Annotated in this window: 49 protein-coding genes and 1 pseudogene (1 of these 50 running past the window's edge); 25 read left to right on the top strand and 25 right to left on the bottom strand. The window is 70.6% G+C overall.

The window, feature by feature from the left end; all coding sequences use genetic code 11:
• The 3 genes from ABH927_RS26285 to ABH927_RS26275 form a co-directional block, all read left to right on the top strand.
• Positions 1–370, top strand: the 3' portion of a protein-coding gene (locus tag ABH927_RS26285) for an ArsR/SmtB family transcription factor (protein WP_370025786.1). 281 nt of this gene lie to the left of the window's left edge; 370 of the gene's 651 nt are visible here — the last part of the coding sequence; the start codon falls outside the window, past its left edge; its stop codon occupies positions 368–370.
• A gap of 114 nt (positions 371–484) precedes the next feature.
• Complete coding sequence (locus ABH927_RS26280; RefSeq protein WP_370025784.1) at positions 485–1,033, top strand: dihydrofolate reductase family protein; 549 nt, start codon at positions 485–487, stop codon at positions 1,031–1,033.
• Positions 1,034–1,165: 132 nt separating this feature from the next.
• Positions 1,166–2,413 (top strand): styrene monooxygenase/indole monooxygenase family protein, encoded by a 1,248-nt coding sequence (locus ABH927_RS26275; RefSeq protein WP_370025781.1) that lies wholly within the window; start codon positions 1,166–1,168, stop codon positions 2,411–2,413.
• Between the two features lie 116 nt (positions 2,414–2,529).
• Here ABH927_RS26275 and ABH927_RS26270 read toward each other — a convergent pair whose 3' ends face one another.
• The 4 genes from ABH927_RS26270 to ABH927_RS26255 all read right to left on the bottom strand — a co-directional run bounded on the left by ABH927_RS26270 (position 2,530) and on the right by ABH927_RS26255 (position 8,616).
• Positions 2,530–5,187 carry a glycosyl hydrolase 2 galactose-binding domain-containing protein gene (locus ABH927_RS26270; RefSeq protein WP_370025779.1) on the bottom strand — a complete coding sequence of 886 codons (2,658 nt, stop codon included), beginning with the start codon at positions 5,185–5,187 and terminating at the stop codon, positions 2,530–2,532.
• Between the two features lie 87 nt (positions 5,188–5,274).
• Positions 5,275–6,819 carry a beta-N-acetylhexosaminidase gene (locus ABH927_RS26265; RefSeq protein ID WP_370025777.1) on the bottom strand — a complete coding sequence of 515 codons (1,545 nt, stop codon included), beginning with the start codon at positions 6,817–6,819 and terminating at the stop codon, positions 5,275–5,277.
• A gap of 445 nt (positions 6,820–7,264) precedes the next feature.
• Complete coding sequence (locus ABH927_RS26260) at positions 7,265–7,627, bottom strand: DUF1304 domain-containing protein (RefSeq protein WP_370025776.1); 363 nt, start codon at positions 7,625–7,627, stop codon at positions 7,265–7,267.
• Positions 7,628–8,004: 377 nt separating this feature from the next.
• On the bottom strand, positions 8,005–8,616 hold the full coding sequence (locus ABH927_RS26255) for a cupin domain-containing protein (protein ID WP_370025775.1): 612 nt from the start codon (positions 8,614–8,616) through the stop codon (positions 8,005–8,007).
• A 224-nt stretch (positions 8,617–8,840) separates the two neighbouring features.
• Between ABH927_RS26255 and ABH927_RS26250 the strand changes: the two genes are divergently transcribed.
• Entirely contained in the window at positions 8,841–9,500 is a 660-nt protein-coding gene (locus ABH927_RS26250) for an aspartate/glutamate racemase family protein (RefSeq protein WP_370025773.1), read from the top strand.
• 166 nt (positions 9,501–9,666) lie between these two features.
• Positions 9,667–9,843: a hypothetical protein gene (locus ABH927_RS26245; protein WP_370025772.1), complete on the top strand. Its 177-nt coding sequence runs from the start codon at positions 9,667–9,669 to the stop codon at positions 9,841–9,843.
• Here the strand turns inward: ABH927_RS26245 and ABH927_RS26240 are convergent.
• Entirely contained in the window at positions 9,807–11,207 is a 1,401-nt protein-coding gene (locus ABH927_RS26240) for a sensor histidine kinase (RefSeq protein ID WP_370025770.1), read from the bottom strand. The genes ABH927_RS26245 and ABH927_RS26240 overlap by 37 nt on opposite strands.
• Before the next feature lie 328 nt (positions 11,208–11,535).
• Between ABH927_RS26240 and ABH927_RS26235 the strand changes: the two genes are divergently transcribed.
• Genes ABH927_RS26235 through ABH927_RS26215 form a run of 5 tightly spaced genes read left to right on the top strand, consistent with a single transcriptional unit; the run spans position 11,536 to position 17,791 of the window.
• Positions 11,536–13,212 carry an ABC transporter substrate-binding protein gene (locus ABH927_RS26235; RefSeq protein ID WP_370025768.1) on the top strand — a complete coding sequence of 559 codons (1,677 nt, stop codon included), beginning with the start codon at positions 11,536–11,538 and terminating at the stop codon, positions 13,210–13,212.
• Positions 13,213–13,218: 6 nt separating this feature from the next.
• Positions 13,219–14,178, top strand: coding sequence for an ABC transporter permease (locus tag ABH927_RS26230; protein ID WP_370025766.1), 960 nt, complete (start codon positions 13,219–13,221; stop codon positions 14,176–14,178).
• Complete coding sequence (locus tag ABH927_RS26225) at positions 14,175–14,996, top strand: ABC transporter permease (protein WP_370025764.1); 822 nt, start codon at positions 14,175–14,177, stop codon at positions 14,994–14,996. The genes ABH927_RS26230 and ABH927_RS26225 overlap by 4 nt, the downstream gene beginning before the upstream one ends.
• Positions 14,993–16,699, top strand: a complete 1,707-nt coding sequence (locus ABH927_RS26220) for a dipeptide ABC transporter ATP-binding protein (RefSeq protein ID WP_370025762.1) — start codon at positions 14,993–14,995, stop codon at positions 16,697–16,699. Before ABH927_RS26225 ends, ABH927_RS26220 begins: the two co-directional genes overlap by 4 nt.
• 18 nt (positions 16,700–16,717) lie before the next feature.
• Positions 16,718–17,791 carry a peptidase C39 family protein gene (locus tag ABH927_RS26215; RefSeq protein WP_370025760.1) on the top strand — a complete coding sequence of 358 codons (1,074 nt, stop codon included), beginning with the start codon at positions 16,718–16,720 and terminating at the stop codon, positions 17,789–17,791.
• Positions 17,792–17,813: 22 nt separating this feature from the next.
• Here ABH927_RS26215 and ABH927_RS26210 read toward each other — a convergent pair whose 3' ends face one another.
• On the bottom strand, positions 17,814–18,368 hold the full coding sequence (locus ABH927_RS26210; RefSeq protein WP_370025759.1) for a helix-turn-helix domain-containing protein: 555 nt from the start codon (positions 18,366–18,368) through the stop codon (positions 17,814–17,816).
• A gap of 193 nt (positions 18,369–18,561) precedes the next feature.
• Here ABH927_RS26210 and ABH927_RS26205 point away from each other — a divergent pair, with 193 nt between their 5' ends.
• From ABH927_RS26205 to ABH927_RS26195, 3 genes are all read left to right on the top strand, one after another.
• Positions 18,562–18,831 (top strand): SAV_915 family protein, encoded by a 270-nt coding sequence (locus ABH927_RS26205; RefSeq protein WP_370025757.1) that lies wholly within the window; start codon positions 18,562–18,564, stop codon positions 18,829–18,831.
• Positions 18,831–20,207, top strand: a complete 1,377-nt coding sequence (gene lysA / locus ABH927_RS26200) for a diaminopimelate decarboxylase (protein ID WP_370025755.1) — start codon at positions 18,831–18,833, stop codon at positions 20,205–20,207. Before ABH927_RS26205 ends, lysA begins: the two co-directional genes overlap by 1 nt.
• Before the next feature lie 123 nt (positions 20,208–20,330).
• Positions 20,331–21,077: a DUF2306 domain-containing protein gene (locus ABH927_RS26195; protein WP_370025753.1), complete on the top strand. Its 747-nt coding sequence runs from the start codon at positions 20,331–20,333 to the stop codon at positions 21,075–21,077.
• Here the strand turns inward: ABH927_RS26195 and ABH927_RS26190 are convergent.
• From ABH927_RS26190 to ABH927_RS26135, 12 genes are all read right to left on the bottom strand, one after another.
• Positions 21,067–21,723, bottom strand: coding sequence for a response regulator (locus ABH927_RS26190; protein WP_370025751.1), 657 nt, complete (start codon positions 21,721–21,723; stop codon positions 21,067–21,069). The two genes, ABH927_RS26195 and ABH927_RS26190, sit on opposite strands and share 11 nt — an antisense overlap.
• Positions 21,720–22,799 carry a sensor histidine kinase gene (locus tag ABH927_RS26185; protein ID WP_370025917.1) on the bottom strand — a complete coding sequence of 360 codons (1,080 nt, stop codon included), beginning with the start codon at positions 22,797–22,799 and terminating at the stop codon, positions 21,720–21,722. Before ABH927_RS26185 ends, ABH927_RS26190 begins: the two co-directional genes overlap by 4 nt.
• Before the next feature lie 346 nt (positions 22,800–23,145).
• Positions 23,146–23,667 (bottom strand): hypothetical protein, encoded by a 522-nt coding sequence (locus ABH927_RS26180; RefSeq protein ID WP_370025750.1) that lies wholly within the window; start codon positions 23,665–23,667, stop codon positions 23,146–23,148.
• Positions 23,648–23,845: a hypothetical protein gene (locus ABH927_RS26175; protein ID WP_370025748.1), complete on the bottom strand. Its 198-nt coding sequence runs from the start codon at positions 23,843–23,845 to the stop codon at positions 23,648–23,650. The genes ABH927_RS26180 and ABH927_RS26175 overlap by 20 nt, the downstream gene beginning before the upstream one ends.
• Positions 23,842–25,671 carry an APC family permease gene (locus tag ABH927_RS26170; protein ID WP_370025746.1) on the bottom strand — a complete coding sequence of 610 codons (1,830 nt, stop codon included), beginning with the start codon at positions 25,669–25,671 and terminating at the stop codon, positions 23,842–23,844. Before ABH927_RS26170 ends, ABH927_RS26175 begins: the two co-directional genes overlap by 4 nt.
• A 144-nt stretch (positions 25,672–25,815) precedes the next feature.
• Positions 25,816–26,484, bottom strand: coding sequence for a response regulator (locus tag ABH927_RS26165; protein WP_370025744.1), 669 nt, complete (start codon positions 26,482–26,484; stop codon positions 25,816–25,818).
• The gene (locus ABH927_RS26160; protein ID WP_370025915.1) at positions 26,481–29,033 is read right to left on the bottom strand and encodes a DUF4118 domain-containing protein; all 2,553 of its coding nucleotides are present in this window, start codon (positions 29,031–29,033) and stop codon (positions 26,481–26,483) included. The genes ABH927_RS26165 and ABH927_RS26160 overlap by 4 nt, the downstream gene beginning before the upstream one ends.
• A 5-nt stretch (positions 29,034–29,038) precedes the next feature.
• Entirely contained in the window at positions 29,039–29,914 is an 876-nt protein-coding gene (locus ABH927_RS26155) for a potassium-transporting ATPase subunit C (RefSeq protein ID WP_370025742.1), read from the bottom strand.
• Positions 29,914–32,049: a potassium-transporting ATPase subunit KdpB gene (kdpB, locus tag ABH927_RS26150; RefSeq protein ID WP_370025740.1), complete on the bottom strand. Its 2,136-nt coding sequence runs from the start codon at positions 32,047–32,049 to the stop codon at positions 29,914–29,916. Before kdpB ends, ABH927_RS26155 begins: the two co-directional genes overlap by 1 nt.
• Complete coding sequence (gene kdpA, locus ABH927_RS26145) at positions 32,049–33,710, bottom strand: potassium-transporting ATPase subunit KdpA (RefSeq protein WP_370025738.1); 1,662 nt, start codon at positions 33,708–33,710, stop codon at positions 32,049–32,051. Before kdpA ends, kdpB begins: the two co-directional genes overlap by 1 nt.
• The gene (gene kdpF / locus ABH927_RS26140; RefSeq protein WP_261585127.1) at positions 33,710–33,799 is read right to left on the bottom strand and encodes a K(+)-transporting ATPase subunit F; all 90 of its coding nucleotides are present in this window, start codon (positions 33,797–33,799) and stop codon (positions 33,710–33,712) included. Before kdpF ends, kdpA begins: the two co-directional genes overlap by 1 nt.
• 395 nt (positions 33,800–34,194) lie before the next feature.
• A complete protein-coding gene (locus tag ABH927_RS26135) occupies positions 34,195–34,653 on the bottom strand; it encodes a MarR family winged helix-turn-helix transcriptional regulator (protein WP_370025735.1) in 459 nt (152 codons plus the stop codon).
• A gap of 91 nt (positions 34,654–34,744) precedes the next feature.
• Here ABH927_RS26135 and ABH927_RS26130 point away from each other — a divergent pair, with 91 nt between their 5' ends.
• The 3 genes from ABH927_RS26130 (at position 34,745) to ABH927_RS26120 (ending at position 37,832) form a co-directional block, all read left to right on the top strand.
• A complete protein-coding gene (locus ABH927_RS26130) occupies positions 34,745–35,305 on the top strand; it encodes an NADPH-dependent FMN reductase (protein WP_370025734.1) in 561 nt (186 codons plus the stop codon).
• 96 nt (positions 35,306–35,401) lie between these two features.
• Positions 35,402–36,166: an SDR family NAD(P)-dependent oxidoreductase gene (locus tag ABH927_RS26125; protein ID WP_370025733.1), complete on the top strand. Its 765-nt coding sequence runs from the start codon at positions 35,402–35,404 to the stop codon at positions 36,164–36,166.
• Between the two features lie 874 nt (positions 36,167–37,040).
• Positions 37,041–37,832, top strand: a complete 792-nt coding sequence (locus ABH927_RS26120) for an inositol monophosphatase (RefSeq protein WP_370025731.1) — start codon at positions 37,041–37,043, stop codon at positions 37,830–37,832.
• A 23-nt stretch (positions 37,833–37,855) separates the two neighbouring features.
• Here ABH927_RS26120 and ABH927_RS26115 read toward each other — a convergent pair whose 3' ends face one another.
• The gene (locus tag ABH927_RS26115; RefSeq protein WP_370025730.1) at positions 37,856–38,989 is read right to left on the bottom strand and encodes a hypothetical protein; all 1,134 of its coding nucleotides are present in this window, start codon (positions 38,987–38,989) and stop codon (positions 37,856–37,858) included.
• 389 nt (positions 38,990–39,378) lie between these two features.
• On the opposite strand from ABH927_RS26115, the gene ABH927_RS26110 reads away from it, so the two are divergent.
• From ABH927_RS26110 to ABH927_RS26085, 6 genes are all read left to right on the top strand, one after another.
• A complete protein-coding gene (locus tag ABH927_RS26110) occupies positions 39,379–39,672 on the top strand; it encodes a hypothetical protein (protein WP_370025728.1) in 294 nt (97 codons plus the stop codon).
• A 124-nt stretch (positions 39,673–39,796) separates the two neighbouring features.
• Positions 39,797–41,248, top strand: coding sequence for a sensor histidine kinase (locus tag ABH927_RS26105; RefSeq protein ID WP_370025725.1), 1,452 nt, complete (start codon positions 39,797–39,799; stop codon positions 41,246–41,248).
• Positions 41,245–41,889 carry a response regulator gene (locus ABH927_RS26100; protein ID WP_370025723.1) on the top strand — a complete coding sequence of 215 codons (645 nt, stop codon included), beginning with the start codon at positions 41,245–41,247 and terminating at the stop codon, positions 41,887–41,889. The genes ABH927_RS26105 and ABH927_RS26100 overlap by 4 nt, the downstream gene beginning before the upstream one ends.
• A gap of 68 nt (positions 41,890–41,957) precedes the next feature.
• Entirely contained in the window at positions 41,958–42,767 is an 810-nt protein-coding gene (locus tag ABH927_RS26095; protein WP_370025722.1) for a sugar phosphate isomerase/epimerase family protein, read from the top strand.
• A gap of 68 nt (positions 42,768–42,835) precedes the next feature.
• On the top strand, positions 42,836–44,080 hold the full coding sequence (locus ABH927_RS26090) for a hypothetical protein (RefSeq protein ID WP_370025720.1): 1,245 nt from the start codon (positions 42,836–42,838) through the stop codon (positions 44,078–44,080).
• Positions 44,081–44,235: 155 nt separating this feature from the next.
• A complete protein-coding gene (locus tag ABH927_RS26085; RefSeq protein WP_370025718.1) occupies positions 44,236–44,400 on the top strand; it encodes a hypothetical protein in 165 nt (54 codons plus the stop codon).
• A 437-nt stretch (positions 44,401–44,837) separates the two neighbouring features.
• On the opposite strand, the gene ABH927_RS26080 is transcribed toward ABH927_RS26085, so the two are convergent.
• Both ABH927_RS26080 and ABH927_RS26075 read right to left on the bottom strand, forming a co-directional pair.
• Positions 44,838–45,797, bottom strand: coding sequence for a hypothetical protein (locus tag ABH927_RS26080; protein WP_370025716.1), 960 nt, complete (start codon positions 45,795–45,797; stop codon positions 44,838–44,840).
• 107 nt (positions 45,798–45,904) lie between these two features.
• A complete protein-coding gene (locus tag ABH927_RS26075) occupies positions 45,905–46,285 on the bottom strand; it encodes a hypothetical protein (protein ID WP_370025714.1) in 381 nt (126 codons plus the stop codon).
• Between the two features lie 314 nt (positions 46,286–46,599).
• Here ABH927_RS26075 and ABH927_RS26070 point away from each other — a divergent pair, with 314 nt between their 5' ends.
• Positions 46,600–47,922: an FAD-dependent oxidoreductase gene (locus ABH927_RS26070; protein WP_370025712.1), complete on the top strand. Its 1,323-nt coding sequence runs from the start codon at positions 46,600–46,602 to the stop codon at positions 47,920–47,922.
• 82 nt (positions 47,923–48,004) lie between these two features.
• Here the strand turns inward: ABH927_RS26070 and mgtA are convergent, their stop codons facing one another.
• Positions 48,005–50,515, bottom strand: coding sequence for a magnesium-translocating P-type ATPase (gene mgtA, locus ABH927_RS26065; RefSeq protein WP_370025710.1), 2,511 nt, complete (start codon positions 50,513–50,515; stop codon positions 48,005–48,007).
• 332 nt (positions 50,516–50,847) lie between these two features.
• On the opposite strand from mgtA, the gene ABH927_RS26060 reads away from it, so the two are divergent.
• Together ABH927_RS26060 and ABH927_RS26055 are read left to right on the top strand one after the other, a co-directional pair.
• Positions 50,848–51,858, top strand: coding sequence for an alcohol dehydrogenase catalytic domain-containing protein (locus ABH927_RS26060; protein WP_370025708.1), 1,011 nt, complete (start codon positions 50,848–50,850; stop codon positions 51,856–51,858).
• 163 nt (positions 51,859–52,021) lie between these two features.
• A complete protein-coding gene (locus tag ABH927_RS26055; RefSeq protein WP_370025707.1) occupies positions 52,022–52,906 on the top strand; it encodes a hypothetical protein in 885 nt (294 codons plus the stop codon).
• 5 nt (positions 52,907–52,911) lie between these two features.
• Here ABH927_RS26055 and ABH927_RS26050 read toward each other — a convergent pair whose 3' ends face one another.
• The 3 genes and pseudogenes from ABH927_RS26050 to ABH927_RS26040 form a co-directional block, all read right to left on the bottom strand.
• Positions 52,912–53,892 carry a universal stress protein gene (locus ABH927_RS26050; protein WP_370025705.1) on the bottom strand — a complete coding sequence of 327 codons (981 nt, stop codon included), beginning with the start codon at positions 53,890–53,892 and terminating at the stop codon, positions 52,912–52,914.
• 192 nt (positions 53,893–54,084) lie between these two features.
• A complete protein-coding gene (locus ABH927_RS26045) occupies positions 54,085–56,577 on the bottom strand; it encodes a cation-translocating P-type ATPase (RefSeq protein ID WP_370025703.1) in 2,493 nt (830 codons plus the stop codon).
• A gap of 104 nt (positions 56,578–56,681) precedes the next feature.
• A pseudogene (locus ABH927_RS26040) lies at positions 56,682–57,671 on the bottom strand (phosphoketolase); the annotation flags it as partial.

Raw genomic sequence — 57,671 nt, 5'->3', positions numbered from 1 at the left:
GGCCCCCGACCCCGACCGCTCCCCCGACCGGCTGTCGGCGCGCTGGCTGCTCGCCGTGGCCTCCCAGCTCGTCCGCGATGTAGGCGCCCTCATCACCGGCGCGTCCAAGGCCAAGAAGAGAGTCGCGACGTTCGCCCTGGACGGCGAGGTCCGCTTCGCCTCGGCCGCCGATCGCGCCGCCTTCGCCGAGGAACTGGCCAACGCGGTCGCCACGCTGGTCAGCAAATATCACGACGAGACCGCCGAAGGCGGGCGCGACCACCGCGTGATCGTCGCCATCCATCCGAGCGTCAAGGCCCGCACCGCCGAGGTCTCCGAAACCCCCGAGATCGGGACATCCGAGACGGACACCGCGACGACGGAGTCCTGAACCGCCCATCCGCCGCGCCGCACCACAGCGCCCGCTTCCGTACGGCATGCCCGGCGGTTCTCATGCCGCCGCTGATTTCCCGATGTGCGACACCGCACCTTCTAAGGAGATGTCATGAGGAAGATCGTCGCCGCGTTTTTCGTGTCACTCGACGGCGTCGTGGAGGCGCCGCAGGACTGGCACTTCCCCTACTTCAACGAGGAGCTGGGCGAGGCGGTCGGCTCGCAGGCCGCCGGGGCGGACACCATGCTGCTGGGGCGGCGGACCTATGAGGAGTTCGCCGCCTACTGGCCCCACCAGACCACCGCGGAGGACCCGCTCGCGGACCAGATGAACAACACGCCCAAGCTCGTCGTCTCCTCGACCCTGGACAAGCTCGACTGGCAGAACACGACCGTGATCCGCGACAACGTCGTCGAGGAGCTCACCAAGCTGAAGCAGCAGCCCGGGAAGAACATCTCGATCAGCGGCAGCGCCACCCTGGTCCGGTCCCTGCTGCGGGACAACCTGCTCGACGAGCTCCTGCTGCTGGTCCACCCGATCGTCGTGGGCAGTGGCCAGCGCCTCTTCCCCGACGGCACCGACCAGCAGCCCCTGAAGCTCGTCGACTCGAAGACCTTCAGCACCGGCGTCCTCTCCCTGACCTACGAGCCCGCCGCGTGAAACGGCTCTCCTGATTTCCGCTTTCAGATAGCGCCGTAAATACGGCGATCGGCACTACAAGCGCAGGGCAAGCGGAATCCAATTACTTGCCAAGAGGGGTGGTGGTCAATAGAGGCGGAAGGGAGCAAACAAATGACCACCAACGGAATCGGCGTCGTCGGCACGGGGATCTCCGGCCTGACCCTGGCACTCCGGCTGCAGCAGCTCGGCGTGGACGTGACCGTGTACGCCGAGAGCACAGCGGACCAGATGAGGCGGGGGCGGCTGCCCAACACGGTCGCCCGGATGAAGCGCACGCTCGCCCGCGAGCGTGCGCTGGGCAGCGAGCACTTCTCGATGGAAGGCAGCCTGGTCGGCACGGCGCGGATCTCCATCACGGGCGAGCCCCCACTGGAGTTCGGCGGCGCCCTGGACGACCCCTTCCACGGGCTGGACTTCCGCCTGCTGCTGCCGGCCCTGCTCGACGACTTCACCGCCCGCGGCGGGCGGCTCGTGGCGACGGAGCCGTCCCCGGGCGCGGCGGAGGTCGACGCGTGGTCGGCCCGCCACGAGCTGATGGTGGTGGCGGCCGGCCGGCGTTCCGTCGCCGAGCTCTTCCCCCGCGACGAGAGCCGGTCCCCTTACGACCGCCCGCAGCGGTCGCTCCTCGCCGGCCTCTACACCGGCATCGCCCATGACGGCTTCGGCTACAACGTCTCGCCGGGCGTATGTGAGATCTTCCAGATGCCGATGTGGACTCGGCACGGCCTGACCGCCGCGATGCTGGTCGAGGCGATCCCCGGCGGCCCGATGGAGGCAGTGACCCGGCTGTCCTACCAGGACGATCCGGAGACGTTCACCCGGACACTGGAGAAGCTGCTCGGGGAGCACGCGCCGCGGATCGCCGAGCGGATCGACTCCGGCTCGTTCGGCCCGCTCGGCCCGGACGACCTGCTGCAGGGCGCCGTCACGCCGGTGGTTCGCACGCCGGTCGCGCCGCTCTCCACGGGCCGGGTGGCCCTCGCCATCGGGGACGCGTGGATCACCAACGACCCGGTCACCGGCCAGGGCGCCAACCTCGGCTCGCACTGCGCCTGGGTGGCGGCGGAGGCCATCGCCGCCGGCGGGCCGTACGACGAGCGGTTCGCGTGGTCCGTGGCCGACACGATGTGGGAGGTCGCCGGGCCGGTGACCGAGTGGTCCAACGCGTTCCTCCAGCCGCCGGCCGAGCACCTTCTCCGGCTCTTCGTCGGGGCCGCGATGTCGCAGGACGTGGCCGGCCTCTTCATCAACCTGTTCAGCGACCCGGTGTCCGCCTGGGCGCTGTTCTCCGACCCCGCGAAGGTCGACGCCGTGCTGGCGGCCCACGGCCTCCAGGTCCCGCTGCCTGTGGCGTCGTAGCCGCCGGCCCCGCGGTCCAGCCGCTGACCCGCGGTCGCCCTTACTGACGACGACGGCGGAGATCCCTCCTGACGAGGGACCTCCGCCGCCCCGGCCGAGCCGGTGAGTGCCGTGCCTTACGGGATGGGGATCGACGCGGTGGGGATGTTGTAGCCCCTCACCCGCAGGTAGGGCGCCTGACCACCGAGATCACTCGTCTGGTAGGTCGCGGTGATCTTGGTGGATTCGCCCGGGAAGAGCGAGACGTAGTTGTCGGTGTAGTTGACCGGCAGGACCTCGTTGCCGCCGTTCCCGGCGGTCACCTCCGGCCGCAGGAAGAACGCGATGTTGGTCGCGCTCGTGTTGGTCAGCGTGACGGTGGCGGTCTCCTGGCCGCCGGCCACGGTCCGCGTGGCGGTCGCGGTCACGCCGGAGTTCGACGCCAGGCTGTTGAGCCCGGTGAGGTTGGCGTAGGTCTTGGGGGTCGTCCGGTACCAGTTGCTCTTGTTGCCGAGCGCGTCGGCCTGGGTCGAGTACCAGTACAGGTTGTTGCTGACCACCGCGCCCGCCGAGTCCTTGACCTGGAGACGGATGAAGTAGGTCGCCGAGAGGCCGGTGATCGCCGGAATGGTCAGGACCTGCGTGGACGCGTTGGCCGGCGCGGTGACGGCCACCTGGGTCGTGTACTTCTGGGTCAGGTCCGGGATGTTGTAGACCGTCGCGGTCGCCGTCAGGCCGCTGCGCGCCGCCAGCGTCGAGTTGACGACGAACACCTTCTTGGTGGCGTAGTCGTAGCTGATGTGCACGGGTTCGTTGGCCTTCTTGCTGCCGAAGTACCCGCCGCCCGGCTTGAAGTAGTAGTCGTACAGGTTCCAGTGGACGGACGGCCAGGCGCTGTTGAGCATCCAGAAGATGGTGCCGAAGGACTGGGTGTACTCGTGGGCGCTCCACGCCTCGAAGAACGACCTGGTGTTCTCGTAGTTCTGCACCTCCGACTTCTTCGAGTAGTCGGCCGCGCTCGTGGTCGTGCCGTACCGGCTGTTGAGGCCGGTCGTGAACGGCGTGGTGTTGTCGAAGACGCTGCCCGGGTTGCCCGAGTGGAAGTTCCACGCGGTCCCGATCGGCCACTGGTCGGCGGGGGCGAGGAACTTCTGCAGGCTCTCCAGCGGCGGCGGCGACTCGGTGCCCTCCTCGCCGGTGGTGCCGAACGCGCTGCCGGCCTTGGTGGTGTCCCACCACAGGACCGGCGGCTCCCACACGTACGGGCCGTCCATCTTCATGCCCGCGTTGGCGTTGGACCAGGTGGCGACGTTGTCGAGCGTCGGGTTCTGCCAGTGCAGCGCGGCGGCGGTGTTCTTGTAGGTCGTCAGGTGCGCCGCGGTGGGCGGCTGGTCGCTGCCGTACGTCCACAGGAACGTGGCGGCGTGAGCGCGGAACGCGCGCATCTGGCTGTCCAGGGAGGCGTTGGCCACCTGCGCCTGCTCGGCCGTCCACGTGCTGTCGTTCTCCCAGGCGCTGCAGCAGACGAAGCCAGGCATGATCATGATGCCTGCCTTGTCGGCCATGTCGTACAGCTCCTCGTTGCCGAGGGTGCCCTCGAAGCGGATCGTGTTGAGGCCCATGTCCTTGACGTACTGGACGTGCGCCGCGTTGGTCTTGGTGTCCCAGCGCTGGAGCATGTCCCACATGTAGCCGCCGCCGCGGAACAGGATGTTCTGGCCGTTGACCTTGTAGCCGGCGAACGAGGTGCCGTTGACGGTCTGCCGGTAGTCGGTGAACTGGCGGACGCCGAAGTTGATCGACTTGGTGTCCGAGGTTGCCCCGGCGGCCGTCGCGGTCAGCGCCAGTTGGTAGAGCTCCGGGCTGCCGAACTGGTAGGGCCACCACAGGGCGGGGTTGGTGACGTGGAGCTGCGGGAACGCCGCCGGAGTGAAGGCGATCTCACGCCGCTCGTTCGCGTTCAGTGTGACGTCCTGGCTGAACGAGATCGTCGGATAGCCCGGCTTGGTGATCGTGCCGCTGATCGTCGTCGTGACCGGCGCGTTCGTCGCGTTGATCGCGTCGGCGTAGACGGTCAGGTCGGCCGAGTTCGTCGCGGGCAGCGGCAGGACCGTCTTGACGTACGGGTCCCGCAGCGCGACGGGGCCGGTCGTGTCGAGCAGCGTCTTGCCCCACACGCCCGCGTTCATGTCGGGGGCCTCGGGGTTCCAGTCCACGGTGCAGAAGGACAGGTCCTTGCAGGCGTGGGCGGGCGGCGTCACCAGGATCGCGAGCGCGTTGGCCGCTCCCGGCTTGATCAGGTTGGTGACGTTGTACTCGTGGACCACCAGGCTTCCGACGGCGTTGGCGTCGATCTGCGTGCCGTTCAGCCAGATCTGCGCCCGGTAGCTGATCCCCTTGAAACGGAGCCAGTACACCTGTCCCGGGCTGAGCGCGGACGCGGTGAACTCGCCGCGGAACCACCAGTTCTGGCCGGTCAGGTCGGGCACGTTCTTGAGGTTCTGCCCGAAGAAGATGTTCTGGTACACGTTGTTGGCGGTCAGCCCGGCCAGCACCGTCGAGGGAAGCTTGACAGGGTTCCAGCCGGACGTGCCGTACCCGACCTGGGAGATGGCGGCGCCGGTGTCGGTGACTCCGGTGGCCGACTTCAGCGACCACCCGGTGGTCAGCTCCGTGGAGCTGACCGTGGCGGCCGTGGCGCCGCCTGTCTCGACGACTCCCACGGCGAGCACCATGAGGAGGACGGCCAGCACCCGGGACACGAGGACCCGGGTGCGGCTTTTCACAAGGGACATTGGAGATGGACTCCTTCTTGCCGGTGCCGGCCCGCCGATGGGTGACGCGAGCCGGCATATGGGGGGACCCGGTGGGGATGGACGGCGCTACGAGCCCGCCGGCCAGGTCACTTGGGTGGAGTGGTAGTAGTTCAGGCCCATGACGTGCCAGCGCGGGCCCTGGGCGCCCAGCCGGGTCTTGAACGCCGTCCAGTCGTGCGTGGCGTATGGCGACCAGCCGAGCTCGGCGATCGCGGGCAGCCGGGGGAAGGCCATGTACTCGACGTCGGCCAGGCTCGTGATGGTCTCGGTCCACAGGGGCGCCTCGACGCCGAGCACCGACGACTCCCCCACCCCGCTCAGGTACGCCCCGGGGTCCCAGCCGTAGGCCGTCTTGACGTCGATGACGCCGGCCCAGTTCTGGCCGAGGGTGGTGCGGGAGTTGTACTTCATGTCGAGGTAGGCCCGGTTGGCGGGCGACATGAGGACCTTCGTACCGCGCTGGGCGGCGGCCGACACGGCCGAGTTACGCGTCGTCGTGCCCCAGAACTGCGCCACCGTGGACGGGAGCGGCGTGGCGTTGACGACGTCGTGCCAGCCGACGACGGTCTTGCCGTGCGCCGCGACGATCTGCTGCACGCGGTTGATGAACGCGGCGTAGTCGGCCGGCTGAGTGCTCTGGGCCTCGTCGCCGCCGATGTGCAGGTACGGCCCGGGCGTCAGCGCGGCCAGCTCACCGACGACCTGGTCGATGAAGGTGTAGGTGAGCTCCTTCGAGGTGCACAGCGAGCTGAACCCGACATCCGTCCCGGTGTAGAGCGGCGGCGCCACACCGTCGCAGTTCAGCTCGGCGTAGGAGGCGAGGGCGGCGTTGGTGTGCCCCGGCATGTCGATCTCGGGGACGATCGTGATGTAGCGGGAGGCGGCGTAGGCCACGATCTGCCGGTAGTCGTCCTGCGTGTAGTAGCCGCCCGGCCCGCCGCCGACGGCCGTGCTCCCGCCGTACACCGCGAGGTTCGGCCGGCTGTTGACGGCGATGCGCCATCCCTGGTCGTCGGACAGGTGCAGGTGCAGGTAATTGACCTTGTAGAGCGCGATCTCGTCGATGTAGCGCTTGACCGTCGCCACCGGGAAGAAGTGCCGGGCGACGTCGAGCATCGCGCCCCGGTAGCCGAACCGGGGCGAGTCGACGACGCGCCCGCCGGCGACGGGCCACGGCCCGGGCTGGACGGTCGTGCTCTCGGCGGCCGGGGGCAGCAGCTGGCGCAGCGTCTGCACCCCGGCGAACAGGCCCGCCGGCTGGTTGGCGCGCACCACGACCGACGTCGCGGTCACGTCCAGCTGGTAGCCCTGGTCACCCACACTGCTCGGCGCGCCCGACAGCAGCAGCGAGATCCCGGCGGCCGGTGCGGAGCCGGTCGCGGCGGTGACCGGAAGCGGATAGCCGGTGGAGCCGCGCAGGATCGCGGCCAGGTAGCCGCCGATCGCCGCCGCCGCAGTCGAGGAGGAGTCGGTGTAGATGGTGGTCGTGGCGCCGATGCCGTACGTGACGCCCGCCGCCGGGGTCGAACTGGCGACCGCGGGAACGACCGAGCTGAACGGCACCGGCGTGACGGCGGCCTGTGCGGCGTTGCCGCCCCCGGCCGTCCACATCGCGGAAGTGGCTAGAGCGAGAACCAGGGCAACACGTGCGTACCGTCTGCCGCCGATCTTCAATTACTCCTCCGGGGGTCGCCCCATGCCACACGGAACACGCCCGCGAGCACGAGTTGTGCCATCCCCCGTCGTCCTCTTAAGGCCACCATAAGTTTCCGGCCCCTGATAGTAAAGGACCTTTTTTAACGCTGCGCGCGGCCCGCCGCTCCGTATAGCAGGGAGGCACTGCCCACCCTGTGCCGCGCGACCCCGAGCGGCGCGCACGCACATGGTTGACGTCCGCGACTACACGACTGCCATGGGTAGCGCGCGGTCGAGTACGAACCGCGAAGTGAGGCCGGGCTTCCCGCCGGATGACGGTTATACAGGCTCAGCGAAGAGCGGCGATGAGCCGGGCAGGTCATACCGGGCGGAGCGACCGCCGGCGGCCGGTTTCAGGAGCTCAGCGGGCCAGCAGGACCAGGGCCAAGCTGATCAGGGCGGGCACGGTCTGGACGAAAAGGATCTTCCTGCTGGCCGTGGCGGCGCCGTACAGACCGGCCACCGCGACGCAGGCCAGGAAGAAGACCTTGAACTGGAATCCGGCCGGGTCGGGGGCGATCAGCCCCCAGATCAGGCCGGCGGCGAGGAACCCGTTGTAAAGGCCCTGGTTAGCGGCGAGAGCCCGGCTCTTCTCGGCGAAGTCGGCGTCCGTGCCGAATGCCTTTCTCGCCCGTGGCGTGGTCCAGAGGAACATCTCCAGCACGAGGATGTAGACGTGCAGGAGCGCCACCGCCGCCACCGTCAGATCCGCCAGCAGCTTCACACGCACTCCTCACGAAGATCTCCCGCTTGCCCGGAGCATTCAAGCACAAAGGCCCCACTTCCGGCGGTACGGCCAGCGCACCTCCATTTCAGCCACAAAGCCCTGCGCTACTCAACGTGATGATCCATGCTCGCAATGTGGTTGTCCACACTCGGGACATGGACAAGGGCGCCGGAGCTTCAGAGGTCGACGAGACCCGGGTCGGCTACGAGCTCATCCGGCAGCGCTTCCCTTGGGTGGGTTGCTTCGAGAGCGGCGAAGACCATCGCCCTCGCTGCTGTCGCGACATCGTGGCCGAGGCGCGAAAGGATCGGGAGACAGTAGAGGCTATCGACGCCGTCCGCCGAAGCGCTTGAGCCTGTAACGGGATACGGCCTTCAGGTGAGGTTGATCCAGACGGCGACGGCGGGGGTGTCTCCGGGGTTGGAGATCCTGTGGGGGGTCGTCGACGGGAACGTGATCGAGTCTCCGGGGCCCAGCTCATGGGTCTCCGCTCCCACGTCGACGACGAGCGTGCCGCTGATGACGTTGCCGATCTCGCGGCCGCCATGGCAGACGTACTCGGAGTGCTGGCTGGAGCCGGAGCCCGGCGGGTAGATCGACTCGAAGATGTTCATCCCCGGCACGGCGACCGGCGTCAGCCTGCGGTAGCGCACGCCGTGGCCCAGGAGGAGCGTGGTCGCCTCGTCGCCCCGGACGACCATGATCTCGTCGCTCTTCCCCTCGCCGCCGAGGGAGTCGAGAGGGCCGGCAGGGGGCTCGGGCGTCTCCCCCTCCCCGAAGACGGCGGCCATCGGGATGTCGAGCACCGACATGATCTGGTAGAGCCGGGTCACGGAGGGGCGCATCCGGCCCCGCTCTATCTGGGACAGCGCGCTGGGGCTGATCCCCAGCAGGTCCGCGACGCGGCGGAGTGAGAGCCCCCGCCCCACCCGCAGCTCGCGAATGCGAGCCCCCAGCTCCTGATCGTCGATCCGCGGACCGGCCATGACCTGGATCCTATGCCGCGGCGCGTGACACGCAGACGTTACGTGAAGTACATACTTAACGCGATGTTCAGTCCTAGCTTCACAGTGCCCCCCATCCTCAGGCTCGTCCCCGGCGGCGCCATCTACTACGCCCGCAGCGCGAAGGTCCACGAAGACGCGCCGGCCGTCGAAGTGATCGCCGCCCGCCCGCCAGCCTCGAAACCGTCTGAGAGAAAGCGAGAGCCGTGCGAATCCTGGTGGTCAACCCCAACCGCGTCGGCGCCTGCACGGAGCTGATCCGGCAGGCCGCCCAGGCGGTCGCCTCTTCCGGTACGGAGATCGTCGCCGCCCAGCCCGCCAGCGGCCCGGTCGAGCTCACCGGCCAGCGGGAGGTGCTGCTGAGCGCCGTGGGCGTGCTCGACTGCGTCGCCCGGCTCGGCGGCGAGGCCGACGCGGTGGTGCTGGCCGGATTCGGAGAGCCCGGCCGGGAGGCCGCCCAGGAGATCATCGGGGCGCCCGTGCTCGACATCACCGAATGCGGCCCGGCGCTCGCCGGGCTGCTCGGCCGCACCTACACGGTGGTGACCTCCACCGAGCGCGCGGTCCCGGTCGTGGCGGACCGGTTTCGCACGCTCGGCCTGGACGGCCGCTGCGCGGAGATCCTGCCGACCGGGCTCGGCGTTCCCGACCTGGTCAAGGACCGCGACGCCGCGGTCGAGACGATCGCCGGCACGGCCCGGCGGGCCTCAGGCGAGGTCGTCGTGCTCGGCTGCGGCGGCATGGCGGGGCTCGCCGGCCAAGTCGCCCGCGCCACCGGCAGGCCGGTCGTCGACGGCCTCACGGCGGCGATCACGTGCGCGGAGTCCCTCGTCCGTCTCGGCGTCCGGCCGTTCGGAGCGGCCTGAGACGTGCTGAGATGTCACGCGGCCGGCGACATCCGGAGACACCTGAGCCGCCAGGCGATCCCTCAGAGACCCGTCAGCGCCCGTACGGCGGCCCGGGGTGGCCCTTGCGGTAACTCTCGCACAGCTCGGCAGGTTGTCGGTGTAGAGCTCGGTGTATCTCTCCGGCGTGAGCCACACGGCCATCCCCCTGGCGCTCACCGGGGGCCTCGGCCGGGACGGCGAGGTGCTCGCCCTGCTGGCCGAGCTGGACGGCCTGGCGAAGCGTCTGTCCTCGGACGATCGTCTCCATATCCGGGCGTTGAGCGCTCAGCACGGCTGCGATCTGTCGTTCCTGCCCCGTTGAGCCCCGGCTTTGGCCAGTGGTAGCCGGAGAACGAACCGGCCGCCGCGATCGGAGTCCTCGATCCGCAGCGTCCCGCCATGGGCCTGGGCGATGTCGCGGGAGATGGCGAGCCCCAGTCCGCTGCCGCCGGGATCGCGCCGGCGTCCGTCGGCGAGGCGGGTGAAGCGTTCGAAGACGCACTCCCGGTCCTCCGGCGCGATGCCGGATCCGTCGTCGACCACGGCGACGACGGCCTGGCCGTCCCTGCTCTCGACCGTGACCTCGACGGCCCCGGTCGCGTGCCGCTGCGCGTTGGTCAGCAGGTTGTCGAGGACCCGGATGAGCTGGATCCGGCAGCCGCGGACCCTGACGTCCGGGCCGGCGTCGACGCGCACGGGCACGCCGGTCACCCGGGCCGCCGCCTCCCGCGTGACCAGTGCGCCGAGGTCGATCACCTCGGGCGGCACGGAGTCGCCGGAGCGGAGACGGGCCGTCAGGAGGAGATCGCTGATGATCGCTTCGAGCCGGTCGGTGATCGACAACGCGGCCTCGATGGTCTCGTGCGGATCGACGTGGTTTCGGTAGAGGAGCGCCTCCTCCAGCCGCGCGCGGAGACCGCTGATCGGGGTCCTGAGCTCGTGAGAGGTGGTGGAGGCGAACTGCCGCTGCTGCTCCACGGCCCCCTCCAACCGGGCCAGGGTCTCGTTGGCGGTGCGGGCGAGCTGCGCGACCTCGTCGCGGCCCGACGGCTCGGGCACCCGCAGGCTCAGGTCGCTCACCGTGATCTCGGACATCTTCGCGCGGATCGCCGCCACCGGCCGCAGCGTCCGGCCCGCGACCCACCAGCTCATCACGGCGAGTACGGCGACGGCCAGCAGGCCGCCCGTGGCGGTGTAGATCTCCAGGCGGTCCGTGGCGAGGATGATCGGCTCGACCATGCCGGCATAGACGGTGTGGGGCTCGCCGGCCCACAGCCGGCCGGCCTCCTGCGGGCAGACCCGGATGGCGCTGAGCATGACGCACTCCCCTCCCCGCAGGCATTCGGTCCGGTGCTGGATCCGGTCGCCGGCCGGTGGGCGGACCGTGCTGATCGGCGGCATGCCGGCCAGTGACTCGCTGGAGTGGACGACGCGGCCGTGGGAGTCCACCACCTGGAAGAGGGTGACGCGGCTGATGGGGGCCTTCGGCACCGCGTAGCCGGACCTCATCGCCGCGAACCACTCGGTGCCGGCCCGCTGGGTCTCGGCGTACATGTCGGACCGGATGGTGGTCCGCACCGCGTAGTCGAGGATCACGCCGACCCCCACAAAAACGATCATGGACAGTGCCGACGCGGCCATCGTGAAACGCGCCTGGATCGAGCACAGGCGTAGAAAAGACGCCACCTGTCTCCTTCCAGGACATATCCCGCCGGCGGGCCGGCCCTACCTCTCCGGCAAACCGCCGTGGCCACAAACCATATTTAGGGTCGCCCATTACAGACAGAAGATGAGAGGCAAATCCCAGTTATTCGACCTAAAAGAGAGCAGTGCGTGACGGGTGGAAGAACAGGGCTTTCCCTCCGGTTTGCCCGCGCCCCGCCGGCGACCGCGCCTGGCGGGCCGTTCCCCACGATCCCTAGCGGAAGAGCCTGGAAGGTCACACCCCCAAGGTGTTTACTGTTCCTCCCCACTTGGTGCATCCTGGTGGACACACTGCCGGAAGGGTGAGGTTATGGCGGGTATCGACATGCGGGGCGCGTACAGTCGCCGGGGGCTGCTGAAGGCGGCCGTCACAGGCGTGGGCGCCCTGTCCGCCTCCGCGCTGCTTGAGGCGTGCGGCGTGTCGCCGTCCACGTCACAGTCGTCACAGTCGTCACAGTCACAGCAGTCCGCCCGGCCGGCCGGGAACGCCGCCATCGGCCATGACACGGGCGGGGACCTCGAGGTCCTGCGCGTCTCGCTGCCGGGATCGCTCTCGAACCTCTATCCCGGCCAGGAGTCGGGGATCCTGAACTACTACGTCGCGGGCATCTGCATGGAGGGCCTGGTCGGGGTCGACGCCTCCGGCAAGATCGTTCCCGCCCTGGCCTCGGGCTTCGAGCACCCGTCCCCCACGACCTACGTCTACACGATCCGCACCGACGCCGTCTTCCACGACGGCAGCCCGGTCACGGTCGAGGACATTCTGTACTCCATCGAGATGGCCAGGGACCCCAAGGTCTCCCCCAGCACCGCGTCCTACTGGGCGGGCCTCGGCAAGGCCGTCAAGTCCGGTCCCAACGAGATCACGCTTACGAGCAAGACCCCCAGCGAGGCGTTCGCCTGGCTGCCCGCCAACGTCAACGCGTTGTGGGTCGCGCCCAAGGCGGCCTGGCAGCGGGCGAAGGGGCAGATCGGCACGGCCACGTCGCTTCTGGTCGGCTCGGGGCCGTACAAGGTCACCGAGTTCGCGCCCGACTCCCACGTGGAGTTCACGCGGGTCGAGGGCCGGCCGGGCCCGCGGCCGAGGATCGCCACGATCCGGTTCGACTTCATCGCCGACGACAACACCCGCCTGCTGGCCTGGAAGGCCAACAAGACCGACATGTCGTTGAACGTCCCCCTCGCGCAGGCGCGGCAGTGGGAGTCGGCGGCCCACACCCGGGTGGTCTACGCGGCGGACCGGTCGTACGCCGGGCTGACGTTCAACGTGTCGGCCAAGCCGTTCGACGACGTCCACGTCCGCCGGGCCGTCGCGCACGCGGTGAACCGCGACGCCATCGTGTCGAAGATCCTGCGCGGACGCGCCCAGGTCGCCACCGCGCTGTCCACGCCGGAGCAGTTCGGCGGCCTGTGGACGCCCGAGCAGGCCGGCAGGGAGCTGGCCGCCGTGCCGCAGTACGCCTACAGCCTGGAGCAGGCGAAGCAGGAGCTGGCCCGGTCCTCGGTGCCGGGCGGCTTCACCGCCACCCTGTCGTACCCGAGCACCGGGCCGCACCTGGGCACGGCGGCGCTGGCGTTCGCCGCCGACCTGAAGAAGATCGGGATCACGCTCGACGTCAAGGAACTGCCCATCGAGCAGTGGCTCGCGGAGCTGAACTCCGGCCCCGCGTTGAGCTACATGTGGTATTTCAACACGACCGGCGACCCGGGCGAGCTGGCGAGCTGGTTCCTCGGCGAGGGCAACCCGGCGAAGTACGCCAACGGCGCGGTCGCGGCGACGATGGCCAAGGCCGCCGCGGAGCGCGACCAGGCCAGGCGCGCCGCGCTGCTCATCGAGGCGCAGACCGCGCAGGCCGCGGACCTGGCGTACCTGCCGCTGTGGTGGGGTCAGTCGGCCACCGCGTTCACCGACGCCATCGGGATCAGTGACTACAGCTCCTACACCCTGCTGGCCGACTGGCCCGGACATCTCTACCCGGCGAAGTGAGCACCGTTGAGCACCACCGTCCTCGCCTTCGCCCTGCGGCGGACCGGCGCCACGCTGCTCCTGCTGCTGGCCCTGTCGCTGCTGGTCTTCGGCCTGCTGTACCTCGCGCCCGGCGACATCGCCAGGAACCTGCTCGGCACCCGCAACGTCACCCCTGAGGCCCTGGCCCAGGTCCGCGCGCTGCACCACCTGGACGAGCCGTTCCTTCAGCAGTACTGGCGGTGGCTGTCGCGCGCGGCGGCCGGCGACTTCGGCACCTCCATCCGCACCGGAGGGCCCATCGGGCCGACGATGCTGGACCGGACCGGGGTCACCGCGGCCACCGCCGGGCTGGCGTTCCTGCTGTCGGTCCTTTCGGGCGTGCCGGCGGGGATCGCGTCGGCGATGCGGCGCGGCCGGTGGCCCGACCGGTTCCTGGTGGGACTGTCGGTGGTCGGAGTCAGCGCCCCGGGCTTCGCCGTCGGCCTGCTCGCGCTGTACGTCTTCGCGCTCGGTCTGGGCTGGTTCCCGTTGTACGGCACCGGCACCGGTTTCCTCGACGGTCTGTGGCATCTCGTCCTTCCGGCGGCGGCGCTCGCCCTCGGCCTGGGCGCGTTCGTCGTGAAGCTGACCCGGGCGGCCGTGATCCGGGAGCTGGACCAGGACTACGTGACCTTCGCCCGGGGCCGGGGGCTGTCCGAGCGGACGGTGCTGCGCGTCGTGCTGCGCAACGCGGCCATCCCGATCGTCACCAGCCTGGGGCTGATGGTGGCGTACCTGTTCGGAGGGACCGTCCTCATTGAGGTCACCTTCGCCCTTCCCGGCCTCGGGTCGCTGATGGAGGAGTCGGTGCTGTTCAAGGACATCCCGGTGGTGCAGGCGCTGACCCTGGTGGTGGCCGCCGTGGTCTCGGCCGCGGCGCTGCTGGTCGACCTGTCGTACCTGCTGATCGATCCCCGCGTGCGAGCCAGGACGGCCCGCCGATGAGCCGGATCCGCGTGCCGCTCGTGCCCGCCGTCTCGGCCGCCCTCCTCGCGTTCGTCGCCGTCTGCGCCGTGGCCCGGGAGCTCGTCGCCCCGCACGCCCTCGACCAGGACATCTACCTGGGGGTGGTCGGCGGCGGGGTCGAGGGCCACCTGTTCGGCACCGACCAGCTCGGCCGGGACATCCTCCAGCTCTCGCTGGCCGGCGCCCGGTCCGCGCTGGCGGGTCCGCTCGTGGTCGCCGCGGGCTCGATGCTGATCGGGTTCTTCCTCGGCACGGTCGCGGGATATCGGGGCGGCGTCGCCGACATGCTGGCCGGCCGCTACGCCGACCTGCTGCTCGCCCTTCCCGCCGTGTTGCTGGCGATCGTCGTCGCGGGCGTGATCGGCCGCGGCTACTGGATCACCGTCGCGGTGCTGATCGTGCTGTTCTCGCCGTCGGACGTGCGCCTCGTCCGGAGCGCGGTGATCGAGCAGGCGCCACGGCCCTACATCGAGTCGGCCCGGCTCCTCGGCATCCGGCCCTTCCGGATCATGTTCCGGCACATCGCGCCGAACATCTTCCCGATCGTCGTCGCGAACCTCCTGCTGAACGTCGCGTTCGCGCTCGTCGCGCTGTCGTCGCTCTCCTACCTCGGCCTCGGCGTCCCGCCCGGCGCGCCGGACTGGGGGCGCCAGCTCGCGGACGGCCGGGAACTGCTCGGCGACAACCCGCTCGCCGCGGTCGTCCCGGGGGTGCTGATCATCATCACCGCCACGGCCGTGAACCTGCTCGGCGACTGGCTGTCGGAGCTGCTCGACCGCCGGGTGGTGGCCCGATGACCGCACCCCTGCTGGCCGTACGGGATCTCAGGGTCGCCGCGGCGTCGGGCACCATCGTCGCCGGTCTCGATCTCACGGTGGCGCCCGGCGAGACGGTCGCCATCGTGGGCGAGTCGGGCTCGGGCAAGTCGATGACCGTCAAGGCGATCGCCGGACTGCTGCCGGACGGGGTGCGGGCCTCCGGCCGGCTGGAGATCGGCGGCACGCGGCTCGACCTGGGCGGCCCGAAGTCGTCCTGGCGGGGCGTGCGGGGATCCGGGATGGCGCTGCTCCCGCAGGACCCCTTCACCTCGCTCTCTCCGGTCCACCGGATCGGCGAGCAGATCGGGTGGGCGGTCACCGCACGCCGGCGGACCGGCCGGGTCACGGCGCTCCTGGCCGAGGTCGGGCTGCCCGCCGACGTCGCCGGGAAGTATCCCTTCCAGCTGTCCGGCGGCATGCGCCAGAGGGCCGCGATCGCCGCCGCCCTGGCCGCCGATCCCGGCCTGCTGATCGCCGACGAGCCGACGACGGCACTCGACGTCACCACCCAGCACGAGGTCCTGGAGCTGATCGCCGACCTCCAGCGCGGCCGCGGCATGGGGTTGATCCTCATCACCCATGACCTGCGGCTGGCCCAGAGCAGGGCGGATCGGATCATGGTCATGTACGCCGGAAGGCTGGTCGAGGAGGGCGCCACCGCCGACGTGCTCCACGCGCCCGCCCACCCCTACACGGCACGTCTGGCCGCCTGCGACCCCCCGCTCACGCGCCGGCTTCCGGTGCTGCCGACCATTCCCGGCTCAGTGCCCCAGCCGTTCTCCGTCGGCGCCGCCTGCGCCTTCGCCGCGCGGTGCGAGTTCGCCGTGGAAGCGTGCCGTACGGCGGAGCCGGCGCTGGCCGAGGTGTCGGCCGGACATCGGACGGCCTGCGTCCGCCCGGAGACGGCGGCGCGGCCGGTCGCGGATGAAGACCACGCCGGCGCGGAAGCCGCGCCGCCTTCGGAGGCCACGCCGCTGCTCACGGTCGAGGGGCTGGCCAAGCGGTATCACGGCGCGGCCGCGCCGGCGCTGGCCGGCGTGGACCTGGAGCTCCTGGCCGGCGAGTCGGTCGCGGTGGTCGGGGAATCGGGCTCCGGCAAGACCACGCTGGCGCGGTGCGTCGCCGGGCTGGAACGGCCGGACACCGGGCGGGTCGTCTTCCACGACTCCGCCGCCGGGCCCAGGCGGGTGCAGATGGTGTTCCAGGACCCGTACTCCGCGCTCAATCCTGGGCTCAGCGTCGGGACGTCGCTGGCCGAGGCGCTCGCCGCGGCCGGGCGCCCGAAGTCCGAGGTGGGCGAGCTGCTCGAACTCGTCGGGCTGCCGGCGGCCTACGCCCGGCGCAGGCCGAAGGCCCTGTCCGGGGGCGAGCGCCAGCGGGTCGCCATCGCCCGCGCCCTCGCTCCGCGCGCCGGTGTGCTCGTGTGCGACGAGCCGGTGTCCGCCCTCGACGTGTCGGTCCAGGCCCAGGTGCTGAACCTCCTGGCGGAGCTGCGCCGCGAGCTCGGGCTGACCCTGCTGTTCATCACCCACGACCTGGCGGTCGCCCGGCAGATCGCCGACCGGGTCTACGTCATGCGGCACGGCCGCGTGGTGGAGGCCGGGCCGGTCACCTCCGTGCTGGGCTCACCGGCACACGAATACACCCGGCGGCTGCTCGCCTCGATCCCGGCGGCCCACTAAGCGAGGTTTCGGACCACCATGCCAGAACTCCAGATCGACATGCTGCCCGTGATCGGCGACGTGGGACAGGTCGCCGCCGGAGCCGGGGAGCTGCCCGAGGATCTGCTGCGCCGCTGGCGGCTCGCGGGCGGCGCCCAGGTCCGCACGCTCGTGACCGCCAGGAGGGACGGGGCGCTGGCCGGCGCGGCCTTCGAGGTCCACCGGCCCATGACCGCGTATCGCAAGATCGTCGATGTGTGGGCCCCGGACGAGGGCGTGGGCGACGCGCTCGTGGCCGCCGTCGAGGAGCGGGCCTTCCGGGAGGGCGCGGTCGCGGTGAAGCGGTGGTTCCCCGAGAGGGACGCCGCCTGGCGGCGGTCGCTCGACCGGGGCTATCGGGAGCTACCGGTTCCGGCCTGGGCGGCTCCCGTGACCGCCGATCCACGTGACACCGGATTCGCCCACGTGCGCTGGCGGGGCCACCCGCCCGCCAGGGCCGTGCCGTACATGCGGCAGACGACCGACTTCACCTGCGGCCCCGCCGCCCTGCAGATGGGGTTGTGCGGGCTCGGACTGCGCGACGAGCCGGACCGCGCGGAGGAGATGCGCCTGTGGCGGGAGGCGACCACCGTGGGCGGATGCGAACCCCTCGGCCTGGCGCTGGCCGCCGCCGGTCGGGGGGCGGTCCCGGAGGTGCTGCTGTCCACCGAGGAGCCGATCCTGCTGGAGCTGTGCCGTACGGACGAGGAGCGCGACCTCCGGGCGTTCATCCAGTCGGGGTTCCGGGCCGAGCTGGCCGGTCGGGGCATCGCCGTCGAGACCACGGCGTACGACCTCGGGAGACTGCGCGAGGCGCTCGACGGCGGGGCGATCGCGCTCGTGCTGATCGAGCAGCTCGGCATGCACGCCGAGAGCTGTCCGCACTGGATCACCGTCCACGGTTTCGACGGCGACGTGTTCTACGCCAACGACCCCTGGACCGACGCGGACCTGGGTGAGACCTACGCCGACGCCCTCGACCTGCCGCTGCCGGCCGCGACCCTGGACCGCCTCGCGTGGTACGGCTCGCCGAGCTACCGCGGCATGGTGCTACTCCGCAGGCCGCCCGCCTGATCTGCGTTTTTTTGGGGGGTGTTCAGTCGGTCGGCATCGAGACCAGGGTCAGCAGCCTGGCCGGCCGTGTGGCGGTCCGGTAGCTGTGCTCGGCCTCGGCGGAGAACCGGACCGCGTCCCCGGCGCGCAGCCGGACCGTCCAGGTGGCGATCTCCAGGGTCACCGCGCCGGACAGCACGTAGGCGAACTCCTCCGAGCCGCGCCCGTGCGGCGCGCTCTCGTGGGTGTGCTCGGCCGGAAGCGAGGACTCGTAGACCTCGAAGCGGCGGCGGTCGAGCGAGCTGAGCAGCGTGCGCGCCGACGCCGCGCCCACTTCGTCGCCCGGCGCGCGCCGCATCACCTGGGGTTCGTACAGCGGAGTCCGCGTGATGTCGGCGAATGACAGCTCCAGCGATTCGGCGATGCCCGACAGCACCTCCACCGTCGGGTTGGCCAGGCCGCGTTCGAGCTGGGACAGCATCGCCTTGCTGAACCCGGACCGGTCAGCGAGATCGCGGATGCTCAGCCCCCTCGTGCGGCGCGCGTGCCGGACGTTGTTCGCGATCGCTGCCCGCACCTGGTCCGAGAGGCCACTCACTCACACATCACCGCAAAAGATCGCACCGTTTCGCCAATCGTGCCACGTGCCGTACGCGTGGCGGATCCGAGGTCGCCACGTCAATCTTCTGTCAGATCCGCGGGTGTGCGCGTTAGGAAAGCGTCATGACCGGAAAGTTGCGGCGATCTGCGACCTAGCCTCCTCATTGTCCGAGTTGTTCCTGGAGGAACCAATGACAGAAGTCCCGCTATTCGTGCCGGTCCACGAGGGCGCGTTCGCGATGTCCGTGCGCCTGTTCCGGACCGCGTCGGGCAAGAGGACCGCGGTGGCCTTCTCGTCACCGATGCGGCTGGCCAAGGTGCTCGGCGCCGGCCAGCGCTGGGTGCGGCTCAGCGAGCCCGCTCTGCGGCAGATGCTCCGCGATCTCGACGTCATCGGCATCGTGGTGGACCCCGCGGGCACGATGCCGGCCCGTCCCCGCTACTCCGCCCGGGTCGCGTAATGTGCGCTCTCGCTCAGGACCTCACTCAAGACACCACTCAAGACACCACTCAAGACCTCACTCAAGGCCTCACTCAAGGCCCGGCCCACGGGCCGTGGTCCGGGACGACGCGGTTCACCGCCGACGGCGGAGCCACGGTCGGCGGTGTGCCGCTGACGGAGATCGCAGCCCGGTTCGGCACCCCGGCGTACGTCCTCGACGAGACCGACGTCCGCCTGCGGTGCCGTGCCTACAAGGCGGCGCTGCCCGGCGCGGAGATCACTTACGCGGCCAAGGCCTTCCTGTGCCGCGCTATGGCGAGCTGGATGCGGTCCGAGGGCCTCGGCCTGGACGTGTGCTCGGCCGGAGAGCTGACTGTGGCGCGTTCGGCCGGGTTCCCCGCCGAGCGGATCGTCTTCCACGGCAACGCCAAGACCCCGGAGGAGCTCCGGATGGCGGTAGACGAGGGCGTCGGGCGCGTCGTGGTGGACAACATCGCCGAGATCAACCGCCTGGCCGGGCTCGTCCCCCTCGGGCGGCGGCAGAAGGTGCTGGTCAGGGTCATCCCCGACATCGAGGCGGGAGCCCATGCGGCGATCCGCACCGGCGGCGAGCACCAGAAGTTCGGGCTGTCCATCGCGGCGGGCGGCGCCGGGGACGCCGTGGCCCGGGTGCTCGCGCAGCCCCGTCTGGAGCTCGCCGGGCTGCACTGCCACCTCGGATCCCAGATCTGTACGGCCGAGCCGTACGAGCGGGCGGCCCGCGTCCTGGTGGAGCAGCTCGCCCGCATCCGGGACACCTACGGCGTCGTCCTGCCGGAGCTGGACCTCGGCGGCGGCCACGGCATCGCCTACCTGGAGTCGGAGACCGGGCTGGACCTGGGCCGGTTCGCCGCGTCGGTCACGGCCGTGGTCGAGGAGCGCTGCGCTGGACTCGGCCTCCCGGCGCCGCGGCTGACGGTGGAGCCGGGACGGGCGATCAGCGGGCCCGCCGGGCTCACGATCTACCGGGTCATCGCGGTCAAGCGCGGAGCCGCCCAGACCTTCGTCGCCGTCGACGGCGGGATGAGCGACAACCCCCGGCCCTCCCTGTACGGCGCGCGCTACTCGGTCCGGATGGTCGGCCGCCGTTCCTCCGCCGGCATGCGCGAGGTGACCGTGGTCGGCCACCACTGCGAGGCCGGGGACACCATCGCGGACGGCGTGCCGCTCCCGGCGGACATCCGCCCGGGCGACCTGGTCGCGGTGGCGGCGACCGGCGCCTACCACCACTCGATGGCCTCCACCTACAACCTGACCGGCCGGCCGCCCGTCGTGGCCGTCAGCCAGGGCGAGGCCCGCCTCGTGATCCGCCGCGAGGCCCCCGAAGACCTGATGAGCCGCGACGTCGGTCTCTAGCCGACGGGGGGAACTGGCGAGGCTCACCGGCCGAAAGTACGCCTGATTCGTGGATGATCGGCCGGGTCAACTCGGGCCGTTCCGCCGATGAGCCGCCACCGCCTCAGTCGTCACGATCGAGCCATGACAGACGAGAGCAAGGCGGGGCGCCCTCGGCCCCGGAGCGGCCGGCGGACGGACGACCGGAACAACACTGGTGCCTCCGCCAGGGCCGGGTGGCTCGTGCCCGCCGGATTGATCGCGCTCAGCGCCGTTCCGGTGGTCGCCGGGGCCGCGCGCCTGACCGAGCTGGCCGGCGGCGCGGAGGTCACGGCGGAGAACGCGCGGTTCTTCGCGATGCCCCTGCCCGTGGTGGTGCACATCCTCAGCGCCACCCTGTACAGCGTCCTGGGGGCCTTCCAGTTCGCTTCCGGCCTCCGCCGCCGGAGGCCCGGCTGGCACCGCGCGGCCGGGCGGATCCTGGTCCCCTGTGGACTGGCCGTGGCGCTTTCGGGTCTGTGGATGACCCTGTTCTATCCCCGTCCTCCCGGTGACGGCGAACTCGTCTCCGGCTTCCGGCTGGTGTTCGGCTCGGCCATGGTCCTGTCCATCGTTTTGGGCCTCGCCGCGATCCGGCGGCGGGACATCGCCCGGCACGGCGCGTGGATGACACGCGGCTACGCGATCGGCCTGGGCGCCGGCACGCAGGTGTTCACCCACCTGCCCTGGATCCTGTTCCTCGGCAAGCCGGAAGAGCTCACCAGAGCCCTGCTCATGGCCGCCGGCTGGGTGATCAACCTGGCCGTGGCCGAGTGGGTCATCCGGAAGCGGCCGCCTCGCCCACGCCGCGCTTCTTCGGGGGCCGCCCTCGGGAGTGGGGTCAGTTCCTGACGCGCTTTGTCTCGTAGGCCCACATCGCGATCTCGACGCGGTTCCGGGCGCCGAGCTTGGCCATCAGGCTGGCGATGTGGGTCTTGACGGTGCTGAGAGAGATGTACAGCTCGCGGGCGATCTCGCTGTTGGTCCGCCCGCGCGCCACGGCGGCGAGGATCTGTTCCTCCCGGTCCGTGAGCGCCTCGATGGGGTGCGCCGGAGGTGAGGCGGGCCCCGCGTCGGCAAAGGCCTTGAGTAGGCGCGCGGTGACGCTCGGGGCGATGAGCGCGTCGCCACTGGCGGCGGCGTGGACGGCCTGGGCCAGCAGGACCGGACCGGCGTCCTTGAGGAGGAACCCCCGGGCGCCCGCCCTGAGAGCGGCGTAGACGTAGTCGTCGAGGTCGAACGTGGTGATGACGACGACGGCGAGGGGGTCCTCGACGGCCGGTCCGGCGAGGGAGCGGGTGGCTTCGATGCCGTCGAGGACTGGCATGCGAATGTCGAACAGGCACACGTCGGGGCGTAGGCGCCGCGCGAGCTCGACGGCTCGCGCCCCGTCGGCGGCCTCGCCGATGACGTCGATGCCCGGCTGGGCGTCGAGGATCATTGCCAGCCCGGTGCGGACGATCTCCTGGTCGTCGGCGACGATCACGCGGATGCTCATGCCGCCGACCCGGTCCGAGGCAGCATGGCGGTCACGGTCCAGCCTCGCTCTGGATTCGGACCGGCCTGGAAGGTGCCGCCGAGCAGGTCGGCGCGCTCCATCATGCCGATGAGCCCATATCCGGGCGACGCGGCCGTACGCCCGGGGCCGGTGTCGCCGTCGTCGCTCACGCACAGGCGCACCGACGTGTCGTCGGCGGCGACCCGGATCTCGATTCGGGTGGCGTGACGGGCATGCCGCCGGGCGTTGGTGACCGACTCCTGGGCGATGCGGTAGATCGCAGCCCCGACCGACGGAGGAATGTCGTCGAGGTCGCCGCGGATCTCCACGTCGACCGAGGGGCCGAGGCGGGATCGGCTGGCGAGCCGCTCCAGGTCGGTGATGCGCCGGCCGGGCGTCAGGTCCACCGGCTGGGTCCGGCGGAGAACCCGGACCATTACGCGCATTTCGGCGAGGGCGCGCGACGCCTCCGCCTCGATGACGCGGAGCGCCTCGGCCGCGGCCTCCGGCCGCGAGGCCGCTGTGGCGAGGCCTGCCTGGGCGCGGATGGCCATCGCCGAGACATGATGGGCGACGGTGTCGTGCAGGTCGCGGGCCAGCTGTTCACGTTCGAGCAGCTTGATCTGATCGAGCTCGCGCGTCCTCGCCTTGGCCCGGTAGCGGAACGCCCCGCCCAGCGCAACGGTCCCGAACAGAATGGCGCACCCGCCGGCCGTGTCGGCGAAACCGGTGTAGTGAAGGACTGCCGAGAGGCAGATCTTGGCGAGCATGATCGCCAAGCCGATGACGATCTCGCGTCCGGCCCCCCAGCGGAACAACGCGTACGGCAGAAGCAGCAGGTACACCATCGTGTACATCACCGGAGCGGCCCCACCCGTCAGCAGGAGGACCACCTCGGTGACGGCGGAGGTGATCGCGACCATCGGCAGCGGCCTCGTCCGGCGCCACAGCAACGTGGGCACCAGCCCGGCGACGACGATCACCGAGACGGCCCGCCACGAAAGACCCGGCCGCCCAATGCCTTCCAGCACCGTGATCGGCACGAGCACCCCCACGAGTGCCCAGTCCCGCCACACCCGCAAGGGTGGATGAGGAGGACGGGGCTCAAACCATACGGAGCGGAGAAGGCCGAGCATCCCATCATGGTAAAGAGCCGGAGACGCTCCCGGATCGACCCAAAGTACGAGACGCGGGCCGCCGCGGCGAGGCCGCCCCGTACCGCACCGGACAAATCAACACTAAAGCGTACATAACGTAACGAATATCAGCGCTTACTCGTTGTGATTGGCCGGGATGGAATGGTTGCTCAACCATGCCCCAGCATTGCCATTCAGGTTGGCGGGGTCCCGGCTGACGCGGTATAACCAAGGCATTGCTCCCCGTCGCCCTCCGGGATTGACGGGGCTTTTTCATGCCTGGAGGTTACGAGTAGTCACCGTTGCCCGGGCAGCGCGAGGTCGGTCCTCGGCCGGGCTGTGCCGCTTCCGGAGGGGCGAACGGCGCCGTTCCAGCGGTGAGGTGCAGCCGGCGGGCGAGCACTGGTGCGCGGCGGGGATGGGTGCGCGTGCGCATCAGGCGGCGGGTGCGACGGCGCAGGCGGCCCAGGTCGCGGAGCCTTCCGTAGGCGGCGCCCAGGAGTCCGGCGGCGAGGAACACGACCAGCCGGGCGGCGTCCGGTCCCCCGAACGTCAGCTCCCCCGTCGTATTGACCAGGAAGCCGGTCGCGAAGGCCGCCGCCATGACGGCCGTGACGAGGGTCGCGACGAGGTTCCGCGCCCGTGCCCCGAACACCCCGGTGACGACCGCCATCGCGGTCACACGCGCCGCTGTGTGCGCGGCCGGGAAAAGCGCCCCGACGGCCGCGCACGCCAGGACGACCACCGCGAAACCGCCGGGGATCAGGAGTTCCAGTGGCGCGGCGCCTTCACCGGGTGATGTCCGCACGCGACCGCCATTCCCGGTCCAGGCCCGCCACCGCTCGGCGGGCGATCCACGCGTCGCGGCCCGCCCGCGCCAGCCTCGCGACCGACCTGCCGCCCGCGGCGACGCGATCGAGCAGGGGCTCGAAGACGTCCCCTTCCGGGGGATGCGTGAACCACTCCCCGGTGGGCCGGAGGCTCATGCCGCACCCGCCGTGGGAGCTCCGACGCGGAAGCGCATGCGGCAGACGACGGTGTTTGTACGGCGGCGCAGCGCCCTGGCGAGGACGGCGCCGCGCTGGTTCTGCAGCATCCGCTGCCAGGCGTGCTCCGGCTCGACCTCGGCGATGAGCACGAAGACGTGCGGCTCGGGCACGCCGTTGAGGTAGTCGACCAGCGGCTCGTCCAGGCGGCGGTGGTCGTCGAAGAGCTGCACGAGCTCGACGTCGGGGTGCCAGCGCTCCCAGTCCTCGACCAACCGGCGGGCCTCCGGGGCGTCCTGAGGGTCGGCGACGTTGACGGCCACGACCCGGTCACCGAGCGACAGCGCGGCGGCGAGAGCGTCGCGCGTCAGCCGGTTCACCGCGTTGACGGGAACCACCACGAGCGAGCGGCGCGGCCGGGGCGGGACGGGGGTCCTGCCGAGCTCCAGCCGCTCGCCGATCCGGGCGTACGACGTGTGGACCCACCGCATCGCCAGCACCATCAACGGCAGCGCGACCACGATCAGCCAGCCGCCCTCGGCGAACTTCGACACGGTCACCACGACGGCCGCGACGAAGGTCAGCAGCGCGCCGAACCCGTTGAGGGCCGCCCGCCACCGCCAGCCGTCCGGCCGGGCCCGGACCCAGTGTTTGACCATCCCGGCCTGGGAGAGCGTGAAGCCGACGAACACGCCGATGGCGAAGAGCGGCACCAGCAGGTTCATGTCGCCCCGGGAGATCACCAGAAGGAGGCCCGAGGTGATGGCCAGGAAGGCGATGCCGTACCGGTGGACGTGCCGGTCGGCGCGCAGCGCGAAGAAGTGCGGCAGGTTGTTGTCGCTCGCCAGCAACTGGGCGAGGACCGGCAGGCCGCCGAAGGACGTGTTGGCGGCGAGCGCGAGCAGCACCACGGTGGAGAACTGCACGAGGTAGAACAGCGGGCCGCCGCCGAGCGACGCCTGGGTGACCTGGGCGAGCACGGTGACCCCGCCGACCGGCGCGATGGCGAACTTCTCGATCAGCGCCGCGATTCCGATCAGCATGACGCCGAGCAGCAGGCCGAGGGCCACCTCGGCGCGCTGCGCCCGCCTGACGCGGGGCTTCCTGAACGAGGGAACGGCGTTGGCGATGGCCTCGACGCCGGTGAGCGAGGCGCAGCCGTTGGCGAACGCCTTGAGCAGCAGCAGGAGGCCGACGGTGTGCAGGCTCTCCGCGTGCGCCGCGTGCTGGACGGCGGTCGCGGGGGCCCCTCTGAACAGGCCCGCCACGATCACCAGGAGGATCGCGCCGACGTAGATGACGGTGGGCGCGATGAACGCGCGGGCGCTGTGCGCGATGCCCTTCAGGTTGATCGCCGTGACCGCGGCCAGCACGGCCAGGCAGAGCCAGACCGTGTACGGCAGGAGCCCGGGGAAGGCCGAGGTCAGCGCGGCGACTCCGGCGGCCACCGACACCGCCACGTTGAGCACGTAGTCGACGATCAGGCTCGCGCCGGCGACGAGACCGGCCTGGCGGCCGAGGTGCGTCTTGGCCACGCCGTACGCGCCGCCGCCCTCGGGGAAGGCGGCGATGACCTGGCGGTAGGAGAACGTCAGGACGGCCAGCAGTCCGGCGATGGTGAGCGTGACCGGGATGGTGAACCCGAGCCCGGCGCCTCCCGCGAGGGCCAGCACGATCACGATCGCCTCGGGACCGTACGCCACGGACGCCATCGCGTCGAGCGACAGGGCGGCCAGGCCGCCGATCACGCTCAGCCGGTGCCTGTCGTCGCTATCGGGAGGCTCCTTCGCCGCGGGGGCCGAGACGGAGGTGAGCACTGCGGACATCACGTCCTCCTGTAAGGGGATATGTCCTAATCGTCATCCCAGAGTGGGCCTGTCCCGGCACTCTCTGACGCATCCTTGACGGCGGGGATCGATATCCCTACGCCTTCCTGACTCCCCGGTGGCGGCGCCGTTCAAGGGAGGGATTCACGGCATGAAGCGGTAGCCCATTCCCGGCTCTGTGATCAGATGCGCCGGGTGGGCCGGGTCGGTTTCGAGCTTGCGGCGGAGCTGGACCATGTACTGCCGGAGGTAGTGGGTCTCCTTGACGAACTTGGCGCCCCACACCTCCCTCAGGAGCTGCCGTTGGCTGACGAGCTTGCCGGGGTTGCGGAGCAGGATCTCCAGGATGTGCCACTCGGTGGGCGTCAGCCGTACCCCGCTGGAGACCGTCTTCCGGCTCAGGTCCACGACGTGCTCGCCGACCTGCACCTGCGCGAGCTCCGTGTCCTGGACGGCGGCGCGGCGGGTGACCGCCCGGACCCGGGCGAGCAGCTCGTCGATGCCGAACGGCTTGGTGACGTAGTCGTCGGCCCCGGCGTCCAGGGCGTCGATCTTGTCCTGGTTGCTCGCCCGCCCTGACAGCACGATGATCGGAATCGAGCTCCAGCCGCGTACCCCGTAGATGACGTCCACCCCGTCGATGTCGGGCAGGCCGAGGTCGAGCATGATCAGATCGGGCTGCCAGTCGGCCGCCTGACGCAGCGCCGCGCCGCCGTCGGCGGCCACCGCGACCTCGTAGTGGCGGGCCACGAGGTTGATCCGGAGCGCGCGCAGGATCTGCGGTTCGTCGTCCACCACGAGGATGCGCGTCATGACGCCGCCTGTACGGCCTGGGCGCGCGACGAGATGGGAAGTGTCAGGATCATGGTGAGACCTCCTCCGGGGGTGTCGTCGGGCGTCAGCGTGCCGCCCATCGCCTCCGCGAGCCCCCGGGACAGCGCGAGGCCGAGGCCCACTCCGGTGTGGTTGTCGCGGTCGCCGAGGCGCTGGAATGGCATGAAGACCCGGTCGTGGGCCTCACGCGGGATGCCGGGCCCCCGGTCGACGACGCGGACCTCGACCTGGTCGCCGTGCGAGCTGGCGGTGATCAGCACCTTCTCGCCCGGCGGGTTGTAGCGGACGGCGTTGGACATCAGGTTGACCAGGACCCGTTCGAGCAGGGCGGGGTCGGCCACGACCTCCGGCAGCTCGGCCGGGCTGTCGGCGCGGACGCCGCCGCTGAGCGGGCCGAGGTCGTCGATCGCCCGGGGCACGACCTCGTCCAGCGCCACGGGCTGGAGGGACAGGCCGAGCACTCCGGCCTGGAGGCGGCTCATGTCGAGCAGGTTGGCGACGAGGCGATCGAGCCTGGTGAGCGATTCGTCGGCGGTGGCGAGGAGCTCCTCGCGATCCTCGTCCGACCACACGACGTCGGCGCTGCGCAGGCTCTCGACCGCCGCCTTGGCCGACGCCAGGGGCGTGCGGAGGTCGTGGCTGACGGCGGCGAGGAGCGCGGTGCGCATCTTGTCCGCGGCGGCCAGCGGCCTTGCCTGCTGCGCCTCCTCGGCGAGCCGTTCGTGCCGCAGGGCCACGGCCGCCTCGGCGGCGAACGCCTCCAGCACCCTGCGGTCGGAGGCGTCGAGCAGCCGCCCCCGCGCGGCGAGGACGAGGTCGTCGTCGATCACCACGTCGGTATCGGCGGCGCCGGGGCAGGTGGACGGCGGTCCGCCCGAGGTGCCGACGATCCGCCACGCCTCGGGCTCCGACTGGTCGTCGGGGCCGGGCTCCCCGGCCCGCTCCAGCAGGGTGACCGACGCGAGGCCGAAGGTCTCCCTGAGCCGGGCCAGCAGGGACGGCAGCGCGGCCTCGCCGCGCAGGACGTGTCCGGCGAGCGTGGACAGCACCTCGGCGTCCGTGCCCGCGCGGGAGGCCTCTCTCGTACGGCGGGCCGCCACGTCGACGATCGCGCTGACCGCCGCGGCGACCAGGATGAACACGACGAGGGCGAAGAGGTTCTCCGGGTCGGAGATCGTCAGCGTGTGGATGGGCGGCGTGAAGTAGTAGTTCAGCAGGAGGGACCCGCCGACGGCCGCGGTGATGGCCGGCCACATGCCGCCGATGAGCGCGACGCCGACGACCATGAGGAGGAAGAGCAGGATCTGGCTGGGCAGCGTCAGCATGTCCCGGAACGGGATCAGCGCGGCCGTGAGCGCGGGGACTCCGGCGACGGCCACGGCCCACCCGGTCGCCCTCCGCCCGCGGGTCAGCGCGGCCCGCGCCCGTGAGGGACGGCCGCGCCCCCTCTGCGCCTCGGCGTGGGTGATCATGTGGACGTCGATCGAGCCGGACAGGGCCGTCGTGGTGACGCCCACTCCCCGGGAGAGGATCTGCGCGAGCCTCCCCCGGCGGGAGGCGCCGAGCACCAGCTGGGTGGCGTTGACGCCACCGGCGAAATCGAGCAGGGCGCGGGCGACGTCCTCGCCCACGACCTGGTGGTAGGTGCCGCCCAGGCTCTCCACCAGAGTGCGCTGGCGGGCCAGGTTGGCGGGATTGTCCCCCGTCAGGCCGTCGGCCCGGGTGACGTGGACGGCCAGCAGGTCGGCGCCCTTGGTCCTGGCGGCGATCCGGGCGGCCCGCCGTACCAGCGTGTCGCCCTCGGGGCCGCCGGTCAGCGCGACCACGACGCGCTCGCGCGCCTCCCAGGTCGTGGCGATCCCGTGCTCGGCCCGGTAGCGGTCGAGCTGGTCGTCGACCTTCCCGGCGACCCACAGCAGGGCGAGCTCGCGCAGCGCGGTGAGATTGCCGACCCGGAAGTAGTTCGACAGCGCCGCGTCGATCTTCTCGGGCGTGTAAACGTTGCCGTGGGCCATCCTGCGGCGGAGCGCTTCCGGGGCCATGTCGACCAGCTCGACCTGGTCGGCCCGCCGTACGACCTCGTCGGGCACGGTCTCCCGCTGCGGGATGCCAGTGATCTCCTGGACGACGTCGTTGACCGACTCCAGGTGCTGGATGTTGACCGTGGAGATGACGTCGATGCCGGCGTCGAGGAGGTCCCCGATGTCCTGCCAGCGCTTGACGTTGCGGGAGCCGGGCACGTTGGTGTGCGCCAGCTCGTCGACCAGCGCGACCCTGGGGGCCCTGGCGATGACGGCGTCCACGTCGAGCTCGGTGAAGGTCGTCCCCCGGTGGACCATGGTCTTGCGGGGGACGACCTCCATGCCGTCGAGCAGCTCGGCGGTGTGGGCGCGGCCGTGGGTCTCGACGAGACCCACGACCACGTCCCTGCCACGCGCCAGCGCCCGGCGGCCCTCGCCGAGCATCGCGAAGGTCTTGCCGACCCCGGGAGCCGCCCCGAGGTAGACCCGCAACCGCCCGCGTGGCACACCCACTAGTGGTCCTTGTCCAGGGCCAGGTTGAGCTCCAGCACGTTCACGGCGGGCTCTCCCATGAATCCGAGCGCCCGGCCGGTGGTGTGCTCCGCGATGAGCGCCTTGACCTTTGCCAGGTCGAGGCCGCGCTCCCTGGCCACGCGCGGCGCCTGGAGCTCGGCGTAGGCGACCGAGATGTGTGGGTCGAGGCCCGAGCCGCTGGCGGTCACCGCGTCGGCGGGCACCACGGCGGTCGAGGAGCCCCGGACGGGGACGGTACGGCCGGCCGAGTAGTCCTCACCCGGCTTGCCGCACTCGACCTTCACGCCCTGGTAGTCGGCGATGAACGGCGCCGCCGGGCAGGCCTGGTTGACGCTGACCGCCCTGGTCGGCGCGCCGACGGCCGGGAAGACCTTCAGCACCGCGCCGACCCCGTCGGCCGTGCAGTACGGCCTGGCCCCGCTGACGCCCTCCAGCTCGCCGACGGCCCTGCTGCGCGCGCAGACCTGGGTGAGCAGGCTCTGCTTGCCGGTGTCGGGGTTGCCCTCGTCGTCCTTGGCACCGGGCACCGGGAGGACGTCCAGGACGTCCTCCGGGCCGAGGTTGCTCGCGGCGGTCGACTCCATGTCGTATCCGGTGCCGGCCGCGGAGGGACGGCTCTGGAAGTACTTCTTGATCGGGTTGCCGTCTTTGTCGGTGAAGCTCTGCCCGACGAGGGAGCTGCCGACGTCCTTCCCGTCCTTCTGGACGATCGAGCCGTTGGCCTTGCCGTTGAACACGGCCTGGGCGACGCCGGTGGCCACCAGCGGGTAGATGACGCCGGTCACCACGGTCAGCACGAGCAGCGCGCGCAGCGCGGCGAGGTGCTGCCGGAGCCAGCTTGGCAGGCGTTCCATCACGACATCCCCGGAATGAACTGGATGATCAGGTCGATGAGCTTGATGCCGGCGAACGGGGCGACGATGCCGCCCAGGCCGTAGACGTAGAGGTTGCGGGACAGCAGCTTCGAGGCGCTGGAGGGCCGGTACCGCACGCCGCGCAGGGCGAGCGGGATCAACGCGATGATCACCAGGGCGTTGAAGATGACCGCCGACAGGATCGCCGACTGCGGGCTGGCCAGGCGCATGACGTTCAGCGTGTCCAGGCCCGGGTAGACCGCCGCGAACATCGCCGGGATGATCGCGAAATACTTGGCGATGTCGTTGGCGATCGAGAAGGTCGTCAGCGCGCCTCGCGTGATGAGGAGCTGCTTGCCGATCTCGACGATCTCGATGAGCTTGGTCGGGTTGGAGTCGAGGTCGACCATGTTGCCGGCCTCCTTGGCGGCCGACGTGCCGGTGTTCATGGCCACGCCGACGTCGGCCTGCGCGAGCGCGGGCGCGTCGTTGGTGCCGTCGCCGGTCATGGCGACCAGCCGGCCGCCCTCCTGCTCCTTCTTGATCAGCGCGAGCTTGTCCTCCGGGGTCGCCTCCGCCAGGAAGTCGTCCACCCCGGCCTCGTCCGCGATGGCTCTCGCGGTCAGCGGGTTGTCACCCGTGATCATGACCGTGCGGATGCCCATGCGGCGCATCTCGTCGAACCGCTCGCGCATGCCCTGCTTGACGACGTCCTTGAGGTGGATGACGCCCAGGACGTGCGCCTTGCCGTCGGCGACCTCCCCGACGACCAGCGGGGTGCCGCCGCTGCCGGAGATGGCGTCGACGATGTGGCCGACCTCGTCGGTGGGATGGCCGCCGTTGTCGCGGACCCACTTCATGACAGCGGTGGCCGCGCCCTTGCGGACCAGGCGGCCGTCCACGTCCACACCCGACATGCGGGTCTGGGCGGTGAAGGGCACCCACGAGGCGTGGGCGAGCTCGCCCGGCTGCCGCTCGCGCAGGCCGTACGCCTCCTTGGCGTAGACCACGATCGAGCGGCCTTCGGGGGTCTCGTCCGCGAGGCTCGCGAGCTGCGCCGCCGTGGCCAGCTCATCGGCGGTGACGCCATTCGCGGGGACGAACTCCGACGCCTGCCGGTTGCCCAGCGTGATGGTGCCGGTCTTGTCCAGCAGCAGCGTGCTGACGTCGCCCGCCGCCTCCACCGCGCGGCCGCTCATCGCGAGGACGTTCCGCTGGACGAGCCGGTCCATGCCCGCGATGCCGATCGCGGACAGCAGCGCGCCAATCGTCGTGGGGATGAGGCAGACCAGCAGCGAGACGAGCACGATGCCCGTGACGCCGTCGCCCGTGAGGGCCAGGGAGTCGGGGACGCCCGGGTTCTGCGCCTTGGAGAAGATCGCCAGCGGCTGCATGGTCGCGGTCGCGATCAGGAAGATGACCGTGAGGGCGGCCAGCAGGATGTTGAGCGCGATCTCGTTCGGCGTCTTCTGCCGGTTGGCGCCCTCGACGAGGGCGATCATCCGGTCGATGAAGCTCTCGCCGGGCTTCTGCGTGATCTGCACGATGATCTTGTCGGAGAGCACCTTCGTGCCGCCGGTGACCGCCGAGCGGTCGCCGCCGGACTCGCGGATCACGGGCGCGGACTCGCCGGTGATGGCCGACTCGTCCACGGACGCGATGCCCTCGACCACGTCGCCGTCACCCGGGATGATCTCCCCGGCCTCGACGACCACGAAGTCGCCCTGCTTGAGCTCGGGGGCGCCCACGGTGTCCCACTCCTGCGAGGCGCGGCCCTTGAGACGGCGCGCCGTGGTGTCGCGCTTGGCGGCGCGCAGCGTGGCGGCCTGCGCCTTGCCGCGGCCCTCGGCCACGGCCTCGGCCAGGTTGGCGAAGACGACGGTCAGCCAGAGCCAGACGACGATCGCCCAGGCGAAGACCGAAGGATCGGTGACGGCCAGCACGGTGGTGAAGACGGCGCCGATCTCGACGATGAACATGACCGGGTTGCGCCACAGCGTCGCCGGGTTGAGCTTGCGCAGCGCGTCGGGGAGCGACTTGACGAGCTGCTTGGGGTCGAGCAGACCGCCGCCGACCCGGCCGTTCCTCTGAGGAGCGGGAGTACGGCCCGGCGCTTCGAGCACGGGGGTGGACATCAGTGGATTCCTTCTGCGAGCGGGCCGAGCGCCAGGGCGGGGAGGAAGGTCAGCGCGACGAGGATGATCGTCACGCCGACGACCATGCCGACGAACTGGGGCCGGTGCGTGGGCAGCGTTCCGGCCGACGCCGGGACCGGCGACTGCCTGGCCAGCGAGCCCGCCAGGCCGAGGACGAAGATGATCGGCAGGAACCGGCCGAAGGCCATGCACAGGCCGAGCGCGGTGTCGTACCACGGGGTGTTGACGGTGATGCCCGCGAACGCCGACCCGTTGTTGTTGGACGCGCTGGTGAAGGCGTAGAGCACCTCGGACAGGCCGTGCGCCCCGCCGTTCAGCATGCTCGCCCGCTGCTCGGCCGAGCCCATCGCGAGGGCCGTGCCGAGGAGCACCAGGGTCGGGGTGATCAGGAAGTACATCGACGCGAGCTTGATCTCGCGGGCGCCGATCTTCTTGCCCAGGTATTCGGGGGTCCGGCCGACCATCAGGCCGGCGACGAACACGGTGATCACGGCGAGGACGAGCATGCCGTACAGGCCGGAGCCCACGCCGCCGGGCGCGACCTCACCCAGCATCATGTTGAACATCGTGATCATGCCGCCGAGCGCGGTGAACGAGTCGTGGAAGGAGTTGACGGCTCCGGTCGAGGTGAGCGTCGTCGCGGCGGCGAACGTGCCGGAGTTGGGCACGCCGAAGCGGACGTCCTTGCCCTCCATCGCGGCGCCGACCGCCTGCGGCACCGTGCCGCCGTGCGCGATCTCCAGGCCGGTCAGTACGGCGATGCTGGCGAAGGCCAGGATGCCCATGACGGCGGCGATGGCGTAGCCCTGCCGCCTGTCGCCGACGATGCGGCCGAAGGTGCGCGGCAGCGCGAACGGCAGGACCAGGAGCACGAAGATCTCGAACCAGTTCGTCCAGCTGTTGGCGTTCTCGAACGGGTGGGCGGAGTTGGTGTTGTAGAAGCCGCCGCCGTTGTTGCCCAACTCCTTGATGATCTCCTGGCTGGCGACCGGTCCGCCGGTGATGGCCTGGTGTCCGCCGGCCAGCGTAGTGACCGTGTGCGCCTCGGAGAGGTTCTGGATCAGACCACCCGCCATGAGGACGATGGCGCCGACGAAGGCGACGGGCAGCAGGATGCGGACGGTGCCGCGGACCAGGTCCACCCAGAAGTTGCCCAGTTCGTCGGTCCTGCTGCGGGCGAACCCGCGGACCAGCGCGATCGCGACCGCCATGCCGACCGCGGCCGACACGAAGTTCTGCACCGCCAGGCCGGCCATCTGCACCAGGTGGCCCATCGTGGACTCACCCGAATAGGCCTGCCAGTTGGTGTTGGTCACGAAGCTGACCGCGGTGTTCCACGCGATGTGGTCGGTCACCGCGGGGAAGCCCAGCGACAGGAACAGCTTGTCCTGCAGGCGCTGGAAGCCGTACAGGAACAGGATCGATATGGCGGAGAACGCCAGCACGGCGCGGGCGTAGACGCTCCACCGCTGCTCGGCGTCCGGCTGGACGCCGATGAGCCGGTAGATCACCCGCTCGGAGGCGAAGTGCCTCTTGCTGGTGTAGACGCGATACATATAGTCGCCCACGGGCCGGTGCGTCAGCACCAGAGCGACAAGCAGGGCCCCGATGAACAGGATCCCGGCGGTGGTAGATGACATCAGAACCGCTCCGGGAACAGCAGGGCCGCGACCACGAAGATCACTAGGCCGATGGTGACCACCAGGCCAGTGGCGTTGACAGCGCTCACAGGCGCTCCACCGCCTTGACGACGAGCCCCATGATCGCGAATATCACGATCGTCAGGGCGACGAAGATGACGTCGGCCATCCCCACTCCTCAAAATTTCCGGACGATGCCTCAGCCACCCGGGACGGATGGCCACAAGGAAAGCAAAGTCCCCGATTCGGGGGCTTTCGCCGGTCTTGACGGGTTCCATACGCCGTCAGGCGGAGTATTGACGTGATCTGTACGTCGTCCCGGAGTCCCCCGCGGCCGCACCGTGTGGGAGAAGAGCGACCTCCCCCTCCAGCGCCTGGTCAGGTGGTCAACAGCCCGGCGTGCCGGGTTCCGCACGCGGACATCAGGCGACGACTCCGGGGCGGAAGGTAGGCGGCGGCAGCATGAGGCGGCTCAGCGCCCGCGTCAGTCGTTGGTCGCGACGTTCTGAATCGCACGGGCGAGCCGGGCAAGATCGACGCCTTCGAGGTGGTCAAGAAAGTGCCGGCGCACGCTCGCCAAGTTGCTCAACCATGCCCGTTCCAGGCGGGCGAGGCCGGCGTCGGTGAGGACGGCGTTCCACCCGCGGGCGTCGTCGTCGCACCTGACCCGTTCGATCAGGCCCTGACCCTCCAGGCGGGTGACGATGCGGGTCATCCCGCTCAGCGAGAGTTCGCAGGCGACCGCGAGTTCGCCCATCCGCATCCGCCGCTGCGGTGCCTCGGACAACCGCATCAGGGCCGTCCACTCAATGAGCGGCAACTGCTGTTCGCGCACCATGTCGGCGTCGATCGCGCGGGGCAGCGCGTACATCACGCGAGGCAGCGCACGGACCAGCGCGTCCTCATCAGGAGTCAGTGGCTGCAACGGCTCCGCTGTGGTCATGGCCACATTCTACTTGCTTCACAAAGCAATCACGAATAGGTTCCTTTCTTGACGAAGCAAGCATCCATCGCAAAGGAAGTGGAGTCCGCCGATGACCAAAATCGCGATCATCCTTGGCAGCACCCGTCCCGGACGCAACGGGGAGGCCGTCGCCCGCTGGGTGTACCAGGTAGCCGCGCAGCGGACCGACGCGGAGTTCGAACTCGTCGACTTGCTCGACTACAAGCTCCCGCACCTTGATGAGGCGATGCCGCCGTCGTTGGGCCAGTACACGCAGCCGCACACCCTGGCGTGGGCTAACAAGATCGCCTCGTTCGACGGGTTCGTCATGGTGACGCCTGAGTACAACCACTCGACGTCAGGCGCGCTGAAGAACGCCATCGACTTCCTGTACGCCGAGTGGAACAACAAGGCTGTCGGGTTCGTCAGCTACGGCTCGGTCGGCGGCACTCGCGCCGTGGAACATTTGCGCCTGATCGCCGGCGAGCTCCAGATGGCCGACGTGCGGAGCCAGGTGGCGCTGTCGCTCTTCACCGACTTCGAGAACTTCAGCGTGTTCAAACCCAACGATTTCCAGCTTGAGTCGCTCACCGCGACGTTGGATCAGGTCGTGGCATGGAGCACGGCGCTCGCGCCGATGCGCGCCCGCTGAACAGGCCGCCCCACAAGCTGATCGCGACAGAGGCCATCTATCCCAGCCGGCTCGCGCAGCCGTTACTCGGACAAACCACGGACCAGGAGGAGCTCCATGGGAACGCTTGACGGGAAGGTAGTGCTGATCACCGGCACCGCAGGAGGTCTGGGTCGCGTCGCGTCGCTGACCTTTGCGCGAGAAGGCGCAAAGGTCGTCGGGTGCGACTTCCAGGTTGATGCCAACAACGAGACGTTCGAACTCGTCCGTCGCGCCGGCGGTGAAATGACGGGCATCGCGCCGGTTGATCTCACCGACCCGGAACAGGTGCGGCAACTCGTTGAGGACGCCGTGGCCGCCTATGGCGGGCTCGACGTGGTCTACAACAACGCGGCCATACAACGCTTCGGTCTGATGCCCGATTTCTCTATCGAGGACTGGCGAGTGACCATAGCCGGCGAACTCGACATCCCCTTCTTCGTATCGAAGTTCGCATGGCCGCACCTGGTCCGGCGCGGTGGCGGCGTCATCATCAACGTCGCGTCCGTAGCCGGCATGATCGCCGGTCAGGTCCCCCCGATGGTCGGGCACAGTGCGGCGAAGGCCGGCGTCATCGGTATGACGCGGCAACTCGCGCTTGAAGGTGCGCGCCATGGGATCCGTGCGGTGGCGATCAGCCCCGGGCCCATCCTGACCCCGGTCATTGACCGCGATCTCGGCGACAACCAGGCGGCCAGGGACGCGGTAACCGGCAAGACGCTCCTCAAGCGCTTCGGTCAGCCCGAGGAGATCGTCGAGTTGGCGGCCTTCCTCGCTTCTGACCGGGCGGCATACATCACAGGCGCCAACTACGCGGTCGACGGCGGCGCGTCCGCCTGGTAGCCCTACCGGGAGCTTGCGCAAATCGGACCGCCACGCTGAAGCGCTCGAACGTTTCGCGGCCCGTTCGCACACTAGCTCAGGTCCGCGGATCTTCCGGTGGCGAGGACCGTCCAGGTGGATGAGTCGCAGGGCCCTTGACGACCAGCGCGGCGATGACGTGCTTACGTGGGACGGTCACACTGTCCCCAGGATCCGCACGGCTTCCTCCTCGATCCGTACGGCTCGCGCCGCCAGTTCGGCCAGCTCCGCGAGGGTGGTCGCCCGCTTGGCCTCCTCCGGCGGTCGCCTGCGGTCTGGCGCCAGGTGTCAGCGCCCGGTTCGACGCTGTGGCCCGGACCAAGGGGGAGGTCCTCCGCCCGGCCGACGGTTCATGCACCCCGAACGTTCGCGCCCACGGTCCATCACAGGCATGCGGGGTCGCCAACGCCGTAGGGCGAGGGGTAAAGCGAGTGCGGGGCGATCGGTCATCCGGGGGGACGGACGAACAGTTCAAGGTGGGAGCACTGGGTGCAGCGGTAGGCGTCAATGGTCCAACGCGGCTTGCCCAAACGTCTAGCGCGGCCGAAAAGACCCCGTTCGAGGGCACCCTCAATCCAGCGGCCATAGCCCCTCGAGCCCTCACCGCTGTCCTCGATGAAGCCGGGTTGTAAGTCTTCTCCGCCGCATTGCGTGCATTTCATGACCGCAGTGTGCCAGCATGACCGTCTTGTCGCCCCGCGCTTGCCACCGGCGGTATGGACCCGCTTCTAGGCGCGTTCCGAACGGCAAGCAGGGGCCGCACGAGCCCGGCCGCCGCCGGTCCGAGGGGAGTGGGCCGAGCCCCTGCTGGCAGAATCGGGTGAGCAGACCTTCTCCCGGGGGAGCGCGTGTGATTGTGGACCGGGTTCTCGAGGTCGCGGTTCGAGCCGCGCGGGGCGCCGGTGAGCTGATCCGCGACTACGCGGCAGGCGATGGGATCCCCGTGGACTACAAGGACGGCTTCGAGCCCGTCACCATCGCGGACCTTGCCGCTGACGGCCTGATCCGTGATGCCGTGGCCACCGCGTTTCCCGGCCATCGCCTGCTGACCGAGGAGACCGCCGGGCCCGACTGGAGCACGGCCGGTTTCGACGGGCCGTTGTGGATCGTCGACCCGATCGACGGGACCGCCAATTACGCGCGCGGGCACCGCTACGTCTCCGTGTCCATCGCCTACGCCGAGGACGGCGTCGTGCGTGCCGGTGTCGTGCACGCGCCGTTCCTCGGCGAGACCTTCACCGCCGTCAAGGGCCGAGGCGCCTTCCTCAACGGCACGCCGATCCGCGTGGGTGCTCCCGAGAGCCTCAAGCGGTCAATCGTCAGCACGGGCTTCCCGCACGACAAGACCGATGTCGAGCCGCTGGTCGAACGCGTACGGCGGCTGCTCACCCACTGCCAGGACATCATGCGTGGGTCCTCCCCCGCACTGGACATCGCCTGGACCGCCTGCGGCCGCCTCGACGCCCACACCGAGGCGCTGTTCCCATGGGACATCGCTGCGGCCGGGCTCATCGCCACCGAGGCCGGAGGCAGGCGCGGCAGCCTGCTGCCCGTCCCCGACGGCATCCCGCCCGACCTGTACGGCGAGGCCTTCATCGTGGCCGCTCCCGCCATCTACGACGAGCTCGTCACGCTCCTGACCGCTTGAACCGGGGGACTTTCAGCCGGCGATCACTTGAGGGTGGAGGAGACCACCGCTGGTCTGCCGGCGCCACGGTAGAAGATGCCGGGGAAACCCGGGGTCTCGAATCCGGCGCTGCGGTTGCGGCGCAGCGTCGAGTGGTCGATCGTCAGGGTGCCGGTGAGGTCGTTGCTGACGAAGAAGACGGCTCCGCCGCCCTCCTTGGCGTAGTTGTCCTGGATGATCGAGCCGGCGATCCGTACGGTGAACCGGTTGCCGTCGGTGTAGACGGCCCCGCCGCTGCCGCCGCCCGGCGTTCCGCCGCGTGCGGGGTTGGCGCCCCGCCCGATCGCCTTGTTGTGCGTCATGACGCTGTTGAGCACCACCCAGGACACCCCGATGCTGCTCAGCGCGCCACCGTTGGAGCACACGCCGCCCAGGCCGGCGGCTCCTCCGAACGTGCTGCTCACGATGTACACGGGCAGGCGGCGAGCCTGGTCGAGCACGCGGATGGCCGCTCCGCCCAGGTCGGGGCCGGTGGAGTCGCACCGGTTCCGGATGAACCGTGAATTGACCACCTTGATCCGGCCGCCGCGCGCGAAGATGGCGCCGCCGCCTCCCCCGTCCACCCGCTGACCGGTGGCGTTGCCGTCGGCGAACGTGAGGTTCTGCACGGTGAGCTGGGGCTGAGCCTGGTCGTCGCAGTGCGACGTGGTCCATCCCTGGGCCTTGTCACAGGTGTTCATGTAGAGGATCCGCCGTGTGCCGCCGCCGCTGAGCGTCACCTTGCCGCCGCCGTCGAGGACGACCCGGGCGCTGGCGTTGCGCACCTTCGCGGTGGCCCGCATCGTGATCGTCACGGGAGCCGGGCCGCAGGAGAAGGTGATGATCCCGCCCGCCGCGACCGCCTTCACCACGGCCTGCGACGTGCAACTCGCCGGCGTGCCATCGCCGACGACCCGCGTCGGATGGGACGTGTCGACCGCTCGCGCCTCGACCGGCACGACGGCATGGCCGTTCGGGTTGCCGAAGTGCGGCCCCGGCGTCCCGGCCTGCGCGGACGGCAGGCGCGCGCTGCGCGGCGTCGCTTGGGACGTGGCCGCCTGGCCGGGCAACCCCCATGCGGCCAGGACGATGCCGGAGATGAGTGAGGTGACCGGGACGACGCCACGTCTGAGTCGCATGGGGCCCGATGCTACTGCGGCGTCGGTGACCGCATGGCCGTCTTTGTTGGGTTCCATCCAACCTCGCCGTAAACGAGCGAAGTTGTCGATGTCGCCCTGGGCGTGCCTCGGAATGCGACACTGCGCTCGCCGCTTCCCCCGATGCGACCTGAAGCTTCGTCCGGCCGGCATCTCGCGGGATATCCTGAGGCTGGCATATCCATTGATCATGACGGTTTGCAGCAGACCTCCAGGGCTTTCTGCACAACCGGAGGTTCACTGCAAAACCGCTCAACGATCCCAGGACAACGACGCGAGCAACATCGGTGGGCCCCAGGGCCGCGAAGCCTGACATCGGCGGTCCGACGGCCTCGTCCAAGGAAGGCGACGTCCCTCCCAATGTCCCTGACATGGCTGGCGCGGTCCTCATCGTGACCGCCTGCGGCCCCTCCTACGACGAGGCCGCGATGCGGACAGAGATAGAGAAGGATTTCAGCCATCGTGTGACGGACTCGGACTGGGCCACCTGGCTGAAGCTGTCCGGCGACCTCTGCGACAGCGCTGACTACGACTTCGAGGTCACCGTGGGAACCTTTCAAGTCACGGACCACATCAACCGACTGCGGATCATGGTGCGTAACCTCTGCCCCGAGCGGTCGGGCCAGCTCGAGCGGGTGGCCCGCGAGGCGGAAGCCGGCGGCTGACGAGGTCAGGCGGGCGGGGCCGTACGCCCCGGTTCCGCGCCCGTTGCGCCGGCCCGACGCCGTGATCGGCTCCCGGACCGCTCGGTGGGACGGCAGGTGGACTTCTCGTGAAACCCTGGCGAGCATGAGCAGCATGAGCGTGTCCCACGCCGCGCCGGGCCCCGCCGCACCGCTTCCGACCGCCGCGGGCGCAACCGGACCGGGCCTCGCCGTACGGCTGAACGCTGGTGGACCCGCCTCCGCCGCGCAGGAACGGTTCGACCGCCTGATGCACGCGGGCTTCTTCACGGTCTGGCTCGCCTCCCTGGTGCGGTACCTCGCGTGGTGCGGCATCGTGGCGTCGGCCATCCCGCGGGTCGGGTTCGCGATCCTCTTCGCCCTGGTGTACCTGAGCGGCGTGCTCGTGTGGCGGCGGCCCGGCCGCGCCCGCTACGTCTGGCTGGCGGCGGTCGTGGTCACCTGGACGGCGTTGACCGTGACGACGCCAAGCTTCAGCTGGTGCGCGGTCCCGCTGTTCTTCCTCGCGCTCCGCGTGCTGACGATCCGCGCCGCCGTCGTGGTGGTGGCCTACCTCGCCGTGGTGGCCGCCGTGGTGGGTGAGATCCACGCCCGCAAGACGTGGGACCCCAGCCCGTTGCTCGCACCCGTGGCCATCGCGGTCATGAGCATGATCAACAACCGGCAGCTCCATCGGGAGAACACCAGACGGCAGGCGCTCATCGACGACCTGCTGCGCACCCAGGAGGCGCTCGCCGGCTCAGAGCGCGCGGCGGGTGTGCTGCAGGAACGCATCCGCCTGTCGCGCGAGATCCACGACACGCTCGCCCAGGGCCTGTCCAGCATGCACATGCTGCTCAACGCCGCCGACCAGGAGTGGGCCACCGCCCCGGAACAGGCCCGCGCGCATGTACGGCAGGCAGCCGCCGCGGCCAGGGAGAACCTCGCAGAGGCACGCCGGTTCGTCCGCGACCTGGCCCCGCCCGCTCTGGACGACTACACGCTGGCGGGCGCGATCCAACGGCTCTGCGCCGACACCGAGCGGCCTGGGCTGACCGTCACCTTCCGGGCGGTCGGCGAGCCGTACGCGCTGGGGGTGGACGTCGAGATCGCGCTGCTGCGGGTGGTTCAGGGGGCCCTGGCCAACGTCGTGCAGCACGCGGGGGCGACCACGGTGGTGGTGACCCTGACCTTCCTTCCCGACGTGGTGAATCTGGACGTCTGCGACGACGGCGTGGGCTTCGACCCGGCGGCCCCGCGAGTGGCCCCGGATCGGGGGTTCGGGCTGCCTGCGATCCGGCAACGGGTGGCGGCGCTCGGCGGCAACGTCGCCGTGGAGAGCGCACCGGGCGAGGGAACCGTCATCGCCGTGTCCGTGCCGGTGCTCGACCCGGCCGACGACGACCGGCAGCCCCTCAATCGCCAGGCCGGCGACGAGCAACCCGGCGACCGCCAGCCCGACGGCCGGCAACCCAGGGAGTCGTCAACCGGCGACCGGCAACCTGGCGATCCGGGGCCCGGGGAGTCGTCGACCGGCGGGCGGCGGACGAGAGAACCGGCGACCGGAGGCCGGCGGTGACGCCGCAGACGGGCCCGCTGCGCATACTGCTGGTCGACGACCACCCGATCGTCCGGTCCGGCCTGGCCGCCCTGCTCGCGGCCCAGGGCGACTTCGAGGTGGTCGGCGAGGCCCGAGAAGGCGCCGAGGCCGTACTGCTGGCCGACACGCTGCGGCCCGACCTCGTACTGATGGACATCCAGATGGGGTCGGGCGTCGACGGGCTGGAGGCCACCCGGCAGATCCTGGCCCTCCCCGACCCGCCAAAGGTGGTCATGCTCACCACGTACGACTCCGACGCGGACATCCTCCGGGCGGTGGAGGCCGGGGCGGCGGGCTATCTCCTCAAGGAGTCGCCACCGGACGAGCTGTTCCACGCGCTGCGGACGGCCGCGGCCGGTGAGACCGTTCTCTCCCCGCCCGTCGCGTCACGGCTGACACAGCGGGTCCGCGCGCCGCAGCTCGCGCCGAGCCAGCGGGAGATCGAGATCCTGGAGCTGCTCGCCGCCGGCCGATCCAACCGGGAGATCAGCCGGGCGCTGTTCATCAGCGAGGCCACGGTCAAAACGCACCTCGCCCACATCTACGACAAGCTCGGAGTGGACAACCGTACGGCGGCCGTACGGACCGCGGTCGACCGGCGCCTGATCCGGCTCGCCTGATCGGCTCGTGCGCGTTGGAGCTCCTACGGCCTTGACCGTGGCGGTGGGCAGCCTCCAGGCTGGTCGGCGTGCCGTACGCCTCGACTGATCGCGAGCCCGCGCCCATCCAGCCGGGTCTGGTCTCGGTGACCTTCCGGCAACTACCGGCCGAGTCGGTGGTGGAGCTGGCCGCGCGGGCGGAGCTCGCCGCCATCGAGTGGGGCGGCGACATCCACGTCCCGCATGGCGACCTGGACGCCGCCCGCCGTGTCGCGGCGATGACCGCCGACGCGGGCTTGGCCGTGGCCTGCTACGGCTCCTACTACCGCCTCGGCCATTCGCCGGCCGAGGGCTTGGCGCCCGAGACCGTGGTCGAGACCGCGGCGGCGCTGGGCGCTCCCACCATCCGGGTGTGGGCAGGAAGAATCGGCAGCGCCGAGGCCGACCCGGCGTACTGGGAGGCGGTCGTCACCGACGCCCGCCGGGTGGCCGAGCTGGCCGGTGCCGCCGGGATGACCGTGTCGTTCGAATACCACCGCAACACCCTCACGGACACACGGGAGTCGGCCCGGCGCCTGCTGGACGAACTGGGCGACGTTCCCATCCGCACGCTGTGGCAGCCCGCACCCGAGCGGGCTCGCGCGGAGAACCTCGGCGACCTCCGGGACGTGCTCCCCTGGTTGCACCACGTTCACGTGTTCACCTGGACCGCGACCCGCGAACGGCTGCCGCTGGCGGACGGCATCGAGGACTGGGCCGCCTACCTTGACGTCGCGTCGGACGGCGGCGCCCGCTACGCCCTGCTCGAATTCGTGGCCGGGGACAGCCCGGCCCAGTTCGCCGACGACGCGGCCACCCTGGTCACCGCCCTGAGCGCGCCGCGACCCGGGAACCGGTGAAATCGCGCTTCTCTCCGCACCATTCGTGGACCTTGACGCCGTCTCCGGATCGACAAGACGATCGACAGATGGTTTCACGCGCAGGCGCCACCACGGCAGGCCTACTCGTGCTCGCGCTGGTCGGCGCCTGCGACAGCGATCATGCCGCCGAGCGGGTCTCCCTCAAGCGCCGGGCGTCCCCTGCGGCCGAGGCGACGTCCGTATCCTCTCCGCCTCCCAGTACAGGCGCGCAGCCGTCGGACACCGCGACCGTCGTCCTGCCACCTGTCATCTCGACGTCCGGCGTGTTTCCGTCCATGGCCCCCAGCACAGGCGCGCAGCCGTCAGACACCGTGCCCATCATTCCCCCACCTGTCATCGCGACCTCCCTGGCAACGCCCATGGCGACCTCTCCGCCCCTGCCGGTGTCCGGTCCGCCGCGTTTCTTCGTCACCGCGAGGCACCCACTCTTCTACTTCCCGCAGGGGTCCAAGACGGCGATCTCCACCCCGGTACGGCCTGCCGTACACGACGCCAAGACGGGCGCGTTTGTGGCCGACATCCCGCTGCCGCCGGGGGTGCTCTCCTCCTGGCAGCTTGTGGCCGCGGCGCCCGACAACCGCACCTTTGTGCTGTCCGGATGGACGGGTCCGGACTCTCCCATCCGGTTCTTCCGGGTCAGCCTCGCCGAGAACGGCCAGCCGGGTGATCCGATGCTCATTCCCGGATTCGAGAGCGACAAGTCAGACCCCGGCTCCGCCGTCGCCCTGAGCCCGGACGGCAGCAGGCTCGCCTATGCCTCCGTGGTCATAGGTGGTGAAGCGAAGGTCTCCGTCGTCGATGTCGCCACGGGACAGCGCCGCGACTGGATCACGCGCACGCCTTCCACGGTGAGCGGCCTGGCGTGGGCCCCGGACGGCCGACGGCTCGCGATGGTGGTCTGGGGTTGGGGCGTCGGCGTCCTCGATCTCGGCTGGCAGGGATCCGACCTGCTGGCCGGCGCCCGCCTCGTCAGACCGGCCCAAGACTCGCGACTGCTGCATTCGGTGGCCTACACCCCTGATGGCAGTGCCCTGATCTATTCGGCCAGTCATGACATTGAGCGCGTGCCCGTCGATGGTGGGGAGGAACCGCGGGTTCTCGCGCGGCTGACGTTGCCCCCGGCCTCGTCCGGGACCCTCCCTTTCAGTGTTGATGGAACCGGACGCTACCTGCTCTACGTGAACCGCTGGCGGAGCTTCCGGGTCGATCTGGTCGATGGTTCCACCACGTCGGTGCCGATCAAGGTCGGTGAGCACTCAGGCGAGGGCGATTCCCCGCAGGCCGCCTGGTGATGCCCATGTAATGAACAGGGCGGCGGCCGGTCGCGACAGGCTACCGGGGCCAGCGCTGCAATAGGTGAGATAAGGGTTCCGGAGATGTCTGTATCAACTCCGGGACCCGCCCCCCTGCCATACGCCACCCCCGCCGACACAAAGGAGGTCAAACAATGAGCACACCCGTCAAAGCGCTCGTGACCGCCACGAGCGCGAGCCTGATCGCGGTCATCGCCGCCACCCTCGCCGGCGCCCACCTGTTGCTGTGGGCGGTGTGGGCGGCACTGGCCGCCGTGACGATCGCAGTGGTCGCGATCGACAGACGCCGCGAGGTCTGACCAACCGCCGAACAGGCTGCACGGACACCGCGTCCGTGCAGCCTCCACCGACGATGGGATGATCGCGCGGGACGACGAGCGCCGGTGCTACCGAATGGGGCAGCGTTCAGGCTGACCGGACCGGCTGACGCCATGGGTCAGGGCCCCTCGGCTTGGGGCTCCGCGAGGTCGCTTGTGACCCCCGCTTGCCGAGACGACGTCTTGTCAGCGTACGGAGCGACCCCGATCATTCTCTGCATGCGGGACGTCAGGAGGCGAGCCACCGCGGAGCCGGGCGATGATGGCCGCGACCTCGAGGTAGGCCCCGGCGTCCTCCCAGAGCCCTCTTCACTCCGAATCATCCGCGACGATCCGGCCCAGGGCGCGCACTGCCAGCGCCCGCCGTATCGCCGGGGGCTTCCGGATCGAGCCGGAAGCCCCGCCCCTAATCAGGTCAATCAGACGCATTTGACACTGTAGGGAACCGCCGGTGTCTCGTAGGTCTTGTCGCCGTACTTCATCGTCAGCTTCCAGTGACCGGTCTCGCTCTGCGCCGGGTTCCACACCAGATCCGCCGAACGACGCTCCATCTGGTCACCGGTAAACTCGACGGTTCCCGTCGTACCCCAGGCGGTCCATTCACCACCCGTCGGTTTCTTGAACCACTGGTATTCGACGTTTCCGGTGAAGCTGTGAGCGCCGATGGTGGCGCGGTTTCTGATCTGCCCGCCGGGGCATTTGCCGGTGTAGTCCGACAGCATTTCCACCATGGTGAAGTCGCGGTCGGCGTCGACGCAGGCTGAGCTGTAGTTCACCGCCGGGGAGACGCTGCCGTTGTTGTGGATCTTGAGCGCCACGGAGCCGGACGTCGCGTCCTTCTCGCCCTGGAGTCCGAGCTTGATGACGTCCCACGTCCACGGGCCGGTGCCGCTTGAGCCCGCCGAGTCGGTGAGGCCGATGGGCTGGCCGTTGTGCACCCACTCGTAGGTGATGTCGGCGGGGCCGCGCGGTGCGCTGATGGTCCCTAACATATTGAGCGTCATCGGCGGGCGACATGGCTGGCTCCAGTTCCCAGCGAAACGCACCTCCGTCACCGTGCCGTAGGCTCCCGCCGGGTTGCCGTCCTGGCAGGTCACGTTGAACCAGGTCGTGGCCGCGTCGGCCGCCGGGCTCAGGACTTTGAGGGTGACCGAGCCGGTCTCCCCCACTTGGTGGTCGTAGGGGATAACGCCACGCGAGCCCGGCTCTCCAGTGAACGTCAGCTTTCCCGATGGGCTCTTGCCGCCGCGGTCGTTGACCCATTCGTAGGTCACCTCTGCGGGAACCTTGTTGACCGTCACCTTGCCGGTGAAGCGCAGCGTCAGCGGGCAGGTGCCGTTGTGGATGGTCGTGTCCGGGTCGACGGTCGGCGTCGCCACCAGTGGCCCGGTGTCGCAGGTGACGGCATAGGTGGCGCGGCTGGAGACGGAGGGATCCGGCCTGAGGACGCGGACGGCCCTCCACTCTGTGCCGCTTTCGGTGACGTTCAGCGTGGTCGTGAGAGTACGGCTGCGCGGCCCACCGGCGCGGAAGACGCGTACTGGATCGCCCCCTCACCCGTGTCGCTGTCGATCCACTGATAGGCGACCCGCGCCGGGACCCGGGAAACCTGCAAGGTCGCGGCGAAATCAACCTTCGCCGGGCATGACCCGGAGTAGCTGGAGGGCGTGGCACTCACGGACACGGCTGCCCGGATCGGCTTCGCCGGCGGATCCACCGGAAGCGGATTCACGCCGTCGTATCCGGGCTCATGCCCCGTGCAGGTCACGGTGTACGACGCCTTGCCGGAAAGCCGGGGGCGCGCGCCGAGAAGCTGGACGGCCTGCCAGCCCTTGGCATTCCCGTCGAAGACCTGCCGGTCTCGCACGGTGACTGTCCTGCCGCCCCGGACTACGATCGTCTTGACCGGCCCCTGTGGTGCCGTCAGCGCGTACCCAGCGATAGCGCACGACGCCTAAAGGCCCCACAACTCCGGCTCCAGCCGCGCTCCAAGCTCCGCGCAAAGCCCCCGGCGCGCAGGCGCCCGGTCACACCGGCCTCCGGCGGCACAGCGCCGCCCCGGCCGCCTCCGGCAACACAGTTCCGCCCCGCCGTGGAGAAGAGCAATCACGGCGATGCCGGGATGGCACCGACTGGCAGAGGCTGGCCGTACATCGGACACGCTCCAGCTGGAGGCAAGCGGTGGGTCAGGCGGCTGGGCGTGCGGTGGTCCTCGGCGCGAGCATGGCCGGGCTGCTGACCGCGCGGGTCCTCTCGGAGTTCTACGATCAGGTGACCGTCGTCGACCGGGACCAGATGCCTCCGGGCATCGGGCACCGGCGCGGCGTGCCCCAGGGACATCACGTGCACGCGTTGCTCGCCCGGGGCGCACAGGTGCTCGATGAGCTGTTCCCGGGCCTGACCTCCGAGGTGATCAACGCCGGCGCTCCGAGCGCCGACCTGCTCGGGGGCATCCGGTGGCTGCTGTCGGGTCATCGGATACGCCAGATGGAGATCGGCCAGCCGGTGCTGTTTCCCAGTCGCCCGTTGCTGGAAGGGCATGTGCGGGCGCGGGTGCTCGCGCTGCCCGGCGTGCAGATGGCCGCGGGTCATGACATCGTGACGCTGACCACGACCGCGGACCACCGGGCCGTCACCGGCGTATCAGTGCGCGGGGACGACGGCGAGGTGAAGACCATACCCGCCGACCTGGTCGTCGACGCTTCCGGCCGCGGGTCGCGCACCCCGCTGTGGCTGGAGAAGATGGGTTACCAACGCCCGCCGGTCGACAAGATACATATCGGGGTGGGTTATTCCTCCCGGAGCTACCGGTTGCCGCCGGGCGCGTTGGGGACTGACCGGCTCATCCTTCTCAACTGGACCCCGCAACACCCCAGAGCCGCCGCTGTGGCCGCCCAGGAGGACGGGCGGTTCCTGGTCACACTGGCCGGAATGCTCGGCGATCATCCGCCGACCGATCCCGGCGAGTTCCTCACCTTCGCCGCGGGACTTCCCTTCGACGACGTCCACCGCGCGATCCGCGATGGCGAACCACTCGGCGACCCGGTCGCCTTCCAGTACCCGGCCAACGTCCGGCACCGCTACGAGAGGCTGTCTCGTTTCCCCGACCGGTTGCTCGTGCTCGGCGATGCCATCTGCGGGTTCAACCCGATCTACGGCCAAGGCATGACGGTGGCCGCGCTGGAGGCCGCCACCCTGCGCCGGCTGTTGTCCGGCGGACGGCCGATCACATGGCAGCGCTACTTCAATGCCGTCGCGGGCGTGATAGACGTGCCGTGGGAGATCGCCACCGGCACCGACCTGGCCTTCCCAGGCGTTCAAGGCCGGCGCACGGCGAAGATCCGCATGGTCAACGCCTACCTTCCCCGGCTGCACGCCGCAGCGGCCACCGACCCCGCCCTCGCCGCCGCGTTCGTGCGCGTCACCGGGCTGCTCGACCGCCCGGAAGGGCTCCTGCGGCCCGACCGCCTGCTCAGGGTCTTCCGCAGCCGTCGCACACGCTGACGTGCCATGGCCGGAGGTGAACGGCAAGGGCGCGAGCACCCCCGGGGCGAGGGTCCGACCGCTGAACCGCGCCTGAACCCTCTCAGCCGGAGACGCGGCCCTGTTGCCGGCGGACGGGGTGGCTGAACGGCGCGGCGCGCCGGTGCACGCGGCGATTCGGGGAACGGGGACGTGCGGGCGAGGGAGCCGCCATGCGGAAGCGCCGCTTCACGGCCTCCACGAGCGCCAGATAGACCACCAGGACGGCCGCGATGGTCCCGAGGATGGCCGGCGGGATGGGGGCCAGCCCCAGGTCCGGCCTGAAGGGCGTGTACGGCAGCGCGAGGCCGATCGCGACGACGCCGGCCACGGCCAGGACGAGGGCGGGACCTGGGCGGCTGCGCCAGAACGGGGCACGGCGGGTCCGGACGATGAAGATCACCAAAGTCTGGGTGGCGAGCGACTCGACGAACCAGGAGGCCCGGAACAGCGGCGCCCCGGCGTGGAAGACCCGGAGCAGCAGCGCGAACATGGTGAGGTCGAAGACGGAGCTGAGCGGCCCGAAGACCAGCATGAACCGGCGGATCAGCCCGAGGTCGAACCGCGAGGGCCGGGCGAGCTGCTCGGCGTCCACCGTGTCGGCCGGGATGGCGAGCTGGCTGGCGTCGTAGAGCAGGTTGTTCAGCAGCACCTGGCCGGGCAGCATCGGCAGGAACGGCAGGACCGCCGAGGCCGCCGCCGCGGAGAACATGTTCCCGACGTTGCTGGCCGTCCCCATGAGCAGATACTTGATGGTGTTGGCGAAGATCCGGCGGCCTTCGACGATGCCGTCGGCCAGCACGCCGAGGTCCTTCTCCAGCAGGACGACGTCCGCGGCGTCCTTGGCGACGTCCGTTCCGGAGTCGACCGAGATCCCGACGTCGGCCCGGTGCAGGGCGAGCGCGTCGTTGACGCCGTCGCCGAGGTAGGCGACGTCGAGGCCGCCTCGCCGCTGGGCGGCGACGATCCGGGCCTTCTGCTCGGGGCTCACGCGCGCGAACACCGTGGTCGAAGGCAGGGCCGCAGCGAGGGCGTCGTCGTCGAGCGCGGCCACGTCGTCACCGGTGAGCACGCCTCCGGCGGGCAGGCCGATCTTCTCGCACACGTCGGCCGCGACCGCCGGATTGTCCCCGGTGAGGATCTTCACCGTGACCCCGAGCCTGGCCAGGCGGTCGACGGCGGCCGCCGCGCCGGCTTTGGGGGCGTCGGTGAAGACGAGGAAGCCCACGAGTCGGAGGTCCGTCTCCACGTCCCCGCGGTCGCCGTCGCCGGTGGCCACGGCGATCAGGCGGGCCCCCTCGGCGAACAGGCGCTCCGCCGTCGCGTGCGCTTCGCCCGGTACGGCATGGCAACGGCCGAGGACGGCCTCCGGCGCCCCTTTGGTGATGGTGAGCCGGTTCCCCGGCTTGTCCTCCACCACAACTGAGGCCATGCGGCGGTCGTGGTCGAACGGCCGCGCGGCGATCACCCGATAGCCGTCGGGGCTCCGCCCCGCCCCAGACTGTCCCGCCCCAGCCTGCCCCGTCGCCGCGTGCACGGCGTCGTCCAGCGGGTTGGAACCCGGCGGGTCGGCGCACAGCAGGGCGTAGCGCAGCACGTCCGTGTCAGGCGTCCCGTCCGGGCGCAGCGTCTCCCGCAGGGTGATCCGCGCCTCGGTCAGGGTGCCGGTCTTGTCGGTGAACAGCACCTCGACGTCGCCGAGATCCTCGATGACCACCAGCCGCTTCACCAGGACCTTCAGCCGGGTGAGGCGGCGGGCTCCGGCGGCGAGGCTGGTGGTGACCACCGCGGGGAGCAACTGCGGGGTGACGCCGACCGCGATCGCGAGCGAGAACAGCAGCGCGTCCAGCAACGGGCGGCCGAGGACCAGGTTGACGGCGAAGACCCCGGCGGTGAGCGCCGCGGCCACCCACACCAGCAGCCCGGAGAACCGGCGCAGCCCGACCTGGAAGGCCGTCTCGGCATGCCGCTCGCCGAGCCCCACGGCGATCTTTCCGAAGGCCGTGCCGGCGCCGATCTCGGACACGACGCCAGTGCCGGTGCCCCCGGTGACGACCGTGCCCATCAGCGCGGGGTCGCCCGGCTTCTTGCGTACGGGCATCGACTCTCCGGTCAGCACCGCCTCGTCGCACTCCAGGTTCTCGACGTCCGTCAGGCGCAGATCAGCCGGGACGACGACCCCGAGCCGCAGTCTCACCACGTCGCCCGGGACCAGCTCAGTCACGTCGCGCTCGGTCAGCGTGCCGTTCCGGAACACCTGCGCGCGGTGGCGCATCCGCTCGTGGAGCGCCTCCACCGCGCGCTCGGCGCGATACTCGTTGACGAAGCCCAGCCCGACGCTCAGCGCCACGATGACGCCGATCACCACCGCGTCCGTCCGCTCGCCCACGAAGAAAGACACGGCCGCCGCGACCAGCAGCAGCATGAGCAGCGGGCTTCGCACCTGGCGGGCGAGCACCAGCCACGGACGAGCCCGATGGTCCCGCAGGACGTTGGGGCCCGTCCCGGCCCGGATCGTGGCTGCCCGCTCATCGGTGAGTCCCATCACCAGGGGCGGCTCCGCGAGCTGGACCATGGGCGAATTCTCCTTGCTGTGTCACGGCGGCCGCCACAGCCGGAAACCGCTCCCCAAGCCTCCGGCTCGCCGTACGGCCGGGGCAGAGGCGCACGACCTCCGCGGCGTGGGACGTTGGGCCCTTCCTCGCCACAGCGTCCACCACCTGGTGCCGTCCCGCGAACCCGGGCCGGCCGGGTGCCGCCCGCGCGACGCGCACGGCCCACAGGCCGTGTTCAGGGACTCCCTAGGTCCACCGATTTCGGGCCCTTCGGCCCTCCTCGCGAGGCGCGGCGGGCTGGACGCTGGAGACCTCAATGAGCTGGACACCCCCAATGAGAGGAGACGGGACAATGCGCGCATCGCTCGTCACCGGCTTCGACCGCCCGATCGAGATTCACGACCTGCCGATCCCGGAGATCCAGCCCGACCAGGTGCTCGTCCGTGTGGAGGCCAGCGGCCTGTGCCACACCGACATTCACGCCGCGCGTGGCGACTGGCCGGTGAAACCGGCTCTGCCGTTCACCCCCGGCCATGAGGGCGTCGGCGTGATCGAGAAGGTCGGATCGGCCGTCACCGGCCGGGCCGTCGGGGAGCGGGTGGCGGTCCCATGGCTGGGCTACGCCTGCGGCACGTGCGACTACTGCGTGAGCGGGCGTGAGACCCTCTGCGAGTCGCAGCTGAACATGGGCTACGCCCTCAACGGCGGCCACGCCGAGTACGTCGCCGCGTACGCCGCCCACGTGGTCCCCGTGCCCGCCGGCGTGAACCCGTTCGAGGCCGCGCCCCTCACCTGTGCCGGTGTGACGACCTACAAGGCCGTCAAGGTCTCCGGGCTGCGGCCCACGGAGCGTGCGGCGATCTTCGGCATCGGCGGCCTGGGACACCTGGCCCAGCAGTACGCGCAGATCTTCGGCGCCGACACCATCGCCGTCGACGTCACCGAGGAGAAGCTCCGCCTCGCCCGCGAGCTCGGCGCGGCCCACGTCGTCAACGCCGCCGCCACCGACCCGGTGGCCGCGATCCGGCAACTGGGCGGGGCCGACGTCGCCATCGCCCTGGCAGCCGACCCGCACGTCCTGGAGCAGGCGCACGCGTCCCTGCGCCGAGGCGGCCGGCTCGTGCTGGTCTCCCTGCCCCGGGACAACGCGATGCGCCTGCCGATCTTCGAGACGGTGCTGGGCGGGATCAGCGTGATCGGGTCCATCGTGGGCACCCGCGCCGACCTGGCCGAGGTCTTCCGCCTGCACGCGGCCGGCCGTACGACGGTGAAGTACGAGACCCGCAAGCTGGACGAGATCAACCGGGCCTTCGAGGACGTCCTCGCGGGGCACGTCCCGGCCCGGCTCGTCTTCGCGCTGTGACCGCGTTGGCGGAGCGCCGGTGAACTCTTCGCGAGCTCATGCGGGTCTGAAACACCGTAGAGCGGAGCGCGATCGCGACACCGCAAGCCACGCCCTCACGACCACGCGCTCAGGCAAGCGCATCACGCGCTCCCGCGACAAATCACGCCACGAAAGGTGTTCCATGACAATCACCGATTCCGGGACGGCCGGCGCCTCCGTGACGGCGTGGACGAGCGGGGCCGTCGCCTGGCTGCGGCTGTCCGTGCTGTGTGCGCTCCTGGCCGCGGCGGGCAACATCGCCGGGCTGGTGAACGTCGGCGGCGTCTACGGCAAGGAGACCAGCGCGTTCGTCGACCAGGCGATAGCCCAGGACGCCGTCAACCTCGCCGTGGTCTCCCCCGCGATCGTCGTCCTGGCGGTCCTGGCCCGCCGGGGCTCCCTCCGCGCGTACCTCATGTGGCTGGGCGGCCTGGCCTTCACGACGTACAACTACGTCATCTACACGATGTCGGTGCACGTCGGGCCGCTGTTCCTGGTCTGGGTCGCCGTCCTCGGGCTGTCGGCGTTCTCCCTCATCGGCGGCCTGGCCGCGCTCGACGTTCGGGCGGTCGGAGACCGGTTCGGCCACGCGCCGCGACGGCTGGCGGGGTGGTTCCTCATCGCCGTCGCCGCGCTGTTCACGCTGCTGTGGCTGAAGGACATCGTGCCGGCGATTCTGGACGGCCGCGCGCCGCAGAGCGTGAGCGAGCTGGCGCTGCCGTCGAGCCCGGTGCACGTGCTGGACCTGTCGTTCTTCCTTCCCGCGGCCTTCGCCACCGGGGTGCTCCTGCTCCGGGGACGGCCCTGGCCTTACACCACCGCTCCCGGTCTGCTCGTCTTCCTGGCGCTCACCGGCCTGCCGATCATCGTCACTCCGTTCGTCGCCGAGGCGCGCGGCGGCGAACCCGCGTGGGGCGTGCTCCCGCCGATCGGGGTGATCACCATCGCCTGCCTCGCCGTACTGGCCGGCTTGACGCGTGGCGCCACCCCGCCGAGGCGGTCAGACGACGCCCGCACCCGGGTCTGATGGATCTAACAGCCGGGCGCCGTGGCCGGAGGCTTGACCACGGCGACGGCGCAGGCGGCGTGATGCAGCAGGCCCTGGCTCACCGAGCCCAGCAGCCGGGCGCGGACGCCCCCGGCTCCGCGTGACCCCACGACGATCAGCCGTGCCTCGTGCCCGTATGAGAGCAGGGCGGGCAGCGGCCGTTCCCCGACGACACACGCCGTGATCGCGACGCGCGACCGGCGACCGGCCCCCCGCGATGCGGCAAAGCCCGGTACGGCAAGCCGTGATTCGGCGAGCCACGGCTCGATGAGCTCCGCGAGCATCCGCTCCGCTTCAGTGATTCGATCGGCGCCGGACCGGTCAGCACCCCGCTCGGCGTCCGGCCGGTGAGCATGAGGGACGCCGGCATCGGACTGGCCGGCATCAGGGCGGTCGGCGGTGGGGGCGCCGGTTGCCTCCCCCAGGGCGTGGACCACTCCCAGGGGCAGGCCGCGTCCGGCGGCGATCCGGGCGGCGAAGTCCATGGCGGCGCGCGAAGAGGGGGACGAGTCGACCCCCACCACCACGCCGCCTCGCTCGTCGTCCGCGCCCCCACCCGCTCGGACGACGACGACGGGGCAGCTCGCGTGCGCGGCGGCATGCGCGCTCACCGATCCGAGCAGCAGCCCGGCGAATCCGCCCAGCCCTCGGTGGCCGACCACCAGCGTCGAGGCGTCCCTGCTCAGTGAGACGAGCTCCTCCCGGGGGTCTCCATGGAGCAGGACCGGGCGGATCTCTCTGCCGGGCAGCAGCCGCTCGGCCAGCTCGACCCCCTCGGCCAGGCAACGGCTCGCGAGGCGGCGTTCCCCGTTGGCGGTCGCCTCGGCCCTCGACGCATAGGGCCCGGCCCACACCTGGCAGATGGTCAGCCCCGCCCGCTCAGCCCTGCACTGCCCGGCCGCCCACTCCACAGCGGTACGGCTCGGCGGCGATCCGTCGTAGGCGACGATGACTTCCCGATCCATGCCGCTCACGTGCCCAGGCACCGGTTCACTTGCCCGGCGCGCTTTCCCCGGTACGACTTCCCCCGGTCGGTTTCCGGCCCCACATCGACATACTGTATGCGCCGCCACCAGGCGCGACGGTCGCCCGTGTCACCCGGGTTCCCGGGTTCCCGGGTTCCCGGGTTCCCGGGTTCCCGGGAAAAGTGTGCATGATCACGTGCGGCAAAGCCGGAGGAGGTCGCTCGCCAGGACGGTGGACAGGGCCGCGCCGAGGGCCATCGCCCAGCCGAGCGGCGGCAACGGCACGAGGGCGAGGAGGGCGCCGAGCGGGGGGACGGTCGTCGCGAGAGCCTGCAAGGCCGCCGTGGCGGCCACCGCCACGAGTACGGCACGCCCGCGCCACCAGCCGCCCTCGAACGTCCAGCGGCGGGCCCGGACCACATACGCCAGGGTCAGGCGGGCGAAGACGAGGGCGAGCACGGCCTCGCTCCGGACCTCCTCCGCACTCCAGCCGAGGCGGCGGGCGACCTCGACGGCGGCGAAGACGAGCACGCCCACGACGAGCGCGCGAAGCGCGACCAGGCGCAGCACCCGCCAGGACAGCAGGCCGTCCCGGCGCGGGCTGACGGACAGTGGATCCCCCGCGGGCCTGTCGACGCCGAGCGCGATGGCGGGGATGCCGTCCAGAGCCAGGTTGATCCAGAGCAGGTGCACGGGAAGCAGCGGCACGACCAGATCCGGCCACAGGAGCAGGCCGGCGAGGACGATGAGGATCTCCGCGAGGTTGCCCGTGAGCAGGTAGCCGATCATCGAGGCCACGTTGTGGTTCAGGCGGCGGCCCTCGCGCACGCCGATAACGATCGTGCCGAGCTCGCCGTTCGTGACGACGACCGCGGCGGCCTCTCGGGCGACGTCGGTGCCCTCGTCTCCGGCCATGGCGACGCCGACGTCAGCGTGGCGCAGCGCCGGGGCGTCGTTGACGCCGTCACCGGTCATCGCCACCACCTCGCCGTTCCCACGCAGCGCGTGGACCAGGTCGAGCTTGGTCGCCGGATCCACCCGGGCCAGGACGGCGGCCTCGCGCAGCCGGGCCGCTCTGTCGGGCCCGTCGAGCGCGGACCCGGTCACCACGGGTTCGGGGTGGATGCCCACCTCCTCGGCGACCGCGCGGGCGGTGTCGGCGTGGTCGCCGGTGACCATGACGACGCGGATGCCGGCGGCGCGGCAGTCGGCGACCGCCCGGCGGGCGGAGGCGCGGATCTCGTCCCGCAGCGCGACGAGGCCGACCGGGCGGAGCCCGTCCGCGTCGAGGTCGTCGGTGTCCTTCTCGGCGAGCGCGAGCACCCGCAGGCCCCTCCGGGCGAGATCCGGTACGGCTCCCGCCAGCCGGTCGGTCTCCCCTCCCGCGGCGCATCGGGCCAGCACCACCTCGGGCGCCCCCTTGAGCGTGAGCAGCGGCACCGTTCTCATTTCTCCGCCGCTCACTTGTCCGCCGGCCCCGTCCATGACGGCCGCCGTGGTCACCGCCATCGAACGGGTGTCGGCGTCGAATGGGCGCATGGCCAGGCGTGACTCACCGGGCGCGAGCCGTACCCCGTGGTTCTCGGCGGCGGTGGCGAGCGCCACGTCGACCGCGTCGCCGAGCCCGTCGCGGGCGTCGTTGCAGCGCAGCGCGGACCGCCACAGGTCGGCCCCGGGCACGGCCACCTGGTCGATCACCGTCAGATGTCCCGTGGTGAGCGTGCCGGTCTTGTCGGTGGCGATGACCGTGGTCGCCCCGAGGGCCTGGATGGCGGACAGCCGCCGGACGATCACACCGAGCTTGGCCATGCGCTGCGACCCCAGGGCCAGGGCCGTGGTGACCGCCGCGGCCATGCTCTCGGGGACGGCGGCGATGGCCAGCGCGACTCCCGCCAGGATGATGTCGCCGAGCGCGGCCTCGCCCCGGCTGACCCGGGTCAGGCCTATCAGGATCATCACACTTCCCGCGGCAACGGCGAGGACGCCGATGCGCCGCGACACCTTCGCCAGCTCCAGCTCCAGCGGCCCCTTGACGCCGCCGTGCAGGGCGGTGGCGATCCGGCCCATCTCGGTGCGGGCGCCGGTCCGCTCGACCTCCGCCACGCCGGTGCCCCGGACGACCAGCGTCCCGGAGAACAGCTCTCCCCTGCGATCGCCCAGAGGCGTGCCGGGGTCCGCCGGGCCGGTGGCCCGCTTGTCGGCGGACAGCGACTCCCCGGTGAGCATCGCCTCGTCCACGGCCAGCGCGCTCGCCTCGACCACGCGGGCGTCCGCCGGGACGCGGTCTCCGGCCGCGATCTCGATGACGTCGCCCGGGACGATCTCGGCCGCGGGCACTCTCCGCACGACACCGTCCCGGCGGACCTTGGCCATGGGCGCGGTGAGGGTCCGCAGCGCCCGTACGGCCCGGTCCGCCCTGGTCTCCTGGGTCACCCCGATGACCACGTTCACCAGCAGGATGGCCAGGATCGCCGCCCCTTCGGGAACCTCGCCGAGCACGACCAAGGTGACCAGGCCCGCGATGAGCAGCAGGATGGACATCGGATCGGCGAGCTGACGCGCGGCCCGGACCGGCAGGCTCGGCGGCGCGGGCTGCGGGAGCTCGTTGGGGCCATGTCGGGCGAGCAGCCGCGAGGCGGCCTCCTCCGAGAGACCGGGCAGGGTCGGCACAGCGGTGGTGTCCATGCCGTCAGCAGATCACGTGAGACATCGGCGGATCTTCGGGCGAAGGCCCCGCCTCGACGGGACCTTCGGCACGACCCATTGACGGACCTTCGATCCTGCGCGACCTACCACGGCCACGTCCAGTCGCGGATCTCGGCCGGGTCCTCGCCGTGCTCGCGGGTGTGGATCCTCGCGCGGAGGCGGGCGTCGGCCATGTGCTGGCGCAGATGGGCCGCCCTGGTCTCCAGGCCGGGGATCCGGTCGATGACGTCCATCACGAGGTGGAACCGGTCGATGTCGTTGAGCATCGCCATGTCGAACGGCGTGGTGGTGGTGCCCTCCTCCTTGTAGCCGCGCACGTGGAGGCTGTCGTGGCCGTGCCGCCGGTAGGTGAGCCGGTGGATCAGCCAGGGGTAGCCGTGGAAGTTGAAGATGACCGGCCGGTCCGTGGTGAACAGCGCGTCGTATTCGGCGTCGCTCATCCCGTGCGGGTGCTCCGACGGCGGCTGCAGCCGCATCAGGTCGACGACGTTGACCACGCGGACCTTCAACTCCGGCAGGTGCTCGCGCAGCAGCGCCGCGGCGGCGAGCGTCTCCAGGGTCGGCACGTCACCCGCGCACGCCAAAACGACGTCCGGCTCCTGGCCCTGGTCGGTGGAGGCCCAGTCGAGGATGCCCAGCCCGCGCGTGCAGTGCGCGATCGCCTCGTCCATCGTGAACAGGTCGAGCACCGGCTGCTTACCCGCCACGACCACGTTGACATAGTCACGAGAACGCAGACAGTGATCGGCCACCGACAACAACGTGTTCGCGTCCGGCGGCAGGTAGACCCGCACCACCTCGGCCTTCTTGTTCACCACCACATCCAGGAACCCCGGATCCTGATGACTGAACCCGTTGTGGTCCTGCCGCCACACATGCGACGACAACAGATAGTTCAACGACGCGACCGGCCGCCGCCACGGAATCCTCCGGCTGGCCTCCAACCACTTGGCATGCTGATTGAACATCGCATCCACGATGTGGATGAACGCCTCATAACAGTTGAACAGCCCATGCCGGCCGGTCAGCAGATACCCCTCCAGCCACCCCTGACACAGGTGCTCACTCAGCAC

It is taken from the genome of Planotetraspora sp. GP83 (genome assembly GCF_041262585.1).
Classification (GTDB): Bacteria; Actinomycetota; Actinomycetes; order Streptosporangiales; family Streptosporangiaceae; genus JAOEGB01.
Note: the sequence above shows the minus strand (reverse complement) of the source record. Positions and strands in the feature narration are given on the sequence as shown.

Bases quoted from the DNA above. Each gene is read 5' to 3' on its own strand.
- ABH927_RS26280 (WP_370025784.1), top strand. From the start codon at position 485: ATGAGGAAGATCGTCGCCGCGTTTTTCGTGTCACTCGACGGCGTCGTG.
- ABH927_RS26275 (WP_370025781.1), top strand. From the start codon at position 1,166: ATGACCACCAACGGAATCGGCGTCGTCGGCACGGGGATCTCCGGCCTG.
- ABH927_RS26270 (WP_370025779.1), bottom strand. From the start codon at position 5,187: ATGTCCCTTGTGAAAAGCCGCACCCGGGTCCTCGTGTCCCGGGTGCTG.
- ABH927_RS26265 (WP_370025777.1), bottom strand. From the start codon at position 6,819: ATGTGGACGGCCGGGGGCGGCAACGCCGCACAGGCCGCCGTCACGCCG.
- ABH927_RS26255 (WP_370025775.1), bottom strand. From the start codon at position 8,616: ATGGCCGGTCCGCGGATCGACGATCAGGAGCTGGGGGCTCGCATTCGC.
- ABH927_RS26235 (WP_370025768.1), top strand. From the start codon at position 11,536: ATGGCGGGTATCGACATGCGGGGCGCGTACAGTCGCCGGGGGCTGCTG.
- ABH927_RS26225 (WP_370025764.1), top strand. From the start codon at position 14,175: ATGAGCCGGATCCGCGTGCCGCTCGTGCCCGCCGTCTCGGCCGCCCTC.
- ABH927_RS26220 (WP_370025762.1), top strand. From the start codon at position 14,993: ATGACCGCACCCCTGCTGGCCGTACGGGATCTCAGGGTCGCCGCGGCG.
- ABH927_RS26215 (WP_370025760.1), top strand. From the start codon at position 16,718: ATGCCAGAACTCCAGATCGACATGCTGCCCGTGATCGGCGACGTGGGA.
- ABH927_RS26205 (WP_370025757.1), top strand. From the start codon at position 18,562: ATGACAGAAGTCCCGCTATTCGTGCCGGTCCACGAGGGCGCGTTCGCG.
- lysA (WP_370025755.1), top strand. From the start codon at position 18,831: ATGTGCGCTCTCGCTCAGGACCTCACTCAAGACACCACTCAAGACACC.
- ABH927_RS26195 (WP_370025753.1), top strand. From the start codon at position 20,331: ATGACAGACGAGAGCAAGGCGGGGCGCCCTCGGCCCCGGAGCGGCCGG.
- ABH927_RS26190 (WP_370025751.1), bottom strand. From the start codon at position 21,723: ATGAGCATCCGCGTGATCGTCGCCGACGACCAGGAGATCGTCCGCACC.
- ABH927_RS26175 (WP_370025748.1), bottom strand. From the start codon at position 23,845: ATGAGCCTCCGGCCCACCGGGGAGTGGTTCACGCATCCCCCGGAAGGG.
- ABH927_RS26170 (WP_370025746.1), bottom strand. From the start codon at position 25,671: ATGTCCGCAGTGCTCACCTCCGTCTCGGCCCCCGCGGCGAAGGAGCCT.
- ABH927_RS26165 (WP_370025744.1), bottom strand. From the start codon at position 26,484: ATGACGCGCATCCTCGTGGTGGACGACGAACCGCAGATCCTGCGCGCG.
- ABH927_RS26155 (WP_370025742.1), bottom strand. From the start codon at position 29,914: ATGGAACGCCTGCCAAGCTGGCTCCGGCAGCACCTCGCCGCGCTGCGC.
- kdpB (WP_370025740.1), bottom strand. From the start codon at position 32,049: ATGTCCACCCCCGTGCTCGAAGCGCCGGGCCGTACTCCCGCTCCTCAG.
- kdpA (WP_370025738.1), bottom strand. From the start codon at position 33,710: ATGTCATCTACCACCGCCGGGATCCTGTTCATCGGGGCCCTGCTTGTC.
- ABH927_RS26135 (WP_370025735.1), bottom strand. From the start codon at position 34,653: ATGACCACAGCGGAGCCGTTGCAGCCACTGACTCCTGATGAGGACGCG.
- ABH927_RS26130 (WP_370025734.1), top strand. From the start codon at position 34,745: ATGACCAAAATCGCGATCATCCTTGGCAGCACCCGTCCCGGACGCAAC.
- ABH927_RS26125 (WP_370025733.1), top strand. From the start codon at position 35,402: ATGGGAACGCTTGACGGGAAGGTAGTGCTGATCACCGGCACCGCAGGA.
- ABH927_RS26115 (WP_370025730.1), bottom strand. From the start codon at position 38,989: ATGCGACTCAGACGTGGCGTCGTCCCGGTCACCTCACTCATCTCCGGC.
- ABH927_RS26110 (WP_370025728.1), top strand. From the start codon at position 39,379: ATGGCTGGCGCGGTCCTCATCGTGACCGCCTGCGGCCCCTCCTACGAC.
- ABH927_RS26105 (WP_370025725.1), top strand. From the start codon at position 39,797: ATGAGCAGCATGAGCGTGTCCCACGCCGCGCCGGGCCCCGCCGCACCG.
- ABH927_RS26090 (WP_370025720.1), top strand. From the start codon at position 42,836: ATGGTTTCACGCGCAGGCGCCACCACGGCAGGCCTACTCGTGCTCGCG.
- ABH927_RS26085 (WP_370025718.1), top strand. From the start codon at position 44,236: ATGAGCACACCCGTCAAAGCGCTCGTGACCGCCACGAGCGCGAGCCTG.
- mgtA (WP_370025710.1), bottom strand. From the start codon at position 50,515: ATGGTCCAGCTCGCGGAGCCGCCCCTGGTGATGGGACTCACCGATGAG.
- ABH927_RS26060 (WP_370025708.1), top strand. From the start codon at position 50,848: ATGCGCGCATCGCTCGTCACCGGCTTCGACCGCCCGATCGAGATTCAC.
- ABH927_RS26055 (WP_370025707.1), top strand. From the start codon at position 52,022: ATGACAATCACCGATTCCGGGACGGCCGGCGCCTCCGTGACGGCGTGG.
- ABH927_RS26050 (WP_370025705.1), bottom strand. From the start codon at position 53,892: ATGGATCGGGAAGTCATCGTCGCCTACGACGGATCGCCGCCGAGCCGT.
- ABH927_RS26045 (WP_370025703.1), bottom strand. From the start codon at position 56,577: ATGGACACCACCGCTGTGCCGACCCTGCCCGGTCTCTCGGAGGAGGCC.